Genomic DNA, 57,289 nt, shown 5'->3' with positions numbered 1-57,289 from the left:
CTCCGCCCGCTTCCTCACCGCCGGTCTGCTGCTGGTCGGCTTCCTGCTGGTCCGCCAGGGCCCGGCGGCCCTGCGGGTGAGCGGTCGCCAGTTGGCCTCCTCGGCACTGGTCGGCCTGCTGCTGCTGACCGGCGGCAACGGCCTGGTGGTGCTGGGTGAGACCTCCGTCCCCTCCGGACTGGCCGCCCTGCTGGTGGCGGCGGTGCCGCTCTGGATGGTGCTGCTGACAGCCTTCGGCGGCGGGGAGCGCCCGAAGCGCGCCGAGCTGGCCGGGGTGCTGCTCGGCCTGGTGGGCCTCGGCGTGCTGTCCGCCCCCGCGATCGGTGGGTCGATCGAGCCGCTGGGCGTGGTCCTGATCATCAGCGCCACGCTCTGCTGGGCGGCCGGCTCCTTCGCGAGCAAGAAGATCCCGATGCCGGGCAACGTGCTCGCGGCGAGCGCGTACCAGATGCTGGCGGGTGGCCTGTGCGACCTGCTGGTCGGGTTGGCCCGCGGTGAGCAGCACGGGTTCGACCCGGCGGCCGTCTCCGGCCGGTCCTGGCTGGCCCTCGCCTACCTGGTGGTGTTCGGCTCGCTGCTCGCCTTCACCGCGTACGCCTGGCTGCTGCGCTCGGCCCCGCTCACCCTGGTGGCGACCTACGCGTACGTGAACCCGGTGGTCGCGGTGCTGCTGGGCTGGCTGATCCTGGCCGAGCCGTTGACCGGCCCGACCCTGGCGGGCGGGGCGATCGTGGTGGCCGGGGTCTGCCTGGTGGTGAGCGTCAGTCGGCGTCCGTCGAAGGCCGGTCGGCGCTGATCGGCACCGTGGTCGGGCGGATCGTCCCGGCCGACCGACCGGGACGATCCGTCCGCGCCTACGTCCGCGCCTACGTCCGCGTCCGCGCGGTCAGAGCGCGGCGGGCGGCTTCCCCGTCCACCAGTTGCCCGGTGCCTCGGGGTCGCGGCTGGTCCAGTACTCGACGATCGCGCTGGTGAACTCGGCAGCCGACAGCGTCCCGTCCCCGTCGAGGTCGAGCCGGCGGAAGGCCTCGTCCGCGTCGTCGCGGCAGAGCCCCGCGAAATGGCCGCGCTGGAACACGAAGAACTCACCGGCGTCCACGGTGCCGCTGCGGTCGGCGTCGGCGACGGTGAGGAAGGCCTCGGCCAGGGCGCCGAGGATCTCCCGGGCGGCCTCCGGGTCGTCGGCGAGCGCGCCGGTCGAGGCGACGAACTGTTCGCGGGTGATGGCCTCCGTTCCGGCGGGCCTTCCGGCGAGGTGCAGGTCGTGCCAGACCGTCAGATAGGCGCGGACGATCACGGCCTCCGCCTCCGAACCCTCCTGGTGGCCGAGCGAGCGGGCCACCGAGTGGCCCATCAGCACGTGGTCCCGCTCGGTGAGCAGACCGTCTCCGTCGGCGTCGAGGTGGTCGAAACCGTGATTGATCTTCGCGATGAGCAGGTCGTCCGACAATGTGCCCCCTTCGGTGGCCGGCGCTGCGGCTCCACGTCCGCGGCGCGGTGAGCGACGTCACGTCGCCAGCACGCTAACGCCTGGAGCCGCGCTCGCGCAGCAGAACGAAAGCCGAACGACGGTGCCCGACCGCCTGCTCAGCCCTCCTGGTGGTCGGCCCAGACGTACGACTCCGGCAACAGCTCCGGCACCGGCACGGTGCGCAGCCCGGAACCCCGTCCGACGATGATCCGCACCTGCGGGAAGTAGTCCAGCAGTACCTGGCGGCAGCGCCCGCAGGGCGGGATCACCCCCCGTTCGCGGTCGCCGACCGCCACCACCGTGGTGAGGTCGTACGCCCCTTGGCCGGCCGCCGCCCCGATCAGCACCAGCTCCGCGCACGGGCCGCCGGTGAAGTGGTAGACGTTCACCGCGGTGACGATCCGGCCGTCGGCGTTGCGCCCGGCCGCCGCGACGGTGTGGTTGTCGCCCCGGGTGTACCGCCGGGCCGCCTCCAGGGCCGCCTCGACGAGCTCCCGGTCGACGGCCCCCGGCTCGGCGGCCTGCCCGTCGGCGGCCTCATGGTCGATGCCGGACATGATCAGCGGTCCTCTCTAAGAACCCGAACCTGACTCGAACGCGGAACCCGAACCCGAACCCGGAACCGAACCCGAACCCGGAACCGAAACCCTTCGATCATCTCCGCTGCACCCCCGGTCGCGCCAACCCACCCCCGCGCCGTCATGACCGCCGCTCAGTGCGCCGCTGCCAGCAGCTCCCGGGTGTACTCGGTGTGCGGCGCCTCGAACAGCCGCTCCCGGTCGGTCGACTCCACCAGCCGCCCCCGGTGCATCACCGCGACCCGGTCGCAGAAGTGCCGCACCACCGCGAGGTCGTGCGAGACGAACAGGAAGGCGACGCCGAGCCGTTCGCGCAGCTCCATCAGCAGGTTGAGCACCTGCGCCTGCACCGACACGTCGAGCGCCGAGACCGGCTCGTCCGCGATGATCAGCCGCGGTTCGGGCGCCAGGGCCCGGGCGATGCCGATCCGCTGCCGCTGCCCGCCGGAGAACTCGTGCGGGTAGCGGTCCAGGTGCCCGGCGGGCAGGCCGACCTGCTCCAGCAGTTCGGCCGCGCGCTCGCGCCGCTGCGCCGCGTCCAGCGGGGTGTGCAGCCGCAGCGGGGTGTCGAGGGTCTGGGCGACGGTGCGGCGCGGGTTGAGCGAGGCGTACGGGTCCTGGAAGACCAGCTGGATCTCCCGGCTGAGCCGGCGGCGCAGCTCCCGGTCCGGCCGGGTGACGTCCTGGCCGTCGTAGCGGACGCGTCCGCCGGTGGGGCGTTGCAGCCCGGCCAGCACCCGGGAGGTGGTGGACTTGCCGGAGCCGGACTCGCCGACCAGTCCGAGCGTCTCGCCCGGGGCGATCCGCAGGCTCACCCCCTCCACGGCCCGGACCGGTTCGGCCCGGAGCGAGGGCAGGCGCCGCCGCCCGGGGAAGTGCACGGAGAGCTCCTCCACCTCCACCAGCCACCGCTCGGGGCGCTCAGGGCGCTCGGAGCGCCCGGGGCGATCGGGGCGCCCGGCCGCCGTCGGCCTGGGCGCGAACGTCCGGGTGGGCGACGGATCGTCGACCGTCGGAAGCGCGCTGCCCGGTACCGAGTCCAGCCGCAGCGCCGCGCCCACCAGGGCGCGGGTGTACGGGCGGCGCGGCGCGGCGAGCAGTTCGCCGGTCGGCGCGGACTCGACCTCGGCACCGTCGCGCAGCACCAGGGTGCGGTCCGTCGTCCCGGCGACCACGCCGAGGTCGTGGCTGACCAGCAGCACCGCCGTGCCGTGCTCGCGCTGCAACTCGCCCAGCAGGTCGAGGACCTGGCGCTGGACCCGGGCGTCGAGCGCGGTGGTCGGCTCGTCCGCGACCAGCAGCTTCGGGTCGTTCATCAGCGCCATCGCGATCATCACCCGCTGCCGCATCCCGCCGGAGAACTGGTGCGGGTAGTCGCGCAGCCGGGCGGCGGGGATGCCGACCCGGTCGAGCATCGCGGCCGCCCGTCGGCGGGCCTCGGCCCGCCCGGCCGCCGGGTGGTGCAGCCGGTACATCTCGGCGAGTTGGGCGCCGACGCCGTGGAAGGGGCTGAGCGAGGTGAGCGCGTCCTGGAAGACCAGTGCGGCCCGGGCGCCCCGCACCCCGCGCAGCACGGACTCCCCGGCGCCCACCAACTCCGTTCCGTCCAGCCGGACCGAGCCGGTGACGGTGGTGGCCCGCGGGTCGTGCAGGCCGAGCAGGGCCAGTCCGACGGTGGACTTCCCGGAGCCCGACTCGCCGACCAGGCCGAGGACTTCACCCGCCGCGAGGTCGAAGGACAGGCCCCGGACGGCGGTCACCGGGGCACCGCCGCGCGGATCGGCGAACTCGACCGTCAAGTCCCTGACACTGAGCACCGGTTCGGCATCCATCGCACGACCACCTTGGGATTCGGGAGACTTCATCGTTGCGGCTCCTCTCAGCCCAGCCGGATGCGCGGGTCGAGCCAGGCCACCGCCAGGTCCGCCAGCGCGACGAACAGCACCACGAAGCAGGCGGCCAGCAGCACCGCGCCGACCACGGCCGGCAGGTCCTGCCCGGACACCGCCTGGGCGGCGAACCGCCCGACCCCGTTCAGCCCGAACACCGTCTCGGTGATCACGGCCCCGCCGAGCAGTACCCCGGCCTCCAGCCCGAGCAGTTGCACCAGCGGCCCGGCGGCCCCGCGCGAGGTGTACTTGAGGTGGGCGCGCAGCCGGCCCAGCCCCTTGCCGCGGGCGGTGCGGACGTACTCCTCGTTCATGGTCTCCAGCAGCTGGGAGCGCGAGAGCCGGGCGAACACGGCCGAGTTGACGAAGCCGAGGACGAGCCAGGGGAGCAGCATCCCGCCCGCCCAGGCCGCCGGGTCCTCGCCGGGCGGGGTGTAGGAGGGCAGCGGCAGCAGGCCCGTGGAGTACACCAGCGCCCACTGCACGAGGTAGCCGAGGAAGTAGATCTGCACGCTCGCGCCGACCAGGGTGAAGCCGGACAGCAGCCGGTCGGTGCGGCGGCCGTGCCGCAGCGCGGAGACGAACCCGGTGCCGAGGCCGAGGACCAGCAGGACGGCGAGCGCCCCGGCGGTCAGCGAGAAGGTGACCGGCAGGTGCTCGGCCAGCGCCTCGGTGACGGGCTGGTGCAGTCGGTAGGAGTAGCCGAGGCAGGGGGCCGCGCAGTGGATGACCGAGCCGTCCACGTCGTTGATGTCCCGCCCGGCGACCACGCCGACCAGGTAGTCGGTGTACTGGGCGAGCAGCGGTTGGTCCAGGCCCATGCTCTGGCGCACCGCCGCGATCTGCCCGCTGTCGCAGCGCGGGCCGCAGGCGGCGCGGGCGGGGTCGGCGGGCGCGGCGTAGAAGAGGGCGAAGGCGGCGGCGGAGACCGCGAGCAGGACGCCGAGCGCCTGGAGGGTCCGCCGCAGGGCGAAGGAGAGCATGGCCGGTCCGGGGTCGACGGGACGGAGACGGAAACGGAAACGGAGACGGGGACGGGGCGGGAGCCGGGAGCCGGGGGCCTCGGAGTGTCAGCTCCAGAGGCCCCCGAGCCGTCACGACTTCAGGTACAGCCAGGTCAGCCCGACCGCCCCGTAGATCGGGTGGATGAACGCCCCGCCGACGTTGCTGCCGCGCAGCTGGTTGACCGTCGGGTAGGTGAGCGGCAGCACCGGCAGGTCCTTCATCACGGTCTGCTCCAGCGCGTACAGCTCCTTGGCCTTGGCGCGCGGTTCGCCGATCTGGTTGATCCGGTCGATCTCCTTGTCGACCGCGGGGTTGCGGTAGCGCGCGGAGTTGATGTCGCTGCCGGCCCGGCCGTCGAAGGAGAACGGGATCAGCGTGGACGGGGTCGGCCAGTCGACGGAGCTGGTCTCCTCGAACAGGTCGTACGGCGAGTCGGCCCGGTGCACCTCGTCCAGGAAGGCCTTGGGGTCGATCGGCTTGGGCACCACGGTGATGCCCGCCTTGCCGAAGCCGTCCACCAGCACCTGGGCGACGCGCTGCCCGTCCGGGGTGTTCTTGTACGCGTACGTCAGGCTGGCCGGCGCCTGCTCGGCCTTGGCGAGCGCGGCCTTGGCGGCCTCCGGGTCGCCCTCGGGCCTGGCCGGGTCGAGGTCGTACTTCTGCCAGTCGATCAGCGCGGGCGAGCTGAGCGTGGTGGCGAGCTCGCCGGTCCGGGAGCCGCCCTGGACCTGCCGGGCCTGCTGGCGCGGGTAGGCGAGGTTGAGGGCCCTGCGCACCTCGACGTCCGGCACCCGCTCGTTGTTGATCACCAGCTGGGTGACGAAGGCGCCCCGGCGGCCGGAGACGACCAGGTCCTTGGCCTTGGGGTCGGTGTCGGCGGACTGGTACAGCTCGGGGGAGAGCTCGTCGGAGGCGGTGGTGGCGTTGGCGCCGCCGTCCCGCCCGGAGAGGATCTCCTGGTTGCCGTTGAGTGCCTCCTTGCCGTACGTGAACACGAACTTGTCCGGGTACTGGTTGCGGATCGGGTCGGTCTCCGCCTTCCAGGCCGGGTTGCGCTCCAGCACCATGCGGGTGTTCTGGACGTGCTCGACGATCCGGTACGGGCCGCTGGCGAACGGCAGCCGGTCGTAGTCCGTCCCGGTGTCCTTGTCCCGGCGCACCGGGGAGGAGGAGGACTGCGCGGCCATGTACGGCACGTCGGCCTGCGGCTGCGGGAAGTGGAAGACCAGGGTGCGCTCGTCCGGGGTCCCGATCGCGTCCAGGTCACCGGCCTGCGGTCCGGCGTACTTGGCGCGCGCGGCCTCGTAGCTGGCCTCGCCGGTGAGCCACTGCGGCCAGTACGGCGGGCCGACCTCGTAGCCCTTGCCGAAGGTGCGCTCGATGCCGTACTTGACGTCCTGGGCGGTGATCGGCTTGCCGTCCTCCCAGGCCACGCCCTCCTTGAGCCGGTACGTCCAGGTGCGCCCGCCGTCGGTCGGGGTGCCGGTGTCGGTGGCCAGGTCGCCGACCAGCTTGGCCTTGCCGTCGACGACCTGGTACTGCGTCAGCTGGCGGCCCCAGAGCAGCGAGGCGTTGTACGAGGCGCCCGCGTAGACCTTCTGCGGGTCCAGGTGGCGGAACTCGACGCTGTTGTACACGTTGACCGTGCCGCCCGGGCGGGCGCCGGGGACGGCCGGGGCGGGGCCCGCGCTGTCCTTCTCGGTGCCGAGTGCCGCGGTCAGCGGCGAGGTCTCCTTGGCCGGGGCCCCGCCGGCGGCGGAGCCGGTGCTGCCGGCGCCTGCCGAGCAGGAGGTCGCCAGCAGGGCGGTGGCGATGACGGCGAGCGACGGTTTGGTCCAGCGCATGGCGAATCTCTCCTTGCCCCGACACGTCCGGTCGGGGCGGGCTCGGATGGTTGATCAGGGGAAGCGGAACGGGAAGCGGACGGGGCGGGGAAGCGGAAGGGGGGATCAGCGGGCGCGGCGCGGGTCCAGCGCGTCCCGGAGGGCGTCGCCGAGCAGGTTGAAGGCGAGCACGAACACCAGCAGGGCCACGCCCGGGAAGACCAGGTAGGTCGGGTCGGCCTGGAAGACCTCCGAGCCGCGCGAGATCATCCGCCCCCAGTCGGGGACGGGCTCGGTGATGCCGACGCCGAGGAAGGACAGTGCGGCCTCGGAGGCGACGAAGGTCGGCACGGCCATGGTGGCGTGCACGATCAGCTGGGAGCGGACGTTCGGCAGCAGTTCGTGGACGACGATGTGGAGGCGGCTCGCCCCCTGTGCCCGGGCGGACTGCACGAAATCCCTTTCCCGGAGCGATCGGACGGTGGCCCGGAGGGAAAGCGCGAGCGGAATCCAGCCGAACGCGGAGAAGACCAGGATCAGCACCAGGAACTGCATCCACTCCGGTTCCGCGGCGCCCGGATCGACCAGTCGGGACTGGATCACCGGGCTGAGCGCGAGCAGCAGGAGCAGGGTCGGAAAGGCCAGCAGCACATTGGCGAGGAACCCGAACAGCCGGTCCGCGATCCCGCCGAGGTAGCCGACCGCGACCCCGGCCAGCACGCCGAGCGTGGTGGTCACGGCGGCCGCGGCGAAGGCGATCAGCAGCGAGGTGCGGATGCCGTACAGCAGCTGGGTCAGCACGTCCCGGCCGAGGCCGGGCTCCAGGCCGAACCAGAACTCGCCGGAGATCCCGCCGTTCGGCAGCATCGGCAGGCCGCCGTCGCTGAGCAGGCCGGGAGTGTTCTGGCCGTAGTGCTCGACCGGGTTCTTCCCGTACAGGGCGGCGACCAGCGGCGCGGCCAGGGCGAGCAGCAGGAACAGCAGGACGACGGCCGAGGCGGCGGCGCCGACTCGGTCGCGCAGCACCCGGCGCAGCAGGCTCGGTGCGGCGGGCCCGGGGGTCGGCTCGGGGGTCGGCCCGGGGGCCGGACCGGTAACTGCGACTGTGTCGACCGCTGCCATGAGAGGCGTACTCCCCGAATTCTCCGCCGCCCCATGGGTGAGGGTGCGCTGGTGGGCATTTCCGAACCGGCTCCCGGGGGTTTCCCGGCGGCCGTTCGAGCGCCATCAGATCGGATGCGTCCGGCCTTCCGCAAATCACCGGAAGGCGCCCTTCGGGAATTCCTTCCGGACTGTTTCGGGAATTGTGGCGGCTTCATTTCCCCGCAACACGGCCGTTGCAGGAGAACGGACATAACGCACCGAAGCGGACCGCTCGTTCCGCATTCTGAGACCTCCGCCACAGTCCCCGGGGTATTGGTACGATCCCGGTGGACCGCGACTGGCGCGTAGGGATGGAATCGACCATCGGGAAGCGGTCCCGTGGATCCTCACGTCGTTGCCGAGCGCCTGGGCCGCCCCGCATCCCCACCAGGAGACCGCCATGGCCCAGCCCGAGCAGACGCCCCACACCACCGCGAGCCCCGCCGCCGACACCTCCTTCCGCAGCGCCCTGGACGTGGTGGCCGGCGTGGAGCCCCGGATCGCCGCCGCCATCGGCCGGGAGTTGGAGGACCAGCGCGCCTCGCTCAAGCTGATCGCCAGCGAGAACTACGCCTCCCCGGCCGTCCTGCTCACCATGGGCAACTGGCTCAGCGACAAGTACGCCGAGGGCACCGTCGGCCGCCGCTTCTACGCGGGCTGCCGCAACGTCGACACCGTCGAGGCGATCGCCGCCGAGCACGCCCGCGAGCTGTTCGGTGCCGAACACGCCTACGTCCAGCCGCACTCGGGCATCGACGCCAACCTCACCGCCTTCTGGGCGGTGCTCTCCCAGCGGGTCGAGAGCCCGGCCCTGGAGCGGGCCAAGGTGCGCAACGTCAACGACCTCACCGAGCAGGACTGGGCCGAGCTGCGCCAGGAGCTCGGCAACCAGCGGATGCTCGGCATGTCGCTGGACACCGGCGGCCACCTCACCCACGGCTTCCGGCCCAACATCTCGGGCAAGATGTTCGAGCAGCGCAGCTACGGCACCGACCCGGTCACCGGCCTGATCGACTACGACGCGCTGCGCGAGACCGCCCGCGAGTTCCGCCCGCTGATCCTGGTGGCAGGCTACTCCGCCTACCCGCGGCTGGTGGACTTCCGCAGGATGCGTGAGATCGCGGACGAGGTCGGCGCGACCCTCATGGTCGACATGGCGCACTTCGCCGGCCTGGTCGCGGGCAAGGTGCTGACCGGCGACCACGACCCGGTGCCGTACGCCCACATCGTCACCACGACCACCCACAAGTCCCTGCGCGGCCCGCGCGGCGGCATGGTGCTCAGCACCGCCGCCCTGGCCGAACACGTGGACCGCGGCTGCCCGTTGGTGCTCGGCGGCCCGCTCTCGCACGTGATGGCCGCCAAGGCCGTCGCCCTCGCCGAGGCCCGCCGTCCCGAGTTCCGCACCTACGCCCGCGCCGTGGTCGACAACGCCCGGGCGCTCGCCGAGGGCCTGCTGCGCCGCGGCGGCAAGCTGGTCACCGGCGGCACCGACAACCACCTGGTGCTCGCCGACGTCTCCGGCTACGGCCTGACGGGCCGTCAGGCCGAGGCGGCGCTGCTGGACTCGGGCATCGTCACCAACCGCAACTCCGTCCCGCAGGACCCGAACGGCGCCTGGTACACCTCGGGCGTGCGGCTCGGCACCCCGGCACTCACCACCCGCGGCCTGGGCGCCGCCGAGATGGACGAGATCGCGGCCCTGATCGACACCGTCCTGCGCGGCACCACCCCCACCACCGCGGCCAACGGCGCCCCCTCCAAGGCGAACTACGCCCTCGACGAGGCCCTCCGCGACGGCATCGCCAAGCGCGCCGCCGACCTGCTGGCACCGTTCCCGCTCTACCCGGGCGTCGACCTGGCCTGACCGGGCCCTGGCCTGACCGGCCCCCGGCCCGACCGTTCCCCGGCCCGACCGGCCCTTGGCCCGACCGGGCCGGAGGAGGCCGCCGTGACACCGGGCCGCCGAACGGAAGTTCGGCGGCCCGATGGTCGAGCGCCCCGCCCCGGCCGTCAAGCCCCCTAGTACTGGAGCGACTTGTACTGCAGGAACTCCTCCAGCCCGTGCCGCCCCAGCTCGCGGCCGAGCCCGGAGTCCTTGTAACCGCCGAACGGGGCCAGCGGGTTGAACCGGCCGCCGTTGAGGTCCACCTGTCCGGTGTCCAGCCGGCGGGCGAAGGCGGCGGCGGTGTCGGTGGTCGCCGCCCAGACACCGCCGGCCAGCCCGTAGGCGGTGCCGTTGGCGATCTCGACGGCGTGGTCCTCGTCGTCGTAGCGCAGGACCACCAGGACGGGGCCGAATATCTCCTCCTGGGCCACCGTCATCTCCGGGGTGACGTCGGCGAGGACGGTCGGCCGGACGTAGTGGCCGGTGGGGAGTTCGGCCAGTGGCTCCGGACCGCCGGCCACCAGCCGGGCGCCCCGGGTGAGCGCGTCCTCCAGGTAGCCGCGCACCCGCTCCAGCTGCCGGGCGTTGACCAGCGGGCCGATCCGGGTCCGCGGGTCGGCTGGGTCGCCCGGGACGTACTTCTCGGCGGCCTTGGCGGCGAGCGCGACCGCCTCCTCGTACTGGTCCGCGTGCACCAGCAGCCGGGTCCAGGCGCTGCACGTCTGGCCGGAGTTGGCGAAGACGTTGGCGACGTTCACGTTCACCGCGCGGGCCAGGTCGGCGCCCGGCAGCACCACGTTGGCGGACTTGCCGCCCAGCTCCAGGGCGACCCGCTTGAGCCCGCGCCCGGCCGTCTCGGCGACCTGCCGGCCGACGGCGGTGGAGCCGGTGAAGGACACCACGTCCACCTCCGGATGGGCGGCGAGCGCCGCGCCCGCGACCGCCCCGGTGCCGGTCACCAGGTTGAACACCCCGGCCGGGAAGCCGGCTTCGTCCACCAGCCGGGCGAACAGCCGGGCCACCAGCGGGGTGTCCTCGGCCGGCTTGAGGACCACCGGGCAGCCGGCCGCCAGCGCCGGGACGACCTTGGCCACGATCTGGTGCAGCGGGTAGTTCCACGGCGTGATCGCCGCGACCACCCCGGCCGGCTCGGCGAACACCACCGAGTTGCCGATCCGCTCCTCGAAGGAGTACCCGGCCAGCAGGCTCAGGTACGAGGTCGCCACGGTCAGCGGCAGCCCGGCGTGCACGGCCCCGGCGAAGCCGACCGGGGCGCCCAGCTCGGCGACCACGGTCGAGGTGATCTCGGCCTGGGCGTCGGCCAGTGCGTCCCGCAGCCGGGTGAGCGGCGCCAGCCGCTCCTCGCGGGTGGCGGCGGCCCAGCCCCGGGCCGCCCGGCGGGCCGCCGCGACCGCGGCGTCGACGTCGGCCGCCGCACCGGCCGGTACGGTGGCGAGCACCCGCTCGGTGGCGGGGTTGAGCACGGCGATCGTGCCGGAGTCCCGGGAGGGCCGCCAGGCACCGTCGATGTACTGGTCGCCGTACTCCGCGTACTCCTGCTGCACGGATCGTCCTTTCCACTGGTCAGCCGCCGTTCGGCCGACAGGGCGAGTCGGAAGGTCAGTCAAGGCGGCCGGACGGCCGCGCACAAGAGCCGATCCCGCCTCGGCCGGACAGGCACCCGCCGCGGTGGGCGGCGGACTCCGCGGCGGGGGCCTACTGTCGATGGGGGGCGCCTCGTGCACGAGCGGTGATCCGGTTCGTGTCCGGGGCCGGGCAGGCCGCCACCGCGCCGAGGTGCGGCTCGGAACCCGCAGGTCATCCGTACTGCTAAGGAGCATCCCGTGACCGACACCGCGTTGAAGGGCGAACCGCAGCAGCCCGTCGGGCCGGCCGTGTTGGAGGACGTACCAGGATGGTTCTGGGACCACGACCGGCACTCCTTCGAGTGGTTCCTCGGGCGCCAGGCGGAGCGGGGCGTCACCGGCCACCTCATGGAGATGGGCGCCTACCTCGGCCGCAGCGCGATCGTGATCGGGGAGCACCTCCGGCCCGGGGAGACGTTCACCGTCTGTGACCTGTTCGACTCGGACGCGCCGGACGACGAGAACTCCAGCGAGATGGACCACTCCTACCGGAGGACGCTGACCCGCTCGGCCTTCGAGGCCAACTACCTGTCCTTCCACGACCGGCTGCCGGACATCGTCCAGGCCCCGACCTCGGTGCTCGCGGGCGGACGGGTCCCGGCGGGGGCCTACCGCTTCGTCCACATCGACGCCTCGCACCTGTACGAGCACGTGGTGGGCGACCTCCAGGTGGCCCGGACCGCGCTGCAGGACCAGGGCGTCGTGGTCCTGGACGACTACCGGGCCCAGCACACCCCCGGCGTCGCCGCGGCGACCTGGGAGGCGGTGTTCAACCACGGCCTCAGGCCGATCGTGCTCACCGAGTGCAAGTTCTACGGCACCTGGGGCGACCCGGAGCCGTTCCAGCGCGACCTGCTCGACCGGGTGGACCTCGCCGTCGGCTGCGAGCTCAGCGCCGAGACCCTCAACCACCGGCAGGTGCTGCGGATGACCGGCAGTACGGAGGGCATCCGGCCGTTCCGCCCCTCCCGGCACCGGCCGGGGGAGGCCGGGGCGTCGGCGCCCGAGGACGCGGACCGGACGGCCCGGGACGAGGCCGCGCTGGACCTCGCCGCCCGCCGCGCCCGCGCCGCCGAGGCGCGCCGCCCGGTCAACGTCGCCAAGCGCGCCGCCAAGGACCTGCTGCCCCCGCTGCTCACCTCGGCGATCCGCCGCGCCCGCCGGGGCTGACCTGGGCCGCCCCGGCCTCCGGCCCCGGCGACGCCGAAGGGCCGGTCGGAAACCCGACCGGCCCTTCCTTGCTGTGTACCCGCTCAGACCCGCGAAGGCTCCGAGGCCCCGGCGGACGCCTCAGCCTCAGCCTCCGCCTCGGCCGCCAGTTCGCGGCGCACCTCGGCCAGCGAGGGGTTGGCCCAGGCGCTGGCGACGCCCCAGTAGTAGAAGGCCAGGCCGATCGCGGCCACGATCAGCAGGTCCCAGCCCTCCGGCAGGTAGCCGTGCCCGCCGAAGTCGGAGCTGCCGGCCCAGGAGACCCCGGCCATCACGAACAGGTAGGCGACCATCCAGGCGCCCGCCTTGAGGTGCGGCTTCAACTGCTCGAAGGGCTTGCGCAGCTCGTACCAGGCCCAGATCGGCAGACCGGCGGCCATCAGCAGGATGACCTTGCCGGTGAGCGGCCAGCGGGCCCAGTACAGCACCAGCGAGCCGAAGACCATCGCGACCGGCGCGATCACCGGCATGGCCTTGAGCTTCACCGGGCGCTGGAGGTCCGGCGCGAGGCGGCGCAGCGCCATCACGGCGACCGGGCCGGTGATGTACGAGATCACGGTGGCGACGGAGACGATCTCGGCCAGCGAGCCCCAGCCGCGGAAGACCGCGAGGAACAGGAAGGCGACCACCAGGTTGAGCACCAGCGCCGGGCGCGGGATGCCGGTCTTGGCGTCGACCCTGCCGAAGAGCTTCGGCAGGTGGCCGTTCTCCTGCACGCCGTGGATCATGCGCGAGGTGGTGGCGGCGTAGATCATGCCGGTGCCGGACGGCGAGACGAAGGCGTCCGCGTAGAGCAGCAGCGCGAGCCAGTTGATGCCCCAGGCGATCGCGAGGTCCGCGAGCGGCGAGGTGTAGGAGAGGCTGCTCCAGCCCTGCGACAGGTCGGCGGCCGGGATGGCGCCGATGAACGCGATCTGCAGCGCGACGTAGATCACCAGGGCGATCAGGATCGAGCCGATGACGGCCTTCGGCAGCGACTTGCCGGGGTTGCGGGCCTCGCCGGCCAGGTTGAGCGGGGACTGGAAGCCGTTGAAGGCCCAGACGATGCCGGAGACGGCGACGGCGGTGAACACCGCGCTCCAGCCGTTCGGCGCGAAGCCGCCCTGGTCGGTGAAGTGCGAGGTGTCGAAGTGCGCGAGGAGCAGCGCGCCGGCGGTGAGCGTCGGCACGACGACCTTGAACACCGTGATCGCGGTGTTGGTCTTGGCGAACAGCGTGATCGCGAACCAGTTGAGGGCGAAGTACACGAGCAGCAGCACGCTGGCGAGCGCCACCCCGCTGACGGTGAGCTCCTTGCCGTCGTACAACCCCTTGGCCCAGTCGTAGTGCCAGGAGCTCATGTACTGGACGGACGCGGTGGCCTCGCCCGGGATGACCGAGACGATGGCGATCCAGTTGGCCCAGGCGGCCAGGTAGCCGGCCAGCGAGCCGTGCGAGTACTGGCCGTACCGGACCATGCCGCCGGCCTTGGGGAACATCGACCCGAGCTCGCTGTAGGTGAGCGCGATGGTGAGTGCCACGGCGGCGCCGATCACCCAGGCGAGGATCGAGGCGGGGCCGGCCAGCCTGGCGGCCCGCTCGGCGCCGAACAGCCAGCCGGAGCCGATGATCGAGCCGAGCCCGACCGCGGTCAGGCTGATGGTGCCGAGCGATCGGCGGTAGTTCTGGTGTGATGCCTTGGGCGAATCGGGCTCACTCAACGTATCGGTCCTCTCGCTCGGGGTTCAGCGGATGGTGTCGGCGCTTTTACGGTTTTGGGTCGGTATTCCGGACAAACCCCAGCAGCCTATGGTTCCAAATGGGGCGAATACCTCAGAGGAAGCTCAAACCGCCCGATCGTTGCCATCTCGTGTCCGGTTTTCGGACGGCCGGGACCGCTCAGCGAGACCGGCGCCACACCGCCGTCGGCGGTGGATCGCGAGGGAGAGTCGGCCGTGGGCCGGAAAAAAGAAATTCCCCGCGGGATCCTTTCGGATTCCACGGGGAATTTCGATTGTGTCCGAGGGGGGACTTGAACCCCCACGCCCGATAAAGGGCACTAGCACCTCAAGCTAGCGCGTCTGCCATTCCGCCACCCGGACAGGGTGTGTGCTTCGGGGACTTTTCTCTCGCCCCCTCGGCGACAGAGAGAACATTACCAGGCTTCCGGAGTGCTTCTCACCTGCGTTTCCTCGGCCCCACCGCGGCCTCCACCGCGGCCCCCGCCACGGCCCCACCTCCGCTCCACCCGTCCGAGGGGCCGGGGCCGTGGGACGCCCGGCCCGTCCGGACCGGCCGGCACGGCTCGCGAGGGCGCTCGAACGCCGGGCGAAGCGGTGGCGAGGGCGAAGCAAACGATCGGTTAAGCCCACGCCCGCGATCGATTCCGGTCGGAGCCGATCCGACACGGGCAACTTGTCGACGGTGCCACGGAGGCACCGACCGCTCTCCTAGCCTCTGTGGACCGAGGGCGCCATGATGCGGATCGCCTGATTCCCGGGTCGCGGACGAAGGGCGGCTGGACGTGGAGCAGATCAGCGGGGCGGCGAAGGCCGAGCCGAGACGCGGCGCCCGGTCGGGCCGCCGACCGACGGCCGACGGTCCCGTCGAGGGCGTGTGGCGCTTCCGGGTGCCCGCCGTCGAGGCCTCCGTGCCGCGCACCCGCCACGCGGTGCGGGACCGCCTGCTGGCCCAGGGCATGACCGGGGTGCGCTACCAGGAGCTGGTGGACGACGTGCTGCTGATCGTCTCCGAGCTGGTCGGCAACGCGGTGAAGCACGCGGCCGAGCTGTCGCCCGAGGTGACCACCGAGCTGTCGGTGCGCCGGGGCTGGGTGCGGGTCTCGGTCGAGGACGGCGACCCGTACCGGCCGAAGGCCCTGGAGAGCGACACCGGCCGTACCGGCGGGCGCGGCCTGCTGCTGGTGAAGAGCGTCACCCTCCAGGCGGGCGGGGTGTGCGACGTCGAGCACACGGGGGAGGGCGGCAAGGTCATCTGGGCCTCGCTGCCCGTCCCCCCGGAGCCCGGGTCCTGACGAGCGCCCTCCCGCACGGGGACGGTGCGACCCCGCACGGGGACGGCCGCCCCCGGCCGGGGACGGCCACCCCCACGGACTCCCGTCCGCTACCAGTCCCGGCCGGCGATCTCCCGGATCCCCGGCAGCGCGGCCTCGAAGACGGTCTCGAACCAGACCGAGAACGGCCGCTCGGCCCGCAGCTCGCGCAGCTCCTGCGCGGTCACGAAGGCGAAGTCCTCGACCTCCTCCGGGTCCGGCTGCACCGGCGCGGTGACCAGCCCGACGAACAGGTGGTTCCACTCCCGCTCGATCAGCCCGGTGGCCTCGTCCGGCAGGTCGTAGCGGACGGTGCCGGCCTCGCAGAGCAGCGCCGGCGCGAGGCCCAGCTCCTCGGCGGTGCGCCGGGCGGCGGCCACGAACGGCGGCTCGTCCGGGTACGGGTGCCCGCAGCAGGTGTTCGACCAGACGCCGGGGGAGTGGTACTTGCCGAGCGCCCGGCGCTGCAGCAGCATCCGGCCCTGGCGGTCGAACAGGAAGACCGAGAAGGCCCGGTGCAGCCGGCCCGGCTGCTGGTGGGCCCAGAGCTTCTCGCCGGTGCCGATGGTGACGCCCTCGTCGTCGACCAGTTCCAGCAGGATCCCGGTGCTCGCGGGGGCGGTGGCCCGGGGGTCGACCGTCACGTCTGTCTCCACGTCCAGGCCGCTGTCGATCTCGGCGGCGAAGTGGGTCGGGTCGGTCGGCGGACTCTGGGGCATGGGGCCTCTTTCGGAAGGGGGGAGCGGGAGCAACGGGAGCGTCGAGCGCGTCGTGGGCACCCGTCGGGGGGCTCGGGACGCGGCGCGGGCACCGGCGCCGTCGTCGGGCTCCAGTCTGCCGTATGGGTGGCGGTCCGGACGGGTCCCACGCACAACCGGGCGGATCATGACGCGGGGCGGTCCGGATCCGTACCGGAAACGGTCCGGGACGCCCCGGAAGGGTCATTCGTCCCGAAGATCAGTTCGGTATCCGTTCCCATCCTGTTCGATCACCGCACCTCCACCTCGTCGTCACCCCGGCGCCTCCGGCCGCGTTCGGGCACGTCGCCCGGGTCGCCTACCATCGCTTACGACACGCTGCCCGGATCTGTGCCGGTCCGGCGCGCCGCCGCCGGGCCCGGCCGTACGCCGGGCCGACCGGCGACAGCGCCGCCGGGCCCGTCGGCACATCCCCGCGCGGACCGCACGACGCACCACGGATCAGGAGACCCCGCATGATCGGCCTCGTTCTGGCAGCCGGCGCCGGCCGCCGGCTGCGCCCGTACACCGACACCCTGCCCAAGGCGCTGGTGCCGGTCGACGGGGAGCGGACCGTCCTGGACCTCACCCTGGGCAACTTCGCCGAGGTCGGACTGCGCGACGCGGCGATCGTCGTCGGCTACCGCAAGGAGGCGGTGTACGACCGCAAGGACGCCCTGGAGAGCAAGTACGGGGTCAAGCTCCACCTGGTCGAGAACGACAGGGCCGAGGAGTGGAACAACGCCTACTCGCTCTGGTGCGCCCGCGAGCTGTTCGCCGAGGGCCTGCTGCTGGCCAACGGCGACACCGTCCACCCGGCCTCCGTCCAGCGCACCATGCTGGAGGGCAACCGGCGCCTCGTCGAGGAGGGCCGGGCCCCCGGCATCCTGCTCGCCCTCGACACGGTGAAGAAGCTCGCCGACGAGGAGATGAAGGTCGTCGTCGACCCGGCCGCCGGCATGCGCCGCATCACCAAGCTGATGGACCCGGCCGAGGCGACCGGCGAGTACATCGGCGTCACGGTGATCAACCCGGCCGCCGCCGCCGACCTCACCGACGCGCTGCGCGCCACCTACGAGCGCGACCCCCAGCTGTACTACGAGGACGGCTACCAGGAGATGGTCGACCGGGGCCTGCGGATCGACGTCCAGCCGATCGGCGAGGTGTCCTGGGTCGAGGTCGACAACCACGACGACCTGGCGAAGGCCCGGGAGATCGCGTGCCAGTACTGACCCGACTGGTCCCGTCGCCGCTGTTCGCGGAGATCCGCCCGGGCGCGCTGGACGCGCTCGGCGGCATCCTCGCGGACCAGAGGCTGTCGGCCTCGGGCCGGATCGCGGTGGCGATCAGCAACGGCTCCGGCGCCGCGATGCGCGCGCGCCTGGAGCCGGCCCTGCCCGGCGCCGACTGGTACAACGTGGACGACGGCAGCCTCGACAGCGCGGTGCGCTTCGCCGAGGAGATGCGCGGCAAGCACTACGACGCGGTCGTCGGCCTCGGTGGCGGCAAGATCATCGACGCCGCCAAGTACGCCGCCGCCCGGGTCGGCCTGCCGGTGGTCGCGGTGGCCACCAACCTCGCGCACGACGGTATCTGCTCCCCGGTCTCCACCCTCGACAACGACGCCGGCCGGGGCTCCTACGGGGTCCCCGGCCCGATCGGCATCATCGTCGACCTGGACGTGATCCGGCAGGCCCCGCAGCGCTTCGTGGCGGCCGGGATCGGGGACGTCGTCTCCAACATCTCGGCCTGCGCGGACTGGGAGTTGTCGCACACCGTCACCGGCGAACCGGTGGACGGACTGGCCGTCGCGATGGCCCGCTCGGCCGGTGAGAACCTGCTCCGGCACCCAGGGAACATTCAGGATCAGGACCTCCTGACGGCCCTCGCGGAAGCCCTGGTACTGTCCGGCATCGCGATGAACATCGCGGGCAGCACCCGACCCTCGTCGGGCGCCTGCCACGAGATCTCGCATGCCCTGGACGTGCTGTACCCCAAGCGTTCCGCCCAGCACGGCGAACAGGTCGGCCTCGGCGCGGCGTTCGCCAGCTTCCTGCGGGGCGAGCGCGAGCTGACCGGTCTGATCGTGGAGCGCCTGGCGAGCCACGGGCTGCCGGTGACCGCGGCTCAGATGGGTTTCACCGAGACGGAGTTCACCGAGGCGGTGCACTACGCTCCGAACACCCGCCCGGGCCGCTACACCATCCTGGAACACCTCGACCTCTCCCCTTCCGCAATCAGGGACGCGTACGCCGACTATGTCCAAGCCGTCAACAGCTGACCCCTCCACCGCGGGCGCCGAGCGGCCCCCGGTGGACCTGACCCGCCGGCCCTCGATCGAGGAACTGCGGGCGGTGATCCACCCGGAGGGCATGCTCCAGCGCCGCAGCGTCGAGCACTGGGCCGGGCGCCTCTACATGCGGAAGATCTCCTTGCGGATCACCCGCGTGCTGTCCACCATGACGGCGATCACGCCCAACGGCCTGACCTACCTGATGATGCTCACCGGCATCCTGGCCGGTGCCGCCCTGGTCGTGCCGGGCATCACCGGCGCCGTCCTGGGCGCGCTGCTGATCCAGGTCTACCTGCTGCTGGACTGCGTGGACGGCGAGGTGGCCCGCTGGCGCCGGCAGACCTCGCTCACCGGCGTCTACCTGGACCGGGTCGGGCACTACATGTCCGAGGCGGCCCTGCTGACCGGTCTCGGCCTGCGCGCCACCGACCTGCTGCACCGCGAGGGCGGCGGCTCGCACTGGGAGTGGGCGTTCCTGGGCACGCTGGCCGCGCTCGGCGCGATCCTGATCAAGTCCGAGACGGACCTGGTGGACGTGGCCCGCGCCCGCAGCGGCCTGACGGCCGTCGAGGACAGCGCCTCGGTGCCGCGGTCCGCCTCGGTGGCCAAGGCCCGCCGGGCCGCCTCGCTGCTCAAGTTCCACCGCCTGGTCGGCGCGGTCGAGGCCTCGCTGTTCATCCTGGCGGCCGGGATCGCCGACGCGGTCCACGGCGGACTGTTCTTCACCCGGATCGCGGTCGTGGTGCTGGCGGCCATCGCCATGCTGCAGACCGTGCTGCACCTGCTGAGCATCGTCCTTTCGAGCAGGCTCCGATGACCACTTCCACGTCCTCCACCACCGCGGAGAACTTCCGCCTCGGCGTCGTCATCATCACCATGGGCAACCGGCCCGCCGAGCTCAACGCCCTGATCGACTCCGTCCGCGCCCAGGAGGGCCCGGAGGTCGAGTTCGCCGTGGTCGGCCAGGGCGCGAAGCTGCCCTCGCTGCCGGCCGGCGTGCGCAGCGTCGAGCTGCCGGAGAACCTGGGCATCCCGGGCGGGCGCAACGTCGGCATCGAGCTGTTCGGGCCGGACGGCCGGGAGGTGGACGCCGTCCTCTTCCTGGACGACGACGGCCTGCTGCCGCGCACCGACTCCGCCCGTCTGCTGCGCGAGGCCTTCACCGCCGACCCGGAGCTGGGCATCGTCTCCTTCCGGATCGAGGACCCGGACACCGGCGTCACCCAGCGCCGGCACGTGCCCCGGCTGCGCGCCAGCGACCCGATGCGCTCCTCCCGGGTGACCACCTTCCTGGGCGGCGCGAGCGCCGTGCGCTGCAAGGTGTTCGAGCAGGCCGGGCAGCTGCCGGCCGAGTTCTTCTACGCCCACGAGGAGACCGACCTCGCGTGGCGCGCCCTGGACGCGGGCTGGGCCATCGACTACCGGGCGGACGTGGTGCTGCACCACCCCGCCACCTCGCCGGCCCGGCACGCCGCCTACTTCCACAACGTGGCCCGTAACAGGGTCTGGCTCGCGAGGCGGAACCTTCCGGCCCCGTTGGTGCCTCTCTATCTGGGAACCTGGTTTCTGCTGACCCTGGCCCGACGTCCCTCCGCGGAGGGGTTGAAGGCCTGGCTGAGCGGATTCCGGGCGGGTTTCCGCGAACCCTGCGGTCCGCGGAAGCCCATGCGATGGCGTACCGTCTGGCGACTGACCAGGATGGGACGTCCTCCGATCATCTGATTGGATCAGAGGATCGATCGCCGTGGCCGGTGACCACACACCGGCCGGAACCCCCCGTGACCCCAGGATCCCCATCGGCGCAAGGCCGGCGGACCCCCGCCGACCGGCCGCTCCGACCGATCCCGCGCGAAGGACGAATGTGTCGACAGTGAGTGAACCCGTCAGCCTCTCAGCCCCGAGGGGGGCGGACGCGGGCCTGACCCCCAAGCAGCTTGCGGACAAGTACGGCCTCTCGGTGAGCGGTGCCCGCCCCGGTCTGTTCGCCTACACCAAGCAGCTCTGGGCCAGGCGCCACTTCATCTGGGCCTTCGCCACCGCCCGCCTGGTGGCCCAGTACACCGATGCCAAGCTGGGCCAGCTGTGGCAGGTCGTGACCCCGCTGCTCAACTGCGGCGTGTTCTACCTGGTCTTCGGCGTCATCCTGCAGAGCAAGGACGGCTTCCCGCCGAACACCTACATCGCCTGGCTCTGCATCGGCGTCTTCGTCTTCCAGTTCACCCAGAACGCGGTGCAGTCCGGTACCCGGGCGATTTCCGACAACCTCGGCCTGATCCGTGCGCTGCACTTCCCGCGCGCCAGCCTGCCGATCGCCTTCACCGTGATCCAGCTCCAGCAGCTGATGATCTCGATGGTGGTGCTGGTCGTCACCGTGCTCGCCGCCGGCATCACCCCCGGCAAGACCTGGCTGCTGATCATCCCGGCGCTGCTCCTGCAGACCATGTTCAACACCGGTATCTCGCTGATCTTCGCCCGGATCGGCGCCAAGACCAGCGACATCTCCCAGCTGATCCCGTTCGTGATGCGGGCCTGGATGTTCCTGTCCGGCGTGATGTTCAGCATCCAGGACCGGGTCCACAAGTGGCCGCACTACATCCAGGTGATCTGCAACATCAACCCGGCGTCGGTCTACATGGACCTGCTCCGGCACGCCTTCGCGCCGGTCATCTACAACAAGCACCAGCCCGTGCACCAGTCCCTGCCGCCGCACCAGTGGACCTACGGCATCGCCTGGGCGGTCGGGATCTTCGTCATCGGATACGTCTTCTTCTGGAAGGCCGAGGAGGAGTACGGCCGTGGCTGACACCGATCTGAGCAAGCGCGACGCCGTCATGGACACCAAGGTCGCCCGCGAGCCCACCGTCGTCGTCGACGACGTGCACATCGTCTACCGGGTGCACGGCGCCGGTTCCGGCAAGGGCAGCGCCACCTCGGCGCTGAGCCGCATCATCAGCCGCAAGCGCGCCTCCGGCGTGCGCGAGGTGCACGCGGTCAAGGGCATCAGCTTCACCGCCTACAAGGGCGAGGCGGTCGGTCTGATCGGCTCCAACGGCTCCGGCAAGTCGACCATGCTGGCCGCCATCGCGGGCCTGCTGCCGACCGAGAAGGGCGGCATCTACACCAACGGCCAGCCCTCGCTGCTGGGCGTCAACGCGGCCCTGATGAACGAGCTGAGCGGCGAGCGCAACGTCGTCCTGGGCTGCCTGGCGATGGGGATGTCGCCGGCCGACGTGCGGGCGCGCTACCAGGACATCGTCGAGTTCTCCGGGATCAACGACAAGGGGGACTTCATCTCCCTGCCGATGCGCACCTACTCCTCCGGCATGGGCGCCCGGCTGCGCTTCTCCATCGCCGCCGCCAAGACCCACGACGTGCTGCTGATCGACGAGGCCCTGGCCACCGGTGACCAGGCCTTCCAGCAGCGCAGCAAGAAGCGCATCGACGAGCTGCGCGGCTCCGCCGGTACGGTCTTCCTGGTCAGCCACGACAACAACTCGATCCGCGAGGTCTGCGAGCGGACCATCTGGATCGAGGCCGGCGAGCTGGTCATGGACGGCCCGACCGACGAGGTCGTCGGCCGCTACGAGCGCGGCGAGCGCCCGTAACGCCCCGCCGCCGCAGCGCCTGGCACCGCAGGGCCCCGGCACTCCAGGGCCGGCTCCGGGAACACCCCGGAGCCGGCCCTTCGGCGTGCGCCGCTACCCCGGGTGGCCCGCCGCCGCGGGGGTGAGCGCCACCGTGCGCCGGGCGGGGCGCTCTTCTCGGGCGCGGCGCGTGGTGTCAGGCTGGGGGCGCGGGGGCGGTGTGCCGTACGTGACGCCCGCGCTCGGACGCGTGTCCGAGTCGGACCGGTGGTACCGAGCGGTGTAGAACGGGGGAGTGACTGCAGTGTCGGCTTCGGCCCAGCCCAGAGATACGCCGGTGAACCCTTCCGCGGGACAGACCCTGGAGAAGGCGGGTGCGGAGAACTTCCCGGTCGCCCCTTTCTTCCTGCCCGCGGCCTGGCGCGACGACCTGATGGCGGTCTACGGCTTCGCCCGGCTGGTCGACGACTCCGGCGACGGCGACCTGGCCGATCCGGCCGCCACCGCGGCCCTGCTGGGGATCGAGCAGCGGCCCCCCGCCACTCCTTCGGCCCAGTCCGGCCCGCCGGGCCCGGCGGAGGTCTCCTTCCGGCTCGCCCTGCTCGACGGACTGGAGCGCGACCTCGACCGGGTGTTCGAGACCGCGCTGCGCTCCGCCGGCGCCGAGCAGCCCCGGCACCCGCTGCTGGGCGCCCTCGTCCCGCTGGTCGACCGGCACGGCCTGACGCCCGAGCCGTTCCGCCGTCTGATCGAGGCCAACCGGGTGGACCAGACCACCGCCCGCTACGCCACCTACGACGACCTGGTCGGCTACTGCACACTCTCCGCCGACCCGGTCGGCCGCCTGGTGCTGTCCATCGCCGGCGTCTCCACCCCCGAGCGGATCGCCCTCTCGGACGCCATCTGCACCGCCCTCCAGCTGGTCGAACACCTCCAGGACGTGGCCGAGGACCTCTCCCGCGGCCGGATCTATCTCCCCGCCGAGGACCTGGAGCGCTTCGGCGTCACCGAGGAGGAGCTCGCCGAACCCACCGCGACCGGTGCGGTCCGGGAACTGATCGCCTTCGAGGCCGAACGGGCCCGCACCCTGCTCGACCGCGGCGCACCATTGGTAGGTACGGTTCGGGGAAGGCTTCGACTGCTCCTGGCGGGATTCACCGCAGGCGGCTACGCGGCCCTGGCGGCCGTCGAGGACGCCGGGTACGACGTGCTCGCCCGGCAGGCGAAGCCGGACAAGCGCCGCCTCGCAGCGAAGGCGGCGGCCATCTTCGCGAAGGGAAGGTGAACGCCCGAGTGGCGGCATCACCACTGGCGTCGGCCCCGGTCATGGCGGCGTACCGGTACTGCGAGGCAGTCACCGGACTGCAGGCACGCAACTTCAGCTACGGCATCCGCCTGCTGCCCGAGCCCAAGCGACTGGCCATGTCGGCCCTGTACGCGCTGGCCCGCCGGGTGGACGACATCGGCGACGGCGACCTCCCGGCCGACCGCAAGGCCGAGGCCCTGGTGCGCACCCGGGAGCTGGTGGACGAAGTCCGCTCCGGGGCGGTCGCCGAGGACGACACCGACCCGATCAAGGTCGCCCTGGCCGACGCGGCCCGGCGCTTCCCGATCCCGCTCGGCGGCTTCGACGAGCTGATCGACGGCGTGGAGATGGACCTCAAGGGCGCCGAGTACCAGACGTACGAGGAGCTCAAGGTCTACTGCCGCTGCGTGGCCGGTGCCATCGGCCGGCTCTCGCTGGGCGTCTACGGCTGCGAGGACCCGGAGCGCGGGGCGCAGTACGCGGACACCCTGGGCCTGGCCCTGCAGCTCACCAACATCCTGCGCGACCTGCGCGAGGACGCCCTGACCGGCCGCACCTACCTGCCCACCGAGGACCTGGTCCGGTTCGGCTGCGAGCAGGGCTTCGCGCTGCCCAAGCCGCCGGTCGGCGCCGACTTCACCGGGCTGGTGGCCTTCGAGGCCGCCCGCGCCCAGGCCGCCTTCGAGGAGGGCCTGCGGCTGCTGCCCCTGCTCGACCGCCGCAGCCGCGCCTGCACCGCCGCGATGGCCGGGATCTACCACCGGCTGCTCGGCCGGATCGCCGCCGACCCGGAGTCGGTGCTGCGCGGCCGGGTGTCGCTCCCGGGCTGGGAGAAGGCGTACGTGGCGCTTTCCGGGCTCGCCGGGGGGCGTTCTTGATTCTCGCCACGGTTCTGTCACGCTGTGTCAGCGGGGAATCACATCAGGGTGGCGCCGTGTCGACCGCGGCGCCGGCCGTGAGCGCGCCGGCGACAGCGAACGTCGCCGGGCGGTCCGGCGACTGCGAGGGGGAGGGCCGATGACCGGGCGAGCCGATGCCGCGCGCCCGGCCGCCGTCGTGGTCGGCGGCGGCCTGGCCGGGATCACCACCGCCCTGCGGCTGGCCGAGGCCGGCCACCGGGTCACCCTCGCCGAGGGGCGCCCCCGGCTCGGCGGCCTGGCCTTCTCCTTCCAGCGCGGTGACCTGACCGTCGACAACGGCCAGCACGTCTTCCTGCGCTGCTGCACCGCCTACCGCGGGCTGCTGGAGCGCCTGGGCGCCACCCGGATGACCCACCTCCAGGACCGGCTGGACGTCCCGGTGCTCTCCGTCACCGGCCCCGCCGCGGCCCCGGTGCGCACCCTCGGCCGCCTGCGGCGGGCCGGCCTGCCCGTCCCACTGCACCTGGCCGGCAGCCTCGCCCGCTACCCGCACCTGTCCCCGGCCGACCGCGCCCGGGTGGTCCGCGGCGCGCTCGCCCTCAAGGGCCTGGACCTCGCCGACCCGGCGCTGGACGGGCTCTCCTTCGGCGAGTGGCTGCGCCGCAACGGGCAGAACGCCGCCACCACGGCCGCGCTCTGGGACCTGGTCGGCGTCGCCACCCTGAACGCCCGGGCCGACCAGGTGTCCCTGGCGCTCGCCGCGATGGTCTTCAAGACCGGGCTGCTCTCCGACCCGGGGGCCTCCGACATCGGCATCGCCGCCGTCCCGCTCGGCGCGATCCACCACGACCGGGCGCTCGCCGAGCTGGAACGCGCCGGCGTGCGGGTGCTGCTGCGCGCCCGGGTCGCGGAGCTCAAGCCGGCCGCGCCCCAGCACGCCGTCCGGCTGGAGGGCGGCCAGTCGGGCAACGGCGAGCTGCTCACCGCCGACACCGTGGTGCTGGCCGGCGCCCAGGACACCGCGGCCGCCCTGCTGCCGCCGGGTGCCGTCCCCCACCGGCTGGAGGACTTCGGCACCACGCCGATCCTCAACGTGCACGTGGTCTACGATCGCAAGGTGCTGCGCCGGCCGTTCTTCGCCGCGCTCGGCAGCCCGGTCCAGTGGGTCTTCGACCGCACCACCCACTCCGGGCTGGCCGGTACCCCGATCGGCCGCGCCCACCCCGGCGCCCAGTACCTGGCGCTGTCCCAGTCCGCCGTCCAGGACGAGATCGACCTGCCGGTCGCCGAACTGCGCGAGCGCTACCTGCCCGAGCTGGCCCGGCTGCTGCCGGCCGCCGCCGGTGCCGAGGTGCTGGACTTCTTCGTCACCCGGGAGCGCACCGCGACCTTCGACGGGGCGCCCGGCAGCGCCGCGCTGCGGCCCGGGGCCGCGACCGGCGTCCCCGGCCTGCTGCTGGCCGGCGCGTGGACCGCCACCGGCTGGCCCGCGACCATGGAGGGCGCGGTGCGCAGCGGCCACGCCGCCGCCGACGCCGCGCTGGCCGCGGCCGGTGCCAGGGTGCCGGTGGACCGGGGCGACGGGCGGTGGCCCAGGTGACGGCGGGGCCCGCGGCCGGAGAGCCCGCCAGAGCCGACGGGCGTACCGTCGGCCCCATCGGCCGTACCGACACCGAGCGCCGCGGCACCACCCGCTTCGGCACTGCCCGCTTCGACACCAGCCGCACCGACAGTACCCGGCCGCCCCGTGCGGTCCGGCACCACGAGGGAGAGGGAACGCACGTGGAGTCACGCACCGGCATCGCCGTCGGAGGCACGGCGCACGCCGAACCGGTCTCGGTGCCGGAGCTGCTGGCCCGCAGCCGGACGCTCTGCGCCCCGCCGCTACGGGCCACCGTCGCCCGTCTGGCCGCACCGATGGACACCGTCGCCGCGTACCACTTCGGCTGGATCGACCGGGACGGCACCCCGGTGGAGGGCGACGGCGGCAAGGCCGTGCGCCCCGCGCTGGCCCTGCTGTCCGCTCAGGCGGCCGGTGCGGCGCCCGAGGTCGGGGTGCCCGGCGGGGTCGCCGTTGAACTGGTGCACAACTTCTCCCTGCTCCATGATGATCTGATGGACGGTGACGAGACCCGACGGCACCGGGCCACCGCCTGGACGGTCTTCGGCCCGGCCCAGGCGATCCTGGTCGGTGACGCCCTGGCGACGCTCGGCACGGAGGTGCTGCTCGACGCCGGGGTGACCGGCGGCGCGAGCCCCACCGACGCCGCGCGCGCCGTCCGGCTGCTCACCACCGCGACCCGCAGACTGATCGACGGCCAGGCCATGGACGTCGCCTTCGAACAGCGCGACAGCGTCACCGTCGCCGAGTGCCTGGAGATGGAGGGCGGCAAGACGGCGGCCCTGCTGGCCGCCGCCTCGGCGATCGGCGCCGTCCTGGCCGGGGCCGACGACAAGGTCTCGGACGCCCTCCAGCGCTACGGCCACCACCTGGGCCTGGCCTTCCAGGCGGTGGACGACCTGCTCGGCATCTGGGGCGCGACCGAGGTCACCGGCAAGCCGCACTGGGGCGACCTGCGCCAGCGCAAGAAGTCCCTGCCGGTCGCCGCGGCGCTCGCCGAGGGCGGCGCCGCCTCGCGCCGGCTGGCCGAGCAGCTCGCGGACCCGAAGGGCCGGGGCGAGGAGGGCGAGCCCGAGCTCGCCGCCCGGGCCGCGCTGATCGAGGAGGCCGGCGGCCGGGCCTGGACCCAGGAGGAGGCCCGCCGCCAGCACACGACTGCCCTCGCCGCCCTGGACGAGGTGCCCATGTCCGACGAGGTGCGCGAGCACTTCGTCGCACTCGCCGAATTCGTGGTGGTACGAGAGAGGTGACGTTACGTTGACAGCAACCGCGGACGGCCGGCTCGACCCTGAGTACGATTCCGAGCCGGTCGCGGTGGGCGACCGCCCCCCGACCCTGCTGGGTGCGGGGCGGTGGCAGCCCGAGGACACCGACCGGCCCCGGCCGGCCGGTGAGGCGGACCGGCAGCCCGGCGACGCGCGCGCGGCCCTCGCGCGCGCCACCACCCACCTGCTCTCGCTGCAGTCCTCCGAGGGCTGGTGGAAGGGCGACCTGGAGACCAACGTCACCATGGACGCCGAGGACTTACTGCTCCGCCAGTTCCTGGGCATCAGGACGGAGGAGCAGACCCGGGCCACCGCCGAGTGGATCCGCTCCCAGCAGCGGGAGGACGGCACCTGGGCCACCTTCCACGGCGGACCGCCCGAACTCTCCACCACCGTCGAGGCCTACGTCGCCCTCAAGCTCGCCGGCGACGACCCGGACGCCCCGCACATGCTGGCCGCCGCGCGCTACGTCCGCTCCGCCGGGGGCATCGCGGCCGCCCGGGTGTTCACCCGGATCTGGCTCGCGCTCTTCGGCTGGTGGTCCTGGGACCGCCTGCCCGAGATGCCACCCGAGATCATCTTCCTGCCCAAGTGGCTGCCGCTGAACATCTACGCCTTCGGCTGCTGGGCCCGGCAGACCATCGTCCCGCTGACCGTGGTCTCCTCGCACCGCCCGGTCCGTCCGGCCCCCTTCGCGATCACCGAGCTGCACACCGACCCGGACCACCCGTACCCCGACCGGCCGCTCGCCCCCGCCACCAGCTGGGACGGCCTGTTCGAGCGCCTCGACAAGCTGCTGCACGCCTACCACCGCCGGGCCTTCCGGCCGCTGCGCCGGCTCGCCGTCGCCCAGGCCTGCCGCTGGATCGTCGAACGGCAGGAGGCCGACGGCTGCTGGGGCGGCATCCAGCCGCCCGCCGTCTACTCGCTGATCGCCCTGCACCTGGAGGGCTACGAGCTGGAGCACCCGGTGATGAAGGCCGGGCTCTCCTCCTTCGACCGCTTCACCGTGCACACCGAGGACGGCATGCGCTGGATGGAGGCCTGCCAGTCCCCGGTCTGGGACACCTGCCTGGCCACCATCGCGCTGGTCGACGCCGGCGTCCCGGCCGACCACCCGGCCCTGGTCAGCGCCGTCGACTGGATGCTCGGCGAGGAGATCCGCAAGCGCGGCGACTGGTCCGTCCAGCGGCCCGCCCTGCCGGCCGGCGGCTGGGCCTTCGAGTTCGAGAACGAGACCTACCCCGACATCGACGACACCGCCGAGGTGGTGCTGGCGCTGCGCCGGGTCGCCCACCCCGACCAGGCCAAGGTCGACGCGGCGGTGGACCGGGGCGTGCTGTGGAACCTCGGCATGCAGTCCAAGAACGGCGCCTGGGGTGCCTTCGACGTCGACAACACCAGCCTGCTGCCGAACAAGCTGCCGTTCTGCGACTTCGGCGAGGTGGTCGACCCGCCGTCCGCGGACGTCACCGCCCACGTGGTGGAGATGCTCGCCGAGACCGGCCGGGCCCGGGACCCGCGCACCCGCCGCGGCATCGAGTGGCTGCTGCGCGACCAGGAGGCGGACGGCTCCTGGTTCGGCCGCTGGGGCACCAACTACATCTACGGCACCGGCTCGGTGCTGCCCGCCCTGGTCGCGGCCGGCGTCCCGGACGAGCACCCGGCGATCCGCCGGGCGGTGCGCTGGCTGGAGGACCGGCAGAACGCCGACGGCGGCTGGGGCGAGGACATGCGCTCCTACGACGACCCGGCGCGCTGGGCCGGGCGCGGCGACTCCACGGCCTCGCAGACCGCGTGGGCGCTGATGGCGCTGCTCGCGGCGGGCGAGGGCCCGGAGGGCCGGTCCAACCCGGCGGTGGAGCGCGGGGTCGAGTGGCTGGTGCGCACCCAGCTGCCCGAGGGCACCTGGGACGAGCCCCAGTTCACCGGTACCGGCTTCCCGTGGGACTTCTCCATCAACTACCACCTGTACCGGCTGGTCTTCCCGGTCACCGCGCTCGGCCGCTACCTCAACGGCGGCCCCGGGATGGTGCGGCCGGGCGGCACGCCGTCGATCGGGGCGAACCGGTGACCACCGCCCCGCTGCTGGTGCTCTGCGCGCTGGGCCCCGAGGTGTGGGCCCTGCGCGGCGGCGACTGGCGCGGCTCGGCCGGCGGACCCCCGGTGCTGGTGCGCACCGGGGTCGGCCGACGGCGCGCCGGGACGGCCGTACGGCGACTGCTCGGCTCCGCCCCGGGCGGCTACGGCGCGGTCGTGGTGGCCGGATTCGGCGCCGCGGTCGGGCCGGGGGTGGCGCCGGGCGAGGTGGTGGCCGCGGACGGCGTGCGCGACGCCGAGGGCCACCTCTACCCGGTCGACTCCGGGCCCGAGCTGGCCCGGGCGCTCAAGGAACACGGCCTGACCGCGCACACCGGGGTGCACCACACCGCCGACCACGTGGTGCGCGGCATCGAGCGGCGCGCCCTGCACCTCCAGGGGGCGCTGGCCGTCGACATGGAGGCCGCCGCCGTGCTGGCCGCACTGCGGGAGGTGCGCCCGGCGCTGCCGGTGGCCGTGCTGCGGGTGGTGGTGGACACCCCCGAGCACGAGCTGCTGCGGCCGGGCACGCTCCCGGCCGGGGTGCGCGCCTGGCGGACCCTGCGGGCGGCGGTACCCGCCCTGGTCGACTGGTACCGGCAGGAGCTCGACACCCGCTCCGCAGTCCTGAACCACCCCACATCCTCGACGCTCCCCCAGGAGGCGAGCTAGCCATGGCCATGCCGTTGCGCCAGACCGTGCGGGTCGGCACCTACCTGATGCAGCAGAAGCTGCTCAAGCGACGGGACAAGTTCCCGCTGATCGTCGAGCTCGAACCGCTGTTCGCCTGCAACCTCGCCTGCGAGGGCTGCGGCAAGATCCAGCACCCGGCGGGTGTGCTCAAGCAGCGGATGCCGGTCGCCCAGGCGGTCGGCGCGGTCCTGGAGTCGGGTGCCCCGATGGTCTCGATCGCCGGCGGTGAGCCGCTGATGCACCCGCAGATCGACGAGATCGTCCGACAGCTGGTGGAGCGCCGCAAGTACGTCTTCCTCTGCACCAACGCGCTGCTGATGCGCAAGAAGATGGACAAGTTCAAGCCCTCGCCGTACTTCACCTTCGCCGTGCACATCGACGGCCTGCGCGAGCGGCACGACGAGTCGGTGGCCAAGGAGGGCACCTTCGACGAGGCGGTGGCGGCGATCAAGGAGGCCAAGCGGCGCGGCTTCCGGGTCACCACCAACAGCACCTTCTTCAACACCGACACCCCGCAGACCGTCATCGACGTCCTGGACTTCCTGAACGACGAGCTCAAGGTCGACGAGATGATGATCTCCCCGGCCTACGCCTACGAGAAGGCCCCCGACCAGGAGCACTTCCTCGGCGTCGAGCAGACCCGGGAGCTCTTCCGAAAGGCCTTCGCCGGGGGCAACCGGAAGCGGTGGCGCCTCAACCACAGCCCGCTCTTCCTGGACTTCCTGGAGGGCAAGGCCGACTTCGAGTGCACCCCCTGGGGCATCCCCAACTACTCGCTGTTCGGCTGGCAGCGGCCCTGCTACCTGATGGCCGACGGCTACGTGCCCACCTACCGCGAGCTGGTCGAGAAGACCGACTGGAGCAAGTACGGGCGCGGCAAGGACCCGCGCTGCGAGAACTGCATGGCCCACTGCGGCTACGAGCCGACCGCCGTCCTGGCCACCATGGGCTCGCTCCAGCAGTCGCTGCGCGCCATCACCGAGACCGTCAGCTCCAACCGGGGGCGCTGAGCCCGGGCCGGGGCCGCCCGGTACCGCAGCCGTCCCGCGTCCTGAGCTCCCGTCCGGCCCGGGCCGTCGTGCCCGGGCCGGCCCCGCCCCGGTGGGCGGAGGCACCACCGCACCGCTCCGAGTCGTGAGGTGTACCCATGTCACTGCTCTCCCGCGTCACGTCCCCGGCCGAGCTGCGCAAGCTCCCGGCCGCCGAACTGCCGCTGCTCGCCGACGAGATCCGCGACTTCCTGATCGACGCCGTCACCCGCACCGGCGGCCACCTCGGGCCCAACCTCGGCGTGGTGGAGCTGACCATCGCGCTGCACCGGGTCTTCGACTCGCCGTACGACCGGATCGTCTTCGACACCGGCCACCAGAGCTACGTCCACAAGCTGCTCACCGGTCGGCAGGACTTCTCCAGGCTGCGGATGAAGGGCGGCCTGTCCGGCTACCCCTCCCGGGCCGAGTCCGAGCACGACCTGGTGGAGAACTCGCACGCCTCCACCGCGCTCTCCTACGCCGACGGGCTCGCCAAGGCCACCCAGCTGCTCGGCCAGTACGACCGGCACACCGTCGCGGTGATCGGCGACGGCGCGCTCACCGGCGGACTCGCCTGGGAGGCGCTGAACAACATCGCCGAGGCCCGCGACCGGCCGCTGGTCATCGTCGTCAACGACAACGAGCGCTCCTACGCCAGGACCGTCGGCGGACTGGCCAACCACCTGGCCACCCTGCGCACCACCCAGGGCTACGAGCGCTTCCTCGCGCTCGGCAAGGAGGCGCTGCAGCGCACCCCGCTGGTCGGCCAGCCGATCTTCGACGCGCTGCACGGCGCCAAGAAGGGCTTCAAGGACGCCTTCGCCCCGCAGGGCATGTTCGAGGACCTCGGGCTCAAGTACCTGGGCCCGATCGACGGCCACGACCTGGGCGCGGTCGAGCAGGCGCTGCGGCAGGCCCGGAACTTCGGCGGCCCGGTGATCGTGCACTGCCTGACCGTCAAGGGGCGCGGCTACCGGCCCGCCGAACAGGACGAGGCGGACCGCTTCCACGCCGTCAACCCGATCGACCCGTACACCTGCCTGCCGATCTCGCCCAGCGCCGGGGTCTCCTGGACCTCGGTGTTCGGGGAGGAGCTGCTCGCGCTCGGCGCCGAGCGGCCCGACCTGGTGGCGATCACCGCGGCGATGCTCCAGCCGGTCGGGCTGGCGCCGTTCGCCAAGGCGTACCCGGACCGGACCTTCGACGTCGGGATCGCCGAGCAGCACGCCGTCACCAGCGCGGCGGGCCTGGCCACCGGCGGGCTGCACCCGGTGGTGGCGGTCTACGCGACCTTCCTGAACCGGGCCTTCGACCAGGTCCTGATGGACGTCGCGCTGCACCGGCTGGGCGTCACCTTCGTGCTCGACCGCTCCGGGGTCACCGGTTCGGACGGCGCCTCGCACAACGGCATGTGGGACCTGTCGGTGCTCCAGGTCGTCCCCGGGCTGCGGCTGGCCGCGCCGCGCGACGCCGAGCAGCTGCGGGCCCAGCTGCGGGAGGCCGTCGAGGTCGAGGACGCGCCGACCGTGGTCCGCTTCCCCAAGGGCAACGTCGGGCCGGTCGTCGAGGCGGTCGAACGGGTCGGCGGGACGGACGTGCTGCTGCGCACCGGACCGGCGCCGGAGATCCTGCTGGTGGCCGTCGGGGTCACCGCCTCCGCCTGCCTGGACGCCGCCCGGCTGCTGCTCGCCGAGGGCTTCACCGCGACCGTGGTCGACCCGCGCTGGGTCAAACCGGTCGATCCGGCCCTGGCCCGCCTCGCCGCCGCCCACCGGCTGGTGGTCACCGTCGAGGACGGCGGCCGCACCGGCGGCGTCGGTTCGGCCGTCGCCCAGGCGCTGCGCGACGCCGACGTGGACGTCCCGGTGCGGGTGCTCGGCCTGCCGCAGGAGTTCCTCGGCCACGCCGCCCGCGGCGAGATCCTGGAGGAGACCGGCCTGACCGGCACCGGGGTCGCGGCCCAGACCGCCGTCTTCGCCAAGAACCTGCTACCGACCCGAGGAGCGAACCCGCGCCATGCCGGCTGACCCCGACCGCCCCGCCTTCGACCTCGCCGCCCTCCTCGCCGAACGCGGGGGTGAGCGGTACGAGCTGCACAGCCGCTACCTCAACCCGCAGCTGCCGCGGATGCTCCGCACCATCGGCTTCGACAAGTACTACGAGCGGGCGCAGGGCCAGTACTTCTACGACGCCGAGGGCAACGAGTACCTCGACATGCTGGCCGGCTTCGGCATCTTCGCGCTCGGCCGGCACCACCCGGTGGTGCGGTCGGCGGTCCGGCAGGTGATGGACCTGGACCTGCCGGACCTGGTCCGCTTCGACTGCTCGCCGCTGCCCGGGCTGCTGGCCGAGCGGCTGCTCTCGTACGCGCCCGGACTCGACCGGGTGTTCTTCGGCAACAGCGGCACCGAGGCGGTGGAGACCGCGTTGAAGTTCGCCCGGTACGCCACCGGCCGCCGGCGCGTCCTCTACGCCGACCACGCCTTCCACGGGCTGACCACCGGCTCGCTGTCCGTCAACGGGGAGAGCGGCTTCCGCAAGGGCTTCGACCCGCTGTTGCCGGACACCGCCATCCCGCTCGGCGACATCGGGGCGCTGGCCAAGGAGTTGAAGCGCGGGGACGTCGCCGCGCTGATCGTCGAGCCGATCCAGGGCAAGGGCGTCCAGGCGCCGCCGCCCGGCTGGCTGCGGGCGGCCCAGGCGCTGCTGCACGAGCACAAGGCGCTGCTGATCTGCGACGAGGTGCAGACCGGGATCGGCCGCACCGGCGAGTTCTTCGCCTACCAGCACGAGGAGGGCGTGCTGCCGGACCTGGTGTGCGCGGCCAAGGCGCTCTCCGGCGGGTACGTGCCGGTCGGGGCCACGCTCGGCAAGAGCTGGATCTTCGAGAAGGTGTACTCCTCGATGGACCGGGTGCTGGTGCACTCGGCCAGCTTCGGGTCCAACGCCCAGGCGATGGCGGCCGGGCTGGCGACCCTGGAGGTGATGCGCGAGGAGAAGGTGGTGGAGAACGCCCGGCAGGTCGGCGACCGCTTGCGCGAGCGGCTGACGGCCCTGATCGACCGGTACGAGCTGCTCGCCGAGGTGCGCGGTCGCGGCCTGATGATCGGCATCGAGTTCGGCCGGCCCAGGTCGTTGAAGCTGCGCACCGGCTGGACGGCCCTCCAGGCCGCGCGCAAGGGGCTGTTCGCGCAGATGGTGGTCGTCCCGCTGCTGCAGCGGCACCGGATCCTGACCCAGGTGTCCGGGGACCACCTGGAAGTGATCAAGCTGATCCCGCCGCTGATCATCACCGACCGGGACGTGGACCGGTTCGTCGACGCGTTCACCGAGATCATGGACGAGGCCCACCGGGGGAACGGCCTGATGTGGGACTTCGGCCGGACGCTGGTGAAGCAGGCGGTCGGCAACCGGTAGGGCCCGTCCTCGCACTCCGGCCTGCGGCTCGGAGTGGGAAGTCGGCCCGGCCGGCTTCCCACTCCGTGGGAGACACCGCGTCAGAGCTCGGTCCGGCGGCGCCGGACGACCACCACGAGATCGACGACGGCGAACAGGGTGAGCAGCCCGAGGGCGATGGCGAAGCCGGTCAGGGTGCCCCGGCTGGGGGCGCCGTCCACCGGGGAGGAGGCCGCCCAGTACGCGAAGCCGGCCGTCCCCAGGGCGAACAGCGGGGTGAAGGTCAGCGACAGCAGGTAGCGGAGCTTGAGGTCGCTGCGGGCGGTGGCCGGCTCGGTGCCGCTGCGCCACCGCCGCGGCGTCGTGGCACGCATGCGCGTTCACCTCCGGGCCGCGCGGGTGGGGGCTACGATTCCAGCGTACGTCCGAGGGGGAGAGCCGGGGAGGCGCTGTGACGGGTGCGGACGCCGTGGGGGCGGGCACGACGGGGGAGGACGCCGAGGGCTACGCGGGGCTGCGGATCGAGCGGGCCCGGGAGCTGGCCCGGCGGCACGGCTGGGCGTCGGTCCGGGTGCTGGAACCGGGGCAGCTGATGACCATGGAGTACCGGGAGGGGCGGCTGAACCTCGCGGTGCGGGACGGCGTGGTCGAGCGCAGCTGGGAGGGGTAGCGCCCGCTCGCGGCGGCGGCGGCGTCGTCGGTGGCGGCGGGGTTCAGCGTGCGAACCGGCGGTGCAGCCGTTGTTCGGCCACCGCGAGCAGCGGCTCCAGCAGGGGCAGGGAGAGCAGCACCAGCAGCCCGGCGGCCCAGCCGGCCAGTACGTCGGAGACCCAGTGGGTGCCCAGGTAGACGGTGGTCAGGCCGATCGAGCAGGCGGTGGCGGCGGCGATCAGCGCGCCGGTGCGCTGCCAGCGGACCGCGAGGTAGGCGAGCACGCCCCAGGTCACCACGGCGTTGGCGGTGTGGCCGGAGGGGAAGATGGTGCCGCCGGAGAACAGCTCGGGGGAGCCGACGTACTGGGCGTAGTGCGGGCCGAGCCGGCCGGTGAGGATCTTGACGGCGCCGACCGTGATGTTGAGGAGCAGCAGGGCGACGCCCATCACCAGCAGCGGGCGCAGCCGCCCGAGGCGGTGGGCGCGCCAGAGCAGCCAGGCGAACGCGGCGATGGCGCTGGGCCCGCGCTGCCCGGCGATCACCCAGGTGTCGAGCAGCGGCTCCAGGCTGGGCCACCGCTCGTACGGGCGGAGCAGGCGCACCGACCAGTCGAGGTCGACCAGGTCGGTGTTGAGCAGGACGCCGGCCAGGACCAGCAGGTAGGCGGCGAGGGTGGCGGCGAACAGGGCGGCCCGGCGGCGGCTCATCGGTGGCCAGCCGGGCTCGCCGCGGTCGGGGCGGGGGAGCTCCCGGCGGTCGGCGGTGCGGCGATCCGGCCCCTGTCGCGGAATGCGAGCGGCGGTACTTCTGGATTGCACGGGGTGACCATACCCATCTGGGCGAGGCCATTCCTGAGGGAATTGTCATTTTCCCGGGAAATCGACAATTGGGCCTGCCCCGGGCGACCCGGGGAGTGATTTCCGCTATTCCGGGATCGAATGCCCGTGTGGTCTTCGAATGATTCTGCAAAAGCCCCGGTAAAGAAAACGGAGTGGGCGGCCGGTTCGACCGGCTTCCCACTCCGTGGTAACCCTGTGTAGGTTCAGTGCTCAGTCGAGGGGGCCGCCCGCGACGTAGATCACCTGACCGGAGACGAAGCCGGCGGCCTCGCCGGCGAGGAAGGAGATGGTGTTGGCGACGTCCTCGGGCTCTCCGACGCGCTGGACCGGGATCTGCGAGGCCGCGGTCCGCTTGAAGTCCTCGAAGTCCATGCCGACCCGGGCGGCGGTGGCCGCCGTCATGTCCGTGGCGATGAAGCCGGGGGCCACCGCGTTGGCCGTGATGCCGAACTTGCCCAGCTCGATGGCCAAAGTCTTGGTGAAGCCCTGGAGGCCGGCCTTGGCGGTCGAGTAGTTGGCCTGGCCGCGGTTGCCCTGGGCGGAGGAGGAGGACAGGTTGACGATGCGGCCGAAGCCGGCGTCCACCATGTGCTTCTGCACCGCGCGGGTCATCAGGAAGGCGCCGCGGAGGTGGACGTTCATGACCGTGTCCCAGTCGGACTCGGACATCTTGAAGAGCAGGTTGTCGCGGAGCACCCCCGCGTTGTTGACCAGCACGACGGGGGCGCCGAGCTCGGCGGCCACGCGGTCGACGGCGGCCTGGACCTGCTCGGCGTCCGCGACGTCGGCGCCGACGGCCAGCGCGCGCCCGCCGGCGGCGGTGATCCGGTCGACGGTGTCCTTGCCGGAGGCCTCGTCCAGGTCCAGGACGGCCACCGCGTAGCCGTCGGCGGCCAGTCGGACGGCCGTGGCGGCGCCGAGGCCGCGGGCGGCGCCGGTGACGACCGCCACCCGGGTGGCGGTGCTCTGCTCGGTCATGCTCGCTCTCGTCTCTCTCGGGGTGCCTCCGGGGGAGTGGCCCCGGGGAGGGTGCCCATACCCTACCGGCGGGTAGGGGAGGCGGCCAGGGTGGAGAGGCGCAGGTGACGGTCGGTAAGGACCGACCGGTCGGCTTTCTGCTGAGAACGGGTTACTGCAAGGGTGTGGCAGCGCGTAAATATGCCAATGTTGCCGAACCTGCGTCTACTATCCGCCCCTGCCTGCCAGCAAGGGCCTGCCGTTTGTATAGTGTCCGCCAGCAGCCACCGGCTGCACGGCTGGAGCGCCCTCCCTCATAGCTGGACGCCCACTCGCCGTTACTGCCCCACCCGGGTGTCCCACACACACCGGGTGTGACATCGGGACGGATACATGGTGCTGGGGGAGATCCCGACAACCCGCGTGTCCGCGCGACTGCAGCAGTCGCCCGGACACCTCATTCGCGTTGCACAGCAGGTTCACACCCGTCTGTGGTCCGAGCACGTCGGAGCCGATCTCACGGCTCCGCAGTTCGCGGTCCTGCTGGTCCTCGCCCTCGAACCGGGCGCGGACCAGCGGACCGTCGGCGAGCGAGCCTCGCTGGACAAGGCCACGATGGCGGAGATGGTCGCGCGGCTGGTCCGCCGCGGCCTCGTGCTGCGACGGCGCGACCCGGCCGACGGCCGGCGCAAACTGCTCGCCCTCTCACAGAGCGGCGCCCAGGCGGTGCGTGAGGCCACCGGTGGTGTGGTCCGCGTCCAGCGGGTGCTGTTCGAGCCGCTCACGCCGGACGAGCAGGTCGAAATCGTCCGGGTGATGGCCAAGATAGCCAGGCTGGAACCCGCGGCCGTGGCCGTCTTCACCGACGCGCGGCCGATACTGGACGCCCAGCGGGCGATCGGCTACCTGATCAGGGTCGGCCAGCAGGTGCACACCAAGCTCTGGTCGGAGCACGTCGGCGCGGACCTGACGGCCCCGCAGTACGCCGTGCTGGACGCGCTGGAGCTGGAGCCGGGCGCGGACCAGCGCACGGTCGGCGAGCTGGCCTCGCTGGACAAGGCCACGATGGCCGAGATGGTCAGCCGGCTGGTGCGCCGCGGTCTGGTGCAGCGCCGGCGCGACCCCTCGGACGGGCGGCGCAACCTGCTCTCGCTCTCACCGGCGGGTCAGGACCTGCTGCACCGCTCGGCCGCCGGAGTGGCCGAAGTCCAGCGCTTGCTGCTCGCTTCGCTCGCGGAGGAGGAGCACGCGGCGGCGCTCGCGCTCATCGCCAAGGCGGCCAGGCTCTAGCCCAAGCTTTGGTAACAACAGCCAAAACGATTCACCAAGTCTCATGAGGCCCACGGCCGTCGGTAGCGACCGATGGTCGGGGCCGGTGAATCCGGGCACGCCGAAGTACCGCTCGTCCCTCTCCGGAATGAGCGGTACTTCGATATGACCGACAGTCAAGATCGCTGTCGTCGTTGTCGGGGGCGCCGGGCCTGGTCGGCCGGCGCCCCCTCGGCGCCCGTCAGTTCCAGTCGAACCCCTGCGGGTCCGGGCCGATCCGCTTGCCGGTGGCCACGCCCGCGATCGCCGCGAGGTCCTCGGCGTCCAGCTCGAAGCCGGCGACGTCCAGGTTCTCCCGGATGCGGGACGGGGTGACCGACTTCGGGATGGCGATCACGCCGCTCTGCAGGTGCCAGCGGAGCACCACCTGGGCGACCGTGCGGCCGTGCTTCCCGGCGATCTTCACCAGCGCCGGCTCGGCCAGCAGCTCCCCGCCCTGGCCCAACGGGCTCCACGCCTCGGTGGCGATGCCGTGCTCGGCGTGGAAGGCGCGCAGCTCCTCCTGCGGGAAGTACGGGTGCAGCTCGACCTGGTTCAGCACCGGGACGACCGAGGCCTCGTCCAGCAGGCGGGTCAGCTGCTCCTGGCCGAAGTTGGAGACGCCGATCGACTTGACCCGGCCGCCCTCCTTCAACTGCTCCAGGGCCTTCCAGACGTTCAGGAAGGTGCCGTGCATCGGGCGCGGCCAGTGGATCAGGTACAGGTCGAGGTAGTCGAGCCCGAGCTTGTCCAGCGAGGCGTCGAACTCGCGCAGCACCGCGTCGCGGCCCTGCTCGCCCGACCAGTCGCGGGTGCCCGAGTTCCACAGCTTGGTGGTGACGTAGAGGTCCTCGCGGGCCAGGCCGCCCGCGAGTGCCTCGGTGATGGCCGCGCCGGTGCCGGCCTCGTTCTCGTAGATCGCCGCGGTGTCGATCGAGCGGTAGCCCGCCGCGATCGCCTCGCGCACGGCGGGGGTGGCCCGGGCGTCCTCGACCTGCCACACGCCGAAGCCGAGCTGGGGGATCTGAGCGCCGTCGTTCAGGGTGACGCTGGGGATGTTGCTCACGGGAAGGGGTGCCTTCCTGGTCGTCCGTTGTTTCCAGAGGGGGCAACCGGTGCCCCGGCACGATTGTTCCCGCCGTTCGGGCGAATCTTTGGGGAAGCTTTACGACGGCGTGGCGTGCGCCGGGCCCGTGCCACGGGGGTGCGCGCCAGGGCGTGCGGAGGGCGTGCGGCGGGGGCGGCGGAAAACCTGTTGCGTGGATCACAGTGGGCTTGGCAGGCTCGCGGACATGACCTCCTGAGATCCGGGTCCTTCGTACCCATGCGCTGCCCGTCCGGCCGCCCGCCGCCGGACGCGTCGATGTCGCCGCGCCGTCGCGCCGCGCCTCCGGGTGTCCGTTCCCGCGCGACCGCGGGCCGCCCGTGCCTCCCGCACCTCCCGTACTCCCGCGCCCCGCGCACGTCTTGCACACCTCGCACCATCCGCACCCCTCGCACCCCCCGCATCGGAGTGTCATGCCGCTCACCCCACTGCCGCTGGCCGACCCCGGCAGTCCCGACCTCTCCTCACCCCTGGCCTTCCTGCGCTGGCTGCAGCGCGCCCAGCGGCGCGGGCAGGTCCGTGCCACCTGCTGGGCGCTGATCGAGATGGGCGCCCAGGCCGCCCTGCCGGTGCCGCTCGGGCGCGGCGTCCAGGCCGCCGTCGACGGTGACGCCGGCGGGATCTGGCGGGCCGGCGCGCTGGCCCTGCTGCTGGCCGCCACCGCCTCGGTCGGCACCGTGCTGCTGCACCGGCAGGCGGTCTGGAACTGGATCCAGGCCGCCTGCCACGTGCGGCAGTTGGTCGCCGGGCAGGCCTCGCACCTGGGTGCCGGGCTGTCCCGGCGGATCGCCACCGGCGAGGTGGTCGCGGTCGGCAGCGGGGACGTCGAGCGGATCGGCTGGTACGTCGAACTGGTCGCCCGGGTCCGGGCCGCGGTGATCGTCTGGCTGGCCGTCAGCGCGGTGGTGCTGGTGATCGAACCGGTGCTCGGGATCGGGGTGCTGCTCGGCGTCCCGGTGCTGGCCGCCTCGGTGTGGCCGCTGATCGGGCCGTTCGAGCGGCGCTACACCGAGCAGCGCGAGCTCGGCGGCAAGGCGACCGAGCTGGCCGCCGACACGGTGGCCGGGCTGCGGGTGCTGCGCGGCATCGGCGGCGAGGACCTCTTCCTGGAGCGGTACCGGGCGGCCTCCCAGAAGGTCCGGGCGGCGGCCGTCCGCTCGGCCCGGCTGTGGTCGCTGATGCAGGCCCAACAGGTGCTGCTGCCCGGGCTGTTCGTGGTCGGGGTGACGTGGTACGGCGCCCGGCTGGCGGCCTCCGGCGAGCTCGGCGTGGGCACCCTGATCGGGGTGTACGGCGCGACCGCCTTCCTGGCCGCACCGCTGCGGATCCTGGGCGAGGCGGCGCACGCCTGGAGCGTCGCCCGGGTCTCCGCCGGGCGGGCCGTGCGGGTGCTCTCGCTCAGCCGGACCAGCGGCGGGGCCGACGGCGTGCTGACCGGGCCGGGCCGGTCCGACCTGCACGACCCGACCACCGGGCTGACCGTCCGGGCCGGCGAGCTGACCGCGGTGGTCTGCGGGGACCCGGACTTCGCCGGGGCGCTCGCCGAGCGGCTCGGCGGCCACGTCCCGCTGGCCGAGGGCGAGCAGGCCCTGCCCTCGGTGCGGCTCGGCGGCACCGAGCTGGACACCGTGCCGCTGGCCGAGGCCCGGGCGGCGGTGCTGGTCCACGACAAGGAGCCGGTACTGCTCTCCGGCACGCTGGCCGAACTGCTGGACGTGCCCTCCTCCGGCCGGGTCCCGGTCGCGGACGCGCTCGCCGCGGCCCGCTCCGAGGACGTGCTGGAGGCGCTGGTGGACGGCTCGCCGGACTGCGAGGGCGACCCGATGCGGGCCCGGATCACCGAACGCGGGCGCTCGCTCTCCGGCGGGCAGCGCCAGCGGCTCGCCCTGGCCCGCGCGCTGCTGGCCGACCCGCCCGTCCTGGTGCTGGACGAGCCCACCAGCGCGGTGGACGCCCACACCGAGTCCCGGATCGCCGCCGGCCTGCGGGACACCCGGGCCGGGCGCACCACCGTGGTGTTCGCCACCAGTCCGCTGCTGCTCGACCGGGCCGACCGGGTGGTGCTGCTGCGGGAGGGGCGGGTGGTGGCGGCCGGGCGGCACCACGAGCTGATGCGCACCGAGCCCGCCTACCGGGCCGTGGTCACCCGGGACGAGGAGGCCGCGCAGGTCGAGGAGGCCGCGCAGGTATGAGCACCGCCGTCAACCGTTCGATCCCGTACGCGAGGAGTACGTCATGAAGCCCCCCGTCCACCAGGAGCAGGGGCCGGTCACCACCCTGCCGGTCGGCTCCCCGGCCGCCGTGCGCGGCTACCTGGGGGTGCTGGCCCGGCGGCACCGGGGCGGGTTCGCCACGGTGGTGTCGCTGCACTCGGTGGCCACCCTGGCCGGGCTGGTCGGGCCCTGGGTGCTCGGCAACCTGGTCGAGTCGCTGGCCACCGGCACCGCCGGGGCCACCCTCGCGGTGGCGGTCGGCTGGTACCTGCTGGCGCTGGTCGTGCAGTCCGCGTTCACCGGCTGGTCGCGGCTGCGCGGCGCGGTGCTCGGCGAGCGGGTGCTGGCCGACCTGCGCGAGGACTTCCTGGTCCGCTCGGTCGCGCTGCCGACCGGCGTGCTGGAACGCGCCGGCACCGGGGACCTGGTCTCCCGCGGCACCACCGACATCGACCGGCTGGACAAGTCGGTGCGCGAGGCGGTGCCCGAACTCGCCGTCGCGGTGGTGTCCCTGCTGCTGGTGCTCGGCGCCCTGCTGGTCACCTCGCCGCTGCTCGCGCTGACCTCACTGGTCGGGCTGCCGCTGCTGCTGGCCAGCTCCCGCTGGTACTTCCGGCGCGCCCCGCAGTCCTACCGCAACGAGGCGGCCGGGTACGCGGCGGTCAGCAACGTGCTGGCCGAGACGGTGGACGCCGGGCGGACGGTCGAGACGCTGCGCCTGGGCGAGCAGCGGGTCCGGCTGACGGACCGCAAGCTGCGCGAGTGGCTGGCCTGGGAGCGCTACACCCTGTGGCTGCGCTCGGTCTGGTTCCCGACCATCGACGCCGTCTACACCTCGGCGGTGCTGGCCACCCTGGTGGTCGGTGGGCTGCTCACCCTCCGGGGTTGGCTCACCGTCGGCCAGTTGACCACCGGCGTGCTGTACGCGCAGATGCTCACCGGCCCGGTCGACCTGATCCTGCGCTGGTACGACGAACTGCAGATCGGGCAGGCCTCACTGGCCCGGCTGGTCGGCGTGCACGAGGTGCCGGAGCACGAGGGCGACGAGTCGGCCCGCCCGGAGGGCCGCCGGGTCGAGGCCCGGGACGTCCGCTTCGGCTACCGGGAGGGCGCGGACGTGCTGCACGGGATCAGCCTGGACGTCGCCCCGGGCAGCCGGGTCGCGCTGGTCGGCCCGTCCGGGGCGGGCAAGTCCACCCTCGGGCGGCTGCTGGCCGGGATCTACGCGCCCGGCCGCGGCAGTGTCACCCTCGGCGGGGCGGCGCTGTCCCGGATGCCCGCGGAGCGGGTGCGGGCGGAGGTCGCCCTGGTCAACCAGGAGCACCACGTGTTCGTCGGCACCCTGCGGGACAACCTGCGGCTCGCCGCGCCCGAGGCGGACGACACCGGACTGCGGGCCGCGCTGGACGCGGTGGACGCCGGGGCCTGGGTGGACGCCCTCCCGGACGGGCTGGACACCGAGGTCGGCTCCGGCGGCACCGCGCTGACCGCGCCGCAGGCGCAGCAACTCGCCCTGGCCCGGCTGGTGCTGGCGGATCCGCACACCCTGGTGCTGGACGAGGCCACCTCGCTGCTGGACCCGCGGGCCGCCCGGCACCTGGAGCGGTCGCTGTCCCGGGTGCTGGAGGGCCGTACGGTCATCGCGATCGCCCACCGGCTGCACACCGCGCACGACGCGGACGTGATCGCGGTGGTCGAGGGCGGGCGGATCAGCGAGTACGGCAGCCACCCGGAGCTGGTCGCGGCCGGCGGCCCGTACGCGGCGCTCTGGCGCTCCTGGCGGGACGAACGCGGGCGGTAGGTGCGGGCGGGGGGAGAGTGATGCGGGTTCGAAACCCGTACGGGGCCGGATTGCCCCGTGCGGGTTACTCCCTCGCCGGTAAGGGCGCGTAACCGGGCAAATCGTCAGCCCGGACAGCAGACTGCTCCGGTGACCAAGACTTCAGACGGCTCGTCCCGACCTCAGCGCAGCGAGATCGGCGGGATCCCCACGCGGTACATCGGGATCGGCGTCATCGTGATCCTCGCGGTGTGGTTCCTGTTCGCCAACCTCGACAAGGTCAAGATCCAGTTCTGGGTGTTCACCGTGACCGCTCCGCTCTGGATCGCGCTGCTGGCGACGCTGCTCGCCGGCGGCGTGCTGGGCTGGCTGTTGAAGGGACGGCGCGGCCGGTGAGCACCGCCCCCGAACCGGCCCCGACCGGTTCCCCGGCCTTCACCCCGCTGATCGAGCTGCGCGGGGTCAACAAGCACTTCGGCGAGCTGCACGTGCTGCAGGACATCGAGCTGACGGTCGGTCGCGGCGAGGTCGTCGTGGTGATCGGACCGTCCGGCTCCGGGAAGTCCACGCTCTGCCGGGCGATCAACCGGCTGGAGCCGATCGAACGCGGCACCATCCTGATCGACGGGCAGCCCCTGCCCGCGGAGGGCAAGGGGCTGGCCCGGCTGCGCGCCGAGGTCGGCATGGTGTTCCAGTCCTTCAACCTGTTCGCGCACAAGACCGTGCTGCAGAACGTCTCGCTCGCCCAGATCAAGGTGCGCGGCCGGGCCAAGGCCGAGGCGGAGACCAAGTCCCGGGCGCTGCTGGAGCGGGTCGGGCTGGCGTCGCAGGCCGACAAGTACCCGGCCCAGCTCTCCGGCGGCCAGCAGCAGCGGGTGGCGATCGCCCGGGCGCTGGCGATGGACCCCAAGGCGCTGCTGTTCGACGAGCCCACCTCGGCCCTCGACCCCGAGATGATCAACGAGGTGCTGGACGTGATGCGCCAGCTCGCCAGCGAGGGCATGACGATGATCGTGGTCACCCACGAGATGGGTTTCGCCCGGGCGTCGGCGAACCGGGTGGTGTTCATGGCGGACGGCCGGATCGTCGAGGACCGCGCCCCGGAGGCCTTCTTCAACGCCCCCGAGAGCGAGCGCGCCCGGGACTTCCTGTCCAAGATCCTGAAGCACTGAGGGCGGCGCCGTGAACCGAAGGACGACGCTCGCCGCGCTGGTGCGCGCACGCCTGACCGCCGCGGCCCTGCTGCTCGCCGTGCTGGCGACCGGCTGCGGCAAGGCCGGCACCCCGCCCCCCAAGGGCCCCCAGCCCAGCGCGCTGCCCAGCTACCAGGTGCAGGACGCCGCCTCGATCACCGGCTCGTCGACCCTGGACGCCGCCCGCGGCCGGGGCCACCTGGTGGTCGGCGCCAAGGAGGACCAGCCGTACCTGGGCCAGAAGAACCCGGCCACCGGCGTGTACTCCGGCTTCGACATCGAGATCGCCAAGATGGTCGGCGCCTCGCTCGGCTTCCCGCCGGAGCGGATCCAGTTCAAGACCATCGCCTCGGCCAACCGGGAGACCGCGCTGCAGAACGGCCAGGTGGACTACTACGTCGGCACCTACACCATCAACGACAACCGGAAGAAGCTGGTCGGCTTCGCCGGGCCGTACTTCATCGCGGGGCAGTCGCTGCTGGTGCGCAAGAACGACAACGGCATCCACGGTCCGCAGGACCTGAACGGTAAGAAGGTCTGCTCGGCGGCCGGCTCGACGCCGTACCAGCGCATCCAGTCGCAGTACCCCAAGGCGCACCTGATCGGCTACGACACCTACTCGGCCTGCGTGGACAACCTGATCACCGGCCAGGTCGACGCCGTCACCACGGACAACGCGATCCTGCTGGGCTACGCGGCCAAGGTCCCGGACGAGCTCAAGGTGGTGGGCCCGCTGTTCTCCACCGAGCCGTACGGGATCGGCACGCCGAAGAACGACACCGTGCTGCGCGGGGCGCTGGACGACGCGCTGGCGCACCACGAGCAGAACGGCGACTGGAAGAAGGCCTTCGACGCGACCCTCGGGCTGTCCGGGGAACCCGCGCCCACCCCGCCGCCGATCGACCGGTACTGAGAGGGCCGCGCCGTGAAAACCCTGACCGACAACTGGTCGACCTACTGGGACGGCTTCCTCGGCACGCTCTCGCTGTTCGCGGTGAGCGCCGTGCTGTCACTGCTGCTGGGCGTGCTGATCGCGGGCTTCCGGGTCTCGCCCGTCCGGCCGCTGCGGGTGTTCGGGACGGTGTGGGTGACGCTGCTGCGCAACACGCCGCTGACCCTGCTGTTCTTCATCGTGGTGCTGGGCCTGCCCCGGTTCGACATCACGCTGCCCTTCTACACCTTCGCCGTGCTGGCGCTCGGCTGCTACACCTCGGCCTTCGTCTGCGAGGCGATGCGCTCGGGCATCAACACCGTGCCGCCCGGGCAGGGCGAGGCGGCCCGCAGCCTGGGGATGAGCTTCGGGCAGACGATGGGCCTGGTGGTGCTGCCGCAGGCGTACCGCTCGGTGGTGGCGCCGATCGGCAGCGTGATGATCGCGCTGGCGAAGAACACGGCGATCGCCGGTTCGTTCAGCGTCACCGAGCTGCTGGGCACCTACCGGACCATCAACGAGCTGGGCTACAGCATCGTCTGGACCTTCGTCTGGATCGCCGTCGGCTACCTGATCATCACCCTGGCCGTCAGTGCCGTCTTCAACCTGCTGGAACGACGAGTGGCGGTGTCCCGATGACCGTTGGAGCCTCGGCGCTGTACGACATCCCCGGCCCGAAGGCGCTGGCCCGGCACCGGCTGTACGGCGGGATCGCGCTGCTGCTGATCGCGGCGCTGATCGGCTGGATCGTCTACATGCTGTTCCACACCCACCAGTTCACCTACGCCAAGTGGGAGCCCTTCGAGTACCGGGGCGTGCAGGACCTGCTGCTGCGCGGGCTGGGCAACACCCTCCAGGCCTTCGGCTGGACGGCGCTGTTCGCGCTGCCCTTCGGCGCGCTGTTCGCGGCCGGGCGGCTGTCCGACCATCGGGTGGTGCGCTGGTTCTCCACGCTGGTGGTGGAGTTCTTCCGGGCCATGCCGCTGCTGGTGATGATCTTCTTCGTGTTCGTCGCCCTCAAGGTGCAGCCGCTCTGGGCGCTGGTGGCCGGGCTGGTGCTCTACAACGGCTCGGTGCTGGCCGAGGTGTTCCGGGCCGGCGTGCTCGCGGTGCCCAAGGGGCAGCGGGAGGCGGCGTACGCGCTGGGCATGCGCAAGACCCAGGTGATGACGTACGTGCTGGTGCCGCAGGCCAACCGGGCGATGCTGCCGGCCATCATCAGCCAGCTGGTGGTCGCGCTCAAGGACACCTCGCTCGGCTTCCTGATCACCTACGAGGAGTTCCTGCACGCGGGGAAGCTGATCGCCACCAACCTGGACTACGACCTGCCGTTCATCCCGGTGGTGATGGTGATCGCGCCGATCTACATCGGGATGTGCCTGCTGCTGTCCTGGCTCGCCCGCTGGGTCGAGCGGCGCAGCCGGCGCAGTCCGAGCGTGCGGGGCGGGGCACCGGTGGCCAAGGCGGGGGTGGCGATGGGGCTGCCGCCGTCGGCCCGGTGAGGACCCGGGCGGCCGCGCCGGTGGGACGGGCGGTCCGGGACTGAACCAAAGGTGCCGAAGGGGTCGAGGCCTGGACCTCCAAATTCCTCTTATGATTACGGAGGCAGGCGGCAGACGACCGGGCGGAGGGGCCATGGAGCCGGTGTTCGACTCGCGGCACATCAGGACGTTCCACGAAGTCGTCCGGGCCGGTTCCTACTCGGCCGCGGCCCGGGAACTCGGCTACACCCAGCCCGCGATCACCCAGCAGATGAAGGCGCTCGAACGCACCGTCGGCGTCCCGCTGTTCACCCGCGCCGGGCGCGGCCTGCGGCTCACCGAGGCCGGTGAGGCGCTCTCCCGGCACGCCGAGCTGATCCTCGGCAGCCTCTCCGCGGCCCAGCAGCAACTCGCCGCGCTCGCCCGGCTGCGCGCCGGGCGGGTCCGGGTCTGCGCCTTCCCCAGCGCCAACGCCACCCTGATACCCGAGGCGATGGCCCGGCTGCTCGCCGAGCACCCCGGCGTCCGGGTCGAGCTGCTGGAGGCCGAGCCGCCGGACTCCGTCCAGCGGCTGCTGCGCGGGGAGTGCGACATCGCGCTGGCCTTCCGCTACCCCGGCCAGGCCACCGAGCTGCCGGACGGACTGGACGAGATCCCGCTGATGGAGGACCTGCTCACGGTGCTGCTGCCGGTCGGGCACCCGCTCGGCCGCCGGCACGCCGTCCGGCTGGCCGACCTCGACGGGGAGCGCTGGATCGCCGGCTGCCCGCGCTGCCGGGCCAACCTGCTGCACGTCTGCGCGGAGGAGGGCTTCGCGCCCGACATCGTGTTCTCCACCGACGACAACCTGGCGGTGCAGAGCCTGGTCGCCGCCGGGGTGGGGATCGCGCTGATGCCCGCGCTGGTGCTCTCCTTCATGTGCCACCGCAAGGTCACCGGGCGGGCCGTCGAGCCGCACCTGCGGCGGCAGGTGAGCGCGTACGTGCTGCGCGAGCACCGGCGGATCCCGGCCACCGGGCTGGTGCTGGACCACCTGCGGCAGGCGGCGGCGAGCCGGGTCGGCTGCTGACCGGGCGCCGCGGGCGACCGGCGGGCCCGGCGGGCCGGGGCAATCCATAAGCGTGAGTAGGGGTGACGCTTAGAAACCCTCGTTGGACGTGATAGGTCGGGTGGCCCGAACCTGCTGGCATGACACCCCCAGCCACGGTCGGCAGCGACCGGCTCACCGAGCGGATGACCGCACTGGTCAGCGAGATCCGCGCCGTCGTGGACCGCGGACTGCCCCCCGAACTCACCGCGTACCTGGTCGGCGAACGCCTCGCCCCCCATCTGCTCGCCGCCCCGGACGGCCCCGACGCGCTGCTCACCCCCGCCCAGTGCGAGGGGGACCCGCAGCGCTACCGCCAGCACGTCGTGCACGCCGAGGCCGACGGCAGCTTCTCCGTCGTCGCCCTGGTCTGGCTGCCCGGCCAGCAGACCCCGATCCACGACCACGTCTCCTGGTGCGTGGCCGGCGTCCACCGGGGCCAGGAGAGCGAGACCCGCTACCGGCTGATCTCCGACGGGCGCACCTCCCGCCTGGTCGAGACCGAGCACGTGGCCGGCCCGGCCGGGACGGTCGCCGCCTTCGCCCCGCCCGGCGACATCCACCTGGTGCGCAACGCCTGCGGCACCACCGCCATCTCCATCCACGTGTACGGCGCGGACGTCTCCCGGCTCGGCACCAGCATCCGGCGGGTGTACCAGCTCCCCGCCGACCAGGAGCGGTGAGCGGCGGCGTGGCACTCACCCTCCGCGAGCGGGCCACCCGCACCCGCTCGCTCCCCCCGCTCGGCGGGGACGCCCCCGGCCTGCTGCTCGCGGCCGTCGGGGTGGCCGCCGCGGTCGCCGTCCACGCGGCCGTCCCCGCCGTGCCCAAGCTCACCGCCGCCGTCGTGCTCGGCATGGCGGCGGCCCACCTGCCCGGGCTGCGCCCGGTGGTCCGCGGGGTCGCCCGGTCCGGGCTGTCGACGGCCGGGAAACGGCTGATGCGGCTCGGGATCGTGCTGCTCGGACTCAAGCTCAGCCTGGACGACGTGCTCGGCCTCGGCTGGGCCACCGTCGCGATGGTGCTCACCGTGGTCGCCGCCACCTTCGCCGGCACGCTCTGGCTGGGCCGGCGGCTCGGGCTGCCCGGCGACCAGCCGCTGCTGGTCGCCACCGGGTACTCGATCTGCGGGGCCTCGGCGATCGGCGCGGTCAGCCAGGCCGCGGGCAGCGAGGAGGAGGACGTCGCCTCCTCGGTCGCGCTGGTCACCCTGTGCGGGACCCTGGCGATCGCCGTACTGCCCTTGCTGCAGCACCCGTTGGGGCTCGGCGAGATCGAGTTCGGGCGCTGGGTCGGGGCGAGCGTGCACGACGTCGGGCAGGTGGTCGCCACCGCGCAGACCGGTGGCCCCGGCGCGCTGCGCGAGGCCGTGCTGGTCAAGCTGATGCGGGTGGTGCTGCTGGCGCCGCTGGTCGCGGGCGTGGCCGTGACGGTGCGGCGCAACGCGCGCGCCGCGCGCCGGGCGGGCGCGGACGGCTCGGACGGTGCGGACGGTGCGGACGGTGCGGTGAAGGCAGGCCGTCGGCCGCCGATCGTGCCGCTGTTCGTGGCGGGCTTCCTGGCGATGATCGTGCTGCGGACCACCGGGGTGCTGCCCGAGCGGGCCCTCACCCTGGCCGGGGACGCGCAGGAACTGCTGCTGGCCGCCGCGCTGTTCGGGCTCGGCAGTGCGGTGCACCTGCCGACCATGGCGAAGACCGGCGGGCGGATCGCGCTGCTCGGGCTCGGGTCCTGGGTGGTGGTCGCGGGGGTGTCGTACGCGGGGGTGCTGCTCACGACCTGAGCGACCTGGGCGGTGTGGGCGGTGCGGGCGCGGCAGTCGTACGCGGGTCCGGCCGCCCACCGGCCCGTTTTAATCACCCGGTCCGGTGGGCGGGACTCGGTTATCGTCGGGCGGGGGATCGCCCCGACGGGGCGAAGCGCGCCGCCGAGTCCGCCGAGGAGAGAGCATGACCACCGCACTGCCCGAACGGGACGCCCACGAGGCCGTCGTCACGCTCGACCGGCGGGAGGGCCCGTTCGGCGAGGTGGTGCTGCGGCAGCGCGGCCGGCACTACGAGATCATCGCCAACGGCTGCTTCCTGATGGACACCGCGGACGGGCGCTCCGAACGGCTGCTGATCCAGGCGGCGTTGGACGAACTGGACCGCACCGGCGCCGGCCCGGCCGCGCCGTCGGTGCTGATCGGCGGACTCGGGGTCGGCTTCTCGCTCGCGTACGCGGCCGCCGAACCGCGCTGGGGGCGGATCGCCGTCGTCGAGCGGGAGAGCGCGATCATCGACTGGCACCGCTCCGGCCCCCTCGGCGGCTTCTCCGACGGCGCGCTGGACGACGCGCGGGTCTCGGTGATCCACACCGATCTGCTGGAGTACCTGGCCGCCGCCGACGGCGAGCGCTACGACGCGCTGTGCCTGGACATCGACAACGGGCCGGACTGGACCGTCACCGACTCCAACTCCGGGCTCTACGGGGCGGACGGGCTCGCGGTGCTGTGGCACCGGCTGCGGCCCGGCGGGGTGCTGGCGGTGTGGAGCGCCCAGCCCTCGACGGCCTTCGAGGAGGCGCTGCGGGCCGCCGGGTTCTCGGACGTCGTGACCGAGGAGGTCCCGGTGAGCCGGGGCGTGCCGGACGTGGTGCACCTGGCGCGCCGGGTCGGCTGAACCCGGGCGCTGCGCAGGCCGGTCGGGACCGGACGGTCGGCGGCCGGCGCTGCTAGCGTGGGCGACCGCGATGCGAGGGCGTGTCGGGTCGAGCGGGTGGTGGTGTGGTGGAGAGCGGGTCGCCTTCGGAGCGGATCACGGCCGAGCTCCGACGTCGGATCGCGGCGGGGGAGTTGCGGCCGGGCGCCCGGGTGCCCTCGACGCGGCGGATCGTGCAGGAGTGGGGCGTGGCGATGGCCACCGCGACCAAGGTGCTGAACCGCCTGCGCGAGGAGGGCTTGGTGCGGGCCGTCCCCGGGGTGGGGACGGTGGTGGCGGCCCGGCCGGCGGCTCCGACGGCTGCTCCCGCCGGGAGTCCGGCTCCGGCCGCAGGTCCTGCCGCCACTCCTGCCGTGGCGCCGGTCGCGACCCCGGCGCCGACGGGCGGGCGGCGGCGGGCGAAGGGCGGCGAGCGGGAGCTCGGCCGGGAGCGGATCGTCGCGGTGGCGGTGCAGGTGGCCGACACCGAGGGGCTGGCGGCGCTGTCGATGCGTCGGATCGCGACCGAGCTGGGCGTGGCGACCATGTCGCTCTACCGCCATGTGCCCGGCAAGGACGAGCTGTTGCGGCTGATGCTGGACAAGGCCTTCGGCGAACAGCCGCTCCCCGGGGCACCGGCGCCGGACTGGCGGACGGGCCTGGACGAGATCGCGCGCCTGCAGTGGCGGATCTACCGGCGCCACCCGTGGCTGGCCTCCACCATGTCCTTCACCCGCCCGGTGCTGGCGCCCGACGCGGCGCTGCACACCGAGCGGTCGCTGGCGGCGCTGGCGGGGACGGGGCTGAGCATGGCGGAGATGGCCCAGGCCTCGGTCAGCCTGGCGGCCTTCACCTGCGGGCTGGCGGTCCACTTCGAGCGGGAGGCGCAGGCCGAGCAGGACAGCGGGATGTCCGCGGACGAGTGGATGGACCGGCTGGACGACCGGGACCACGACCTGCTGATGACGGACCCGGAGCGGTTCCCGATGTTCGACGCGCTGAACCGGGGGCCGGAGATCGACATGGGCCTGGACGCGCTGTTCGAGTTCGGGCTGGCGCGGATGCTGGACGGGGTGGGGGCGCTGATCGCGGTGCGCGGGAGCGGCTGACGGCCGACGGCTTTCCGAGGCGGTGAACCGCACCGGAAAGCCGCCGGCCGTCGTCGGTCAGCCGAACGGCCGGTGCTCCGGCGCGGCGTCGTCGGCGGTGTCGGCTTCCGCCTCCGGCCCGTCCGTGGTGGGGGTGGTGCCGGAGATGCCGAACGGGTCGAAGTCCGGCGGCGGGATCATCACCGGGGTGCCCTTGCGCGGGGCCGGAGCGGCCGCGGCGTCCGTCGTGGGGGCCGCCGTCGGTGTCGCCGTCGGGGCGGGCCGGGCCGGGATCAGCGGCGGGGTCGAGGGCGGCGGCGGGACGGCGGGGCCCTGGGCGGCGACGGTGGTGCCGAACGGGTCGGGCTTCGGTTCGGCGGCGATCGTGGTGCCGAACGGGTCCGGTGCCTGGGCGCCCCCGGCGGGCGGCGCGGCGGGGGCGTCCGTGGTGGGGGTGGTGCCGGAGATGCCGAAGGGGTCGAAGTCCGGCGGCGGGATCATCACCGGGGTGCCCTTGCGCGGGGCCGGAGCCGCCGCTTCCGCCGCGGGGGCGGTCGCCGCGGGCTCCTCCGCGACCGGGGCGAAGGGGTTGAAGTCGGCGGGCGGGATGCGCACCGGGGTGCCGCGCAGGTGTACCGGCTTCTCCTCCTGGTCCGCCGCCGGGGCGGCGGGCGGGGGCACCGGGACGGGCGGAGCGACGGGCGGGGCCACCGGCGCGGGCGCCGCCGGGGTCCGGAGCGACTCGCCGTCCCAGCCGAACTGGATGCTCTTCAACAGCTCCGCGAACGCCTCGGTGTACAGCTCCCAGTCCTCCGGCCGGGCCGTGGACAGCTGGGCGCACAGCACCGTCCCGCGGTCCGGCAGCGGTACGAAGGCCTGGACGGCGGAGGTGACCACCCAGCGGCGCTGCCCGTCGGCGGCCAGCGCCCCGGGCACCGGCACGGTCCGGCCCTCGACCAGGACGGCGGCCGGACCGGCGGGCAGCAGCACCGTCCAGACCTCGGCGTGCCGCCGTACGGTGGCCAGTTCGGTGGCGAGCTCGGTGATCGGCAGCGGGTGCCGGGCGAGCGAGATGACCAGGGTGGCCTCGGAGGCGCGCCCGTCCACCTCCAGCGCGCACACGCCCGCGTAGCGGACGCCCGCGTCGTGGAGCAGGTCGGTCAGGGTCGCGGTGATCACCGCGAAGTCGCGGCGCGGCTCCGGCCCGGTGGCGCTGAACAGCTCCTCGGCGACCTCGGCCAGGTGCCCGGTGAGCTCGGCGGCCGCCGCGAGGGTGGCCCGGTCGGCGCCGTCGGTGCCGTCGGCGGTGTCCGCCGGGGCGGCGGGCACGGTACGGGCGGAGACCCCGGCGGGCCCGCCGGGGGAGGTCAGCGGGTGGAAGCCCGGCGGGACGACCAGCCGGACCTCGGCGCCCGCGCCGGTGGCCAGTTCGACCGGCTGCCGGGTCTGCTGACCGGCCGCCAGCGCGGCCAGGGCCGGGGCGAACGGCGGGCGCAGCTTGGCGTCGGCGAACTCGCCGGTGACCGGCAGCTGGAACAGCGCGGCCGAGGTGGTGCCCCGGTCGGCGATGGCGCCGCGCACCGCGCCGCCGCCGTAGCGGTGGTGCAGCGCGGTCGTCACCCGGTCGGCGACCCGGGCGCCGGTGCCGGGCCGGGCCGTTCCGGCGGTGAGCACCGTGCCGAGCCGGTCGAGGGCCTCGTGCACCGGGCCGTTGGGTGCCAGCGGCAGGCCGAACAGGGCCTCGGCGGCGGGGTGTTCGGCCGGCTTCGGGGTGCTGAGCGCGGCGGCCGGGTGGCGCGAGGTGTGCTCGTCGAAGAGGGCGTCGGTGAGCGTGCCGAGGGTCGCGCTGACCTGCTCGGCTGCCGCGAAGGGGTTGGCCTCCGCACTGAACTGGACGTCCTGGGTCAACTGGTGAGCCCCCCGCTCTGCTCCGTCTGCGATCGGTGGTTCGGGTGGGACCGGAACCGCCTGGGCGGCGGGTCGTCAGGTCCCCGCCCATTCCTATCAGAGCCCACCGTCGGCACCGAACCGCAGGATCACCCGATGATCATGCCGGGGCGGCGTCGGCGGACCCTTCGGTGGCCTGCGCGGACGGTTCGTCCACGGGCCCCGCGGCCGCCGGGACGGGTGCCGAACCGGCCGTCGGGGCGGGTGCCGAACCGGCCGTCGGGGCGGCCAGCGCGGTGAGCGCGTCCAGGATGCCGGGGACGGCGAACAGCCCGACGAGGTCCTGGACCAGCCGACCGGACGGCCCCTCGGGCCGCTCGTCGGCGAAGAAGGAGGCCAGCTCGGCGGCCAGCGCGGGCTCCCGGGCGGCGGTGAGGGTGAGCGAGGCGACGAACTCCTGGACCAGGTGCAGCTGCAGCTCCTCCAGCGGCACGGACCGCTCGGCCAGCCACTCCAGCGAGGTGATCTCGGCGTTGGCGATCCAGGCCCGGACGGTCAGCCGCAGCCCGGGGCTCGGCGCCGGGACGGCCAGGTGGGCGAGGATCTGGTCGTGCGCCGCCCGGCGGACCTCGTCGATCACCGCCGAGGTGCCCGGGCTGGCCGCCACCGAGCCGCCGCGCAGCAGCGCGGCGAAGCCGGGCCCGTGGCTCTGCACGAAGTCCAGGTAGCGGCCCATCACCCGGAACAGCCGCTCCGACAGCGGCCCCTCCATCGGCTCCTCGAAACGTGCCGAGAGCTCCCGCCCGGCGCGTCGCAGCGAGGCCTCGTACAGCGCCTGCTTGCCCGGGAAGTAGTGGTACACCAGCGGTCGGGAGGCGCCCGCGGCGGCGGCGATGTCGTCGATCGACACCTCCTCGGGCGGGCGCCGGCTGAACAGCTCCAGGGCCACGGCGATCAGCTGTTCCCGCCGCTCGTCCACGCTCAGCCGCCGGCGCGGCCGCTCGCCCGCGGCCCCCCGGTCGGGGGCGGCGGCGGTCCGTGCTGCGCGGTCGGCCGTCGGCGACGGCGTACGGGAGGCCATGCGCGCAGCCTATCCGGCGGCCGTCCGCGGGCCCATGCGGCCTGTCCCGCGCTCGCCGCCCCGGTCGGCAGGCTACCCGGCCTTGAGCTCCAGGTAGCGGCGGTAGGCCTCCAGGCCGTCGACGACGAAGGTGTCGCGGGCGAGGCGTTCGGTGAGCTCGGCCGGGGTGAGCCAGGCGTGCCAGGCGACCTCGGACTCCTGCGGGGAGACCGGGCCGTCCCACTCCGCCTCGTACATGTCGCACCACCAGGAGAGCTTGCCGCCGTCGGGCTCCCGGAACAGGAACTTGAAGATCGGACGCGGGGCGATGCCCCGGACGCCGAGCTCCTCCTCGGCCTCGCGGACGGCCGCGTCGGCGTAGCTCTCGCCGGAGCCGACCACACCGCCGACCCACATGTCGTACGCGCCGGGGGAGAACAGCTTGGTGTCGGTGCGGCGGTGGACGAAGATCCGCCCGGCCGGGTCGCGGACCATGATGAAGACGCAGCGGTGGGTCAGCCCCTGGCGGTACACCTCCCCCCGCAGCGCCGTCCCGATCACCCGGTCGTTCTCGTCGACGATGTCCAGCAGCTCTTCGGCAGGGTTGGTCATGAACGACAGGTTAGGGTTTCCGGGCCCGCTTCGAACGCGGGAGCGAGGAAATTCGAACGTCGACGAACGGGCTGAGGACGGCGCGCGGTGGTGGAGATCTGGGGCGAGACGGCCGAGGGGTTCGAGCCGGTACGGGAGGCCTTCGCGCGGAACTTCGCCGAGTGCGGCGAACTGGGCGCGGCCTTCGCGCTGTACCTGCGCGGCCGCAAGGTGGTCGACCTGTGGGGCGGCGACGCCAGGCCCGAGGTCGGCGGCCGGCCCGCGCCCGCGGTGCCGTGGACGGCGGACACCGCCCAGGTGCTGCGCTCGGTGACCAAGGGGCTGACCGCGGCCACCGCGCTGCTGCTGGCCGAGCGGGGACTGCTCGACCTGGACGCGCCGGTGTCCTCGTACTGGCCGGAGTTCAAGGCGGCCGGCAAGGGCGCGGTGCCGGTGCGCTGGCTGCTGTCGCACCAGGCCGGGCTGCCGGCGCTGGACGTGCCGCTGAGCCTGGAGTCCGTGCTGACCTGGGAGCGCGCCGTCGACGCGGTGGCCGCGCAGGAGCCCGCCTGGGAGCCCGGGACGGCGCACGGCTACCACCCGTACACCTTCGGCTGGCTGGTCGGCGAGGTGGTGCGGCGGGCGAGCGGCCGGACCGTCGGCCAGTACTTCGCCGAGGAGATCGCCCGGCCGTTCGGGCTGGACCTGTGGATCGGGCTGCCGGCCGGTGCCGCGCCCCGGGTCGGCAGGCTGGTCGACCTGCCCGCCCCGGAGGCGGCCCGGACCGGCCCGAGCGGGCTGCGGCTGCGGCCCAAGCAGTCCGTCCGGGACGCCTACCAGGACCCGGCCTCGCTGACCGCCCGGGCCTTCGCCTCGGTGCTGCCCGGGGTGGACATGAACGACCCGGTGGTGCAGGCCGCCGAGATCCCCGGCGCGAACGGCATCGGCACGGCCCGTTCGGTGGCCCGGTTCTACGCGGCGCTGATCGGCGCGGCCGACCGCCCGGACGGCTCCGGCGCGCTGCTGCCCCCGCTGTTCGGCCCGGAGGTGCTGGCCCGTGCGGTCGGGCCGGTGGTGAACGGCCCGGACCGGGTGCTGATCGTCAACTCGACCTTCGGCCTGGGCTTCTGGCGGCACGGCCCGACCGCGCCGATGGCCTCCCCGGCGAGCTTCGGCCACCCGGGCCGGGGCGGCTCGCTGGGCTTCGCCGACCCGGAGCTCGGGCTCGGCTTCGGGTACGTCACCAACGGGATGCAGCCGGGCGTCACCGGGGACGTGCGCTCGCGCAACCTGATCCGCGCGGTGCGGGGGTGCCTGGGGCTGTCCTGAGCCCTGCGAATCCCTAGGCCTGGCCGGTCTCGAAGCGGCTGATCTTCCCGCCGTCGACGGTGAAGCGCCAGGCGGTGCGCATCTCGCCCCAGGTGTCGTTGGTGAAGTTGGCGACCAGGCCGCGACCGCCGCCGGACTCGGTCTGGACGTCCATCCGGCCGTGCGGGCCGAAGATCTCCCGGTCGATCCACTCCGTCAGGTCGCGGTCGGAGCCGTCGTCGGACATGGTCGCGCCGGGGGTGAGGGTGGCCAGGAAGGCGGCGCGGTCACCGGCGTTGAGCGTGGTCACGAAGGCGCGGACGGCGGGGTCGGAGAGCTTGCTGGGGGCGATCGTCATCGAGGACTCCCGAGGGGAAGAGGGACGGGAGTCCTTGTTTAGGGCGTTCGCGCGGGCCGTCCGGGCATGTCGGCGGCGCGTCGGCAAAATCACCGGATTCATGTGCTTAGATCCCGAAACAGGCGATTTGCCCGGTGAGCCCGCCGCGGGGAGTGGCGGGGGGGCCCCGGGGACCCCGCGGCGGGCGGCCCCCCACCACCCTCGGCTGCGGAAAATTAAAAAA

Annotated in this window: 51 protein-coding genes, 1 tRNA gene and 1 riboswitch (1 of these 53 running past the window's edge); of the genes, 34 read left to right on the top strand and 18 right to left on the bottom strand. The window is 73.3% G+C overall.

From position 1 onward, the window contains the following. On the top strand, positions 1–796 hold the 3' portion of the coding sequence (locus tag ACFV8H_RS17105; protein WP_380400491.1) for an EamA family transporter. 251 nt of this gene lie to the left of the window's left edge; the window shows 796 of its 1,047 coding nt (coding positions 252–1,047); its start codon lies beyond the left edge, outside the window; the stop codon is at positions 794–796. 90 nt (positions 797–886) lie between these two features. Here ACFV8H_RS17105 and ACFV8H_RS17100 read toward each other — a convergent pair whose 3' ends face one another. From ACFV8H_RS17100 to ACFV8H_RS17075, 6 genes are all read right to left on the bottom strand, one after another. Further along, the gene (locus ACFV8H_RS17100) at positions 887–1,450 is read right to left on the bottom strand and encodes an EF-hand domain-containing protein (protein ID WP_380400489.1); all 564 of its coding nucleotides are present in this window, start codon (positions 1,448–1,450) and stop codon (positions 887–889) included. Positions 1,451–1,587: 137 nt separating this feature from the next. Then, on the bottom strand, positions 1,588–2,028 hold the full coding sequence (locus tag ACFV8H_RS17095; RefSeq protein ID WP_380400487.1) for a cytidine deaminase family protein: 441 nt from the start codon (positions 2,026–2,028) through the stop codon (positions 1,588–1,590). 155 nt (positions 2,029–2,183) lie between these two features. Further along, the gene (locus ACFV8H_RS17090; RefSeq protein ID WP_380400485.1) at positions 2,184–3,881 is read right to left on the bottom strand and encodes a dipeptide ABC transporter ATP-binding protein; all 1,698 of its coding nucleotides are present in this window, start codon (positions 3,879–3,881) and stop codon (positions 2,184–2,186) included. 47 nt (positions 3,882–3,928) lie between these two features. After that, positions 3,929–4,921, bottom strand: a complete 993-nt coding sequence (locus tag ACFV8H_RS17085; protein ID WP_380400483.1) for an ABC transporter permease — start codon at positions 4,919–4,921, stop codon at positions 3,929–3,931. 111 nt (positions 4,922–5,032) lie between these two features. After that, a complete protein-coding gene (locus ACFV8H_RS17080; protein WP_380400481.1) occupies positions 5,033–6,787 on the bottom strand; it encodes an ABC transporter substrate-binding protein in 1,755 nt (584 codons plus the stop codon). A gap of 105 nt (positions 6,788–6,892) precedes the next feature. Then, a complete protein-coding gene (locus tag ACFV8H_RS17075) occupies positions 6,893–7,888 on the bottom strand; it encodes an ABC transporter permease (protein WP_380400479.1) in 996 nt (331 codons plus the stop codon). A gap of 305 nt (positions 7,889–8,193) precedes the next feature. Continuing rightward, positions 8,194–8,288, top strand: a riboswitch (ZMP/ZTP riboswitch). Positions 8,289–8,309: 21 nt separating this feature from the next. Here ACFV8H_RS17075 and ACFV8H_RS17070 point away from each other — a divergent pair. Continuing rightward, entirely contained in the window at positions 8,310–9,776 is a 1,467-nt protein-coding gene (locus ACFV8H_RS17070; protein ID WP_380400477.1) for a glycine hydroxymethyltransferase, read from the top strand. A gap of 155 nt (positions 9,777–9,931) precedes the next feature. Here the strand turns inward: ACFV8H_RS17070 and ACFV8H_RS17065 are convergent, their stop codons facing one another. After that, positions 9,932–11,362, bottom strand: coding sequence for an aldehyde dehydrogenase family protein (locus ACFV8H_RS17065; protein ID WP_380400475.1), 1,431 nt, complete (start codon positions 11,360–11,362; stop codon positions 9,932–9,934). Between the two features lie 279 nt (positions 11,363–11,641). On the opposite strand from ACFV8H_RS17065, the gene ACFV8H_RS17060 reads away from it, so the two are divergent. Further along, positions 11,642–12,613, top strand: a complete 972-nt coding sequence (locus tag ACFV8H_RS17060; protein ID WP_380400474.1) for a class I SAM-dependent methyltransferase — start codon at positions 11,642–11,644, stop codon at positions 12,611–12,613. A gap of 83 nt (positions 12,614–12,696) precedes the next feature. Here ACFV8H_RS17060 and ACFV8H_RS17055 read toward each other — a convergent pair whose 3' ends face one another. Both ACFV8H_RS17055 and ACFV8H_RS17050 read right to left on the bottom strand, forming a co-directional pair. Next, positions 12,697–14,352, bottom strand: a complete 1,656-nt coding sequence (locus tag ACFV8H_RS17055; protein WP_380400472.1) for an APC family permease — start codon at positions 14,350–14,352, stop codon at positions 12,697–12,699. Between the two features lie 296 nt (positions 14,353–14,648). After that, positions 14,649–14,733 (bottom strand) — tRNA-Leu (locus ACFV8H_RS17050). A 422-nt stretch (positions 14,734–15,155) separates the two neighbouring features. On the opposite strand from ACFV8H_RS17050, the gene ACFV8H_RS17045 reads away from it, so the two are divergent. Then, the gene (locus ACFV8H_RS17045; RefSeq protein WP_375885231.1) at positions 15,156–15,665 is read left to right on the top strand and encodes an ATP-binding protein; all 510 of its coding nucleotides are present in this window, start codon (positions 15,156–15,158) and stop codon (positions 15,663–15,665) included. A gap of 89 nt (positions 15,666–15,754) precedes the next feature. Here ACFV8H_RS17045 and idi read toward each other — a convergent pair whose 3' ends face one another. Further along, entirely contained in the window at positions 15,755–16,402 is a 648-nt protein-coding gene (gene idi / locus ACFV8H_RS17040; protein ID WP_380400470.1) for an isopentenyl-diphosphate Delta-isomerase, read from the bottom strand. Positions 16,403–16,896: 494 nt separating this feature from the next. Here idi and ACFV8H_RS17035 point away from each other — a divergent pair, with 494 nt between their 5' ends. From ACFV8H_RS17035 to ACFV8H_RS16965, 15 genes are all read left to right on the top strand, one after another. Beyond that, positions 16,897–17,652, top strand: coding sequence for a sugar phosphate nucleotidyltransferase (locus ACFV8H_RS17035; RefSeq protein WP_380400469.1), 756 nt, complete (start codon positions 16,897–16,899; stop codon positions 17,650–17,652). Beyond that, positions 17,640–18,701, top strand: a complete 1,062-nt coding sequence (locus ACFV8H_RS17030; RefSeq protein WP_380400467.1) for an iron-containing alcohol dehydrogenase family protein — start codon at positions 17,640–17,642, stop codon at positions 18,699–18,701. The genes ACFV8H_RS17035 and ACFV8H_RS17030 overlap by 13 nt, the downstream gene beginning before the upstream one ends. 91 nt (positions 18,702–18,792) lie before the next feature. Continuing rightward, a complete protein-coding gene (locus ACFV8H_RS17025; RefSeq protein WP_380400527.1) occupies positions 18,793–19,530 on the top strand; it encodes a CDP-alcohol phosphatidyltransferase family protein in 738 nt (245 codons plus the stop codon). Further along, positions 19,527–20,435: a glycosyltransferase family 2 protein gene (locus ACFV8H_RS17020; protein ID WP_375885241.1), complete on the top strand. Its 909-nt coding sequence runs from the start codon at positions 19,527–19,529 to the stop codon at positions 20,433–20,435. The genes ACFV8H_RS17025 and ACFV8H_RS17020 overlap by 4 nt, the downstream gene beginning before the upstream one ends. A 139-nt stretch (positions 20,436–20,574) precedes the next feature. Further along, on the top strand, positions 20,575–21,516 hold the full coding sequence (locus ACFV8H_RS17015; protein ID WP_380400465.1) for an ABC transporter permease: 942 nt from the start codon (positions 20,575–20,577) through the stop codon (positions 21,514–21,516). 28 nt (positions 21,517–21,544) lie between these two features. Beyond that, positions 21,545–22,318 (top strand): ABC transporter ATP-binding protein, encoded by a 774-nt coding sequence (locus ACFV8H_RS17010; RefSeq protein ID WP_380400525.1) that lies wholly within the window; start codon positions 21,545–21,547, stop codon positions 22,316–22,318. A 316-nt stretch (positions 22,319–22,634) separates the two neighbouring features. Beyond that, positions 22,635–23,582 carry a squalene synthase HpnC gene (gene hpnC / locus ACFV8H_RS17005; protein ID WP_380400463.1) on the top strand — a complete coding sequence of 316 codons (948 nt, stop codon included), beginning with the start codon at positions 22,635–22,637 and terminating at the stop codon, positions 23,580–23,582. Between the two features lie 41 nt (positions 23,583–23,623). Beyond that, positions 23,624–24,481: a presqualene diphosphate synthase HpnD gene (hpnD, locus tag ACFV8H_RS17000; RefSeq protein ID WP_350506002.1), complete on the top strand. Its 858-nt coding sequence runs from the start codon at positions 23,624–23,626 to the stop codon at positions 24,479–24,481. Between the two features lie 139 nt (positions 24,482–24,620). Beyond that, a complete protein-coding gene (gene hpnE, locus ACFV8H_RS16995) occupies positions 24,621–26,063 on the top strand; it encodes a hydroxysqualene dehydroxylase HpnE (RefSeq protein ID WP_380400461.1) in 1,443 nt (480 codons plus the stop codon). A 182-nt stretch (positions 26,064–26,245) separates the two neighbouring features. Continuing rightward, positions 26,246–27,334, top strand: a complete 1,089-nt coding sequence (locus ACFV8H_RS16990; protein ID WP_375885251.1) for a polyprenyl synthetase family protein — start codon at positions 26,246–26,248, stop codon at positions 27,332–27,334. A 7-nt stretch (positions 27,335–27,341) separates the two neighbouring features. Further along, complete coding sequence (shc, locus tag ACFV8H_RS16985; protein ID WP_380400459.1) at positions 27,342–29,423, top strand: squalene--hopene cyclase; 2,082 nt, start codon at positions 27,342–27,344, stop codon at positions 29,421–29,423. Then, on the top strand, positions 29,420–30,100 hold the full coding sequence (locus ACFV8H_RS16980; RefSeq protein WP_380400457.1) for a 1-hydroxy-2-methyl-2-butenyl 4-diphosphate reductase: 681 nt from the start codon (positions 29,420–29,422) through the stop codon (positions 30,098–30,100). Before shc ends, ACFV8H_RS16980 begins: the two co-directional genes overlap by 4 nt. A gap of 2 nt (positions 30,101–30,102) precedes the next feature. Further along, on the top strand, positions 30,103–31,131 hold the full coding sequence (gene hpnH, locus ACFV8H_RS16975) for an adenosyl-hopene transferase HpnH (RefSeq protein ID WP_360238793.1): 1,029 nt from the start codon (positions 30,103–30,105) through the stop codon (positions 31,129–31,131). Between the two features lie 137 nt (positions 31,132–31,268). Next, on the top strand, positions 31,269–33,179 hold the full coding sequence (dxs, locus tag ACFV8H_RS16970) for a 1-deoxy-D-xylulose-5-phosphate synthase (protein WP_380400455.1): 1,911 nt from the start codon (positions 31,269–31,271) through the stop codon (positions 33,177–33,179). Then, positions 33,169–34,569: an aspartate aminotransferase family protein gene (locus ACFV8H_RS16965; RefSeq protein WP_380400454.1), complete on the top strand. Its 1,401-nt coding sequence runs from the start codon at positions 33,169–33,171 to the stop codon at positions 34,567–34,569. The genes dxs and ACFV8H_RS16965 overlap by 11 nt, the downstream gene beginning before the upstream one ends. Positions 34,570–34,649: 80 nt before the next feature. On the opposite strand, the gene ACFV8H_RS16960 is transcribed toward ACFV8H_RS16965, so the two are convergent. Further along, on the bottom strand, positions 34,650–34,922 hold the full coding sequence (locus tag ACFV8H_RS16960; protein WP_380400452.1) for a DUF6343 family protein: 273 nt from the start codon (positions 34,920–34,922) through the stop codon (positions 34,650–34,652). Between the two features lie 77 nt (positions 34,923–34,999). Between ACFV8H_RS16960 and ACFV8H_RS16955 the strand changes: the two genes are divergently transcribed. Beyond that, complete coding sequence (locus tag ACFV8H_RS16955; RefSeq protein ID WP_375885266.1) at positions 35,000–35,218, top strand: I78 family peptidase inhibitor; 219 nt, start codon at positions 35,000–35,002, stop codon at positions 35,216–35,218. A gap of 43 nt (positions 35,219–35,261) precedes the next feature. Here the strand turns inward: ACFV8H_RS16955 and ACFV8H_RS16950 are convergent, their stop codons facing one another. Together ACFV8H_RS16950 and fabG are read right to left on the bottom strand one after the other, a co-directional pair. After that, positions 35,262–36,020, bottom strand: coding sequence for a phosphatase PAP2 family protein (locus ACFV8H_RS16950; protein ID WP_375885269.1), 759 nt, complete (start codon positions 36,018–36,020; stop codon positions 35,262–35,264). A gap of 231 nt (positions 36,021–36,251) precedes the next feature. After that, positions 36,252–37,019 carry a 3-oxoacyl-ACP reductase FabG gene (gene fabG, locus ACFV8H_RS16945; RefSeq protein WP_380400449.1) on the bottom strand — a complete coding sequence of 256 codons (768 nt, stop codon included), beginning with the start codon at positions 37,017–37,019 and terminating at the stop codon, positions 36,252–36,254. Between the two features lie 402 nt (positions 37,020–37,421). On the opposite strand from fabG, the gene ACFV8H_RS16940 reads away from it, so the two are divergent. Further along, positions 37,422–38,288 carry a MarR family winged helix-turn-helix transcriptional regulator gene (locus ACFV8H_RS16940; protein WP_380400447.1) on the top strand — a complete coding sequence of 289 codons (867 nt, stop codon included), beginning with the start codon at positions 37,422–37,424 and terminating at the stop codon, positions 38,286–38,288. A 220-nt stretch (positions 38,289–38,508) separates the two neighbouring features. Here ACFV8H_RS16940 and ACFV8H_RS16935 read toward each other — a convergent pair whose 3' ends face one another. After that, the gene (locus ACFV8H_RS16935; protein ID WP_380400445.1) at positions 38,509–39,372 is read right to left on the bottom strand and encodes an aldo/keto reductase; all 864 of its coding nucleotides are present in this window, start codon (positions 39,370–39,372) and stop codon (positions 38,509–38,511) included. A 452-nt stretch (positions 39,373–39,824) separates the two neighbouring features. Between ACFV8H_RS16935 and ACFV8H_RS16930 the strand changes: the two genes are divergently transcribed. From ACFV8H_RS16930 to ACFV8H_RS16875, 12 genes are all read left to right on the top strand, one after another. Next, positions 39,825–41,603 carry an ABC transporter transmembrane domain-containing protein gene (locus tag ACFV8H_RS16930; RefSeq protein ID WP_380400444.1) on the top strand — a complete coding sequence of 593 codons (1,779 nt, stop codon included), beginning with the start codon at positions 39,825–39,827 and terminating at the stop codon, positions 41,601–41,603. Positions 41,604–41,646: 43 nt separating this feature from the next. Beyond that, positions 41,647–43,425, top strand: coding sequence for an ABC transporter ATP-binding protein (locus ACFV8H_RS16925; RefSeq protein ID WP_380400443.1), 1,779 nt, complete (start codon positions 41,647–41,649; stop codon positions 43,423–43,425). 129 nt (positions 43,426–43,554) lie between these two features. Further along, positions 43,555–43,800, top strand: coding sequence for a LapA family protein (locus ACFV8H_RS16920; protein ID WP_375885285.1), 246 nt, complete (start codon positions 43,555–43,557; stop codon positions 43,798–43,800). 47 nt (positions 43,801–43,847) lie between these two features. Then, positions 43,848–44,576, top strand: coding sequence for an amino acid ABC transporter ATP-binding protein (locus ACFV8H_RS16915; protein ID WP_380400523.1), 729 nt, complete (start codon positions 43,848–43,850; stop codon positions 44,574–44,576). 10 nt (positions 44,577–44,586) lie between these two features. Next, positions 44,587–45,510: a glutamate ABC transporter substrate-binding protein gene (locus tag ACFV8H_RS16910; protein WP_380400441.1), complete on the top strand. Its 924-nt coding sequence runs from the start codon at positions 44,587–44,589 to the stop codon at positions 45,508–45,510. 12 nt (positions 45,511–45,522) lie between these two features. Then, on the top strand, positions 45,523–46,167 hold the full coding sequence (locus ACFV8H_RS16905) for an amino acid ABC transporter permease (RefSeq protein WP_375885288.1): 645 nt from the start codon (positions 45,523–45,525) through the stop codon (positions 46,165–46,167). Next, the gene (locus ACFV8H_RS16900) at positions 46,164–47,030 is read left to right on the top strand and encodes an amino acid ABC transporter permease (RefSeq protein WP_375885290.1); all 867 of its coding nucleotides are present in this window, start codon (positions 46,164–46,166) and stop codon (positions 47,028–47,030) included. Before ACFV8H_RS16905 ends, ACFV8H_RS16900 begins: the two co-directional genes overlap by 4 nt. Positions 47,031–47,172: 142 nt before the next feature. Continuing rightward, positions 47,173–48,078: a LysR family transcriptional regulator gene (locus ACFV8H_RS16895; RefSeq protein ID WP_360238866.1), complete on the top strand. Its 906-nt coding sequence runs from the start codon at positions 47,173–47,175 to the stop codon at positions 48,076–48,078. Between the two features lie 119 nt (positions 48,079–48,197). Further along, positions 48,198–48,779, top strand: a complete 582-nt coding sequence (locus ACFV8H_RS16890; RefSeq protein ID WP_375885293.1) for a cysteine dioxygenase — start codon at positions 48,198–48,200, stop codon at positions 48,777–48,779. An 8-nt stretch (positions 48,780–48,787) separates the two neighbouring features. Then, on the top strand, positions 48,788–49,879 hold the full coding sequence (locus tag ACFV8H_RS16885; RefSeq protein WP_380400439.1) for a YeiH family protein: 1,092 nt from the start codon (positions 48,788–48,790) through the stop codon (positions 49,877–49,879). A gap of 166 nt (positions 49,880–50,045) precedes the next feature. Further along, a complete protein-coding gene (locus ACFV8H_RS16880) occupies positions 50,046–50,756 on the top strand; it encodes a spermidine synthase (RefSeq protein WP_380400437.1) in 711 nt (236 codons plus the stop codon). Positions 50,757–50,863: 107 nt separating this feature from the next. After that, a complete protein-coding gene (locus ACFV8H_RS16875; RefSeq protein ID WP_380400521.1) occupies positions 50,864–51,883 on the top strand; it encodes a TetR/AcrR family transcriptional regulator C-terminal domain-containing protein in 1,020 nt (339 codons plus the stop codon). A 57-nt stretch (positions 51,884–51,940) separates the two neighbouring features. Here the strand turns inward: ACFV8H_RS16875 and ACFV8H_RS16870 are convergent, their stop codons facing one another. The 3 genes from ACFV8H_RS16870 to ACFV8H_RS16860 all read right to left on the bottom strand — a co-directional run bounded on the left by ACFV8H_RS16870 (position 51,941) and on the right by ACFV8H_RS16860 (position 55,421). After that, positions 51,941–53,770: a hypothetical protein gene (locus ACFV8H_RS16870; protein WP_380400435.1), complete on the bottom strand. Its 1,830-nt coding sequence runs from the start codon at positions 53,768–53,770 to the stop codon at positions 51,941–51,943. Positions 53,771–53,909: 139 nt separating this feature from the next. Next, a complete protein-coding gene (locus ACFV8H_RS16865) occupies positions 53,910–54,830 on the bottom strand; it encodes a TetR/AcrR family transcriptional regulator (protein ID WP_380400433.1) in 921 nt (306 codons plus the stop codon). Between the two features lie 72 nt (positions 54,831–54,902). After that, the gene (locus ACFV8H_RS16860; RefSeq protein ID WP_380400431.1) at positions 54,903–55,421 is read right to left on the bottom strand and encodes an NUDIX hydrolase; all 519 of its coding nucleotides are present in this window, start codon (positions 55,419–55,421) and stop codon (positions 54,903–54,905) included. Between the two features lie 87 nt (positions 55,422–55,508). On the opposite strand from ACFV8H_RS16860, the gene ACFV8H_RS16855 reads away from it, so the two are divergent. Further along, positions 55,509–56,729 (top strand): serine hydrolase, encoded by a 1,221-nt coding sequence (locus ACFV8H_RS16855; protein ID WP_380400429.1) that lies wholly within the window; start codon positions 55,509–55,511, stop codon positions 56,727–56,729. 13 nt (positions 56,730–56,742) lie between these two features. On the opposite strand, the gene ACFV8H_RS16850 is transcribed toward ACFV8H_RS16855, so the two are convergent. Continuing rightward, on the bottom strand, positions 56,743–57,066 hold the full coding sequence (locus ACFV8H_RS16850) for a nuclear transport factor 2 family protein (protein ID WP_380400427.1): 324 nt from the start codon (positions 57,064–57,066) through the stop codon (positions 56,743–56,745). Positions 57,067–57,289 lie beyond the last annotated feature (223 nt).

Origin of the sequence: Kitasatospora sp. NPDC059827 (genome assembly GCF_042731675.1) — a bacterium.
Taxonomy (GTDB): domain Bacteria; phylum Actinomycetota; class Actinomycetes; order Streptomycetales; family Streptomycetaceae; genus Kitasatospora.
The sequence above is the reverse complement of the archived record's forward strand: the minus strand, read 5'-3'. Positions and strand labels throughout refer to the sequence as shown.

Bases quoted from the DNA above. Each gene is read 5' to 3' on its own strand.
- ACFV8H_RS17095 (WP_380400487.1), bottom strand. From the start codon at position 2,028: ATGTCCGGCATCGACCATGAGGCCGCCGACGGGCAGGCCGCCGAGCCG.
- fabG (WP_380400449.1), bottom strand. From the start codon at position 37,019: ATGACCGAGCAGAGCACCGCCACCCGGGTGGCGGTCGTCACCGGCGCC.
- ACFV8H_RS17020 (WP_375885241.1), top strand. From the start codon at position 19,527: ATGACCACTTCCACGTCCTCCACCACCGCGGAGAACTTCCGCCTCGGC.
- hpnH (WP_360238793.1), top strand. From the start codon at position 30,103: ATGGCCATGCCGTTGCGCCAGACCGTGCGGGTCGGCACCTACCTGATG.
- ACFV8H_RS16865 (WP_380400433.1), bottom strand. From the start codon at position 54,830: ATGGCCTCCCGTACGCCGTCGCCGACGGCCGACCGCGCAGCACGGACC.
- ACFV8H_RS16860 (WP_380400431.1), bottom strand. From the start codon at position 55,421: ATGACCAACCCTGCCGAAGAGCTGCTGGACATCGTCGACGAGAACGAC.
- ACFV8H_RS16850 (WP_380400427.1), bottom strand. From the start codon at position 57,066: ATGACGATCGCCCCCAGCAAGCTCTCCGACCCCGCCGTCCGCGCCTTC.
- ACFV8H_RS17075 (WP_380400479.1), bottom strand. From the start codon at position 7,888: ATGGCAGCGGTCGACACAGTCGCAGTTACCGGTCCGGCCCCCGGGCCG.
- ACFV8H_RS17070 (WP_380400477.1), top strand. From the start codon at position 8,310: ATGGCCCAGCCCGAGCAGACGCCCCACACCACCGCGAGCCCCGCCGCC.
- hpnE (WP_380400461.1), top strand. From the start codon at position 24,621: ATGACCGGGCGAGCCGATGCCGCGCGCCCGGCCGCCGTCGTGGTCGGC.
- ACFV8H_RS16930 (WP_380400444.1), top strand. From the start codon at position 39,825: ATGCCGCTCACCCCACTGCCGCTGGCCGACCCCGGCAGTCCCGACCTC.
- ACFV8H_RS16925 (WP_380400443.1), top strand. From the start codon at position 41,647: ATGAAGCCCCCCGTCCACCAGGAGCAGGGGCCGGTCACCACCCTGCCG.
- hpnD (WP_350506002.1), top strand. From the start codon at position 23,624: ATGGCGGCGTACCGGTACTGCGAGGCAGTCACCGGACTGCAGGCACGC.
- ACFV8H_RS17025 (WP_380400527.1), top strand. From the start codon at position 18,793: ATGCTCCAGCGCCGCAGCGTCGAGCACTGGGCCGGGCGCCTCTACATG.
- idi (WP_380400470.1), bottom strand. From the start codon at position 16,402: ATGCCCCAGAGTCCGCCGACCGACCCGACCCACTTCGCCGCCGAGATC.
- ACFV8H_RS16960 (WP_380400452.1), bottom strand. From the start codon at position 34,922: ATGCGTGCCACGACGCCGCGGCGGTGGCGCAGCGGCACCGAGCCGGCC.
- ACFV8H_RS17090 (WP_380400485.1), bottom strand. From the start codon at position 3,881: ATGGATGCCGAACCGGTGCTCAGTGTCAGGGACTTGACGGTCGAGTTC.
- ACFV8H_RS16890 (WP_375885293.1), top strand. From the start codon at position 48,198: ATGACACCCCCAGCCACGGTCGGCAGCGACCGGCTCACCGAGCGGATG.
- ACFV8H_RS16880 (WP_380400437.1), top strand. From the start codon at position 50,046: ATGACCACCGCACTGCCCGAACGGGACGCCCACGAGGCCGTCGTCACG.
- ACFV8H_RS17010 (WP_380400525.1), top strand. From the start codon at position 21,545: ATGGACACCAAGGTCGCCCGCGAGCCCACCGTCGTCGTCGACGACGTG.
- ACFV8H_RS16900 (WP_375885290.1), top strand. From the start codon at position 46,164: ATGACCGTTGGAGCCTCGGCGCTGTACGACATCCCCGGCCCGAAGGCG.
- ACFV8H_RS17080 (WP_380400481.1), bottom strand. From the start codon at position 6,787: ATGCGCTGGACCAAACCGTCGCTCGCCGTCATCGCCACCGCCCTGCTG.
- dxs (WP_380400455.1), top strand. From the start codon at position 31,269: ATGTCACTGCTCTCCCGCGTCACGTCCCCGGCCGAGCTGCGCAAGCTC.
- ACFV8H_RS17035 (WP_380400469.1), top strand. From the start codon at position 16,897: ATGATCGGCCTCGTTCTGGCAGCCGGCGCCGGCCGCCGGCTGCGCCCG.
- ACFV8H_RS16965 (WP_380400454.1), top strand. From the start codon at position 33,169: ATGCCGGCTGACCCCGACCGCCCCGCCTTCGACCTCGCCGCCCTCCTC.
- ACFV8H_RS17085 (WP_380400483.1), bottom strand. From the start codon at position 4,921: ATGCTCTCCTTCGCCCTGCGGCGGACCCTCCAGGCGCTCGGCGTCCTG.